Here is a 57,129-nt window from a genome sequence, read left to right on the forward strand (position 1 = left end):
CCCCGCTCGGCCGCGGCCGCCCGGTCCACCTCGACCGCGATGTACGGAAGCGACGCGGCGAGGTCGTCCGTCACCCGGCCGATGCCGTCGCGACCGTCGAGCTCCTCGACCAGGAGGCGCGTCGCCTCCTCGAGCTCGTCCTCGCCCAGCGCGGTGACGGTGATGGCGATGTCGGTCGATCCGAGCCCCGCGGCCGCCGCGACCGCGATCTCGCCGACGTCCTCCAGGTCGGCGACGGCCTCCTGCACGTCCTCGCGCATCCGCTCCTGGTCGGCATCCGGATCCGTGACGATCGAGTAGGTCACGCTGCCGCCGCCCGTGAACGCGTCGCGCAGCGGCGATCCGGTCGATCCGACCGACACCTGCATGGTCTCGATTCCGTCGACGCGCTCGAGCGCCTCCTCGACCCGCTGAGCCGCCTCGTCCTTGGTCTCCAGGCTCGCGGTCGGGTCCAGCGTCTGGGAGACGGTGAGCGTGTTCTGCCCGCTGTCGCCGAGGAAGTTCACCTTCATGAGCGGCGCCGCCGCGATCGTGCCGACCAGCACCGCGATCGCCGCGAGCACCGTGATCCACGAGTGCCTCAGCGTCCAGCGCAGGATCGGCAGGTACGCCTTCTGCAGGCGGGACGGGGGCGCATCCGGATGCTCGGGATCGATGCGCTCGCCGTCGGCGTCCAGGCGCGGCCTGCCGGGACGAAGGAACCAGTACGCCAGCACCGGCACGATCGTGAGCGAGACCAGCAGCGAGGCGACCATCGCGATCGTGACGGTCATGGCGAACGGGCGGAACAGCTCGCCGACCATGTCGCCGACGAACACGATCGGCAGGAAGACGGCCACGGTCGTGATGGTCGACGCCGTGACGGCCATGGCGACTTCGCGGACCGCGAGGCGGATGGCGTCGCCCTTGTCGGCGCCCTGCACGTAGTGGCGCTTGATGTTCTCGATCACGACGATCGAGTCGTCCACGACGCGGCCGATCGCGATCGTCAGCGCGCCGAGGGTGAGCATGTTGAGCGAGTACCCGAACGCCTGGAGACCGATGAAGGTGACCAGCACGCTGGTCGGGATCGAGATGGCCGTGACGATCGTGGACCGCAGCGACACCAGGAACACCAGGATCACCACGACCGCGAACGCGAGCCCGAGCATGCCCTCGGTGGCGAGCGTCTCGATCGACTGCACGATGAACGGCGCCTGATCGAAGACCACCGTGAACTCCGCGCCGGGGAACGCGTCGCGCAGCTGCGGCAGCAGGGCCTGGACGGCGTCGGAGACCTCGACCGTGTTGGCCGCGGGCACCTTGGTGATCGACAGGGAGATCGCGGGCTCGCCGTTCACGCGCGAGACGGACGTGATCGGGTCGGTCGTCTGCTCGACCTCGGCGACGTCGCCGATGGTCGTGACCTGGGGCGCGATCGGCCGACCCGTGGTCGGATCCACCGCCGGCGCGGACGACCCCACGAGCGGCAGCGCGCGGATGTCGTCGACCGACGAGACCTTGACGCCGGTCTGGACCGTCAGGGTCTCGCCGTCCTCGGTGATGTCACCGCCCGGGAAGAGCACGCCGTTCTGCTCGAGCGCGTCGGCGATCGCCTGCTGCGTGTGGCCGCGCTGGGCCAGCGCGGCGGGGTCGGGGGTGATCGTGATCCGCTGGCCGATGCCGCCGACGATCGCGGCGGACGCGACGCCGTCGATGTCCTCCAGGTCGGGGATGGCGACGTTCTCGAGCTCGGCCTGCGCGGACTCCGCGTCGTCGAACCCGGTGACCGCGACCTGGATCACCGGGAGGTCGTCGAAGCTGACGGCGAGCACCTGGGTGTCGGCGCTCTCGGGGAGCTGCGCCGAGATCCGGTTGATGGCCTGCTGCAGCTTCTGCTCGGCGGTCGCGAGATTCGTGCCGTAGCGGAACGCGGCCTGCACGATCGAGGCGTTCGTGGTGCTCGTGGCCGACGTGGTCTCGAGGTCGGCCACGCCCTGGATCGCGGTCTCGATGGGCGTGGACACGTCGTTCTCGACGACCTCGGGCGAGGCGCCGGGATAGGTTGTCATGATCATCAGCTGCGGCAGCTCGATCGCGGGGATGAGCTCCTGCTTCAGGCTGTTGAGCGCCAGCCCGCCGAACACCCCGGCGCAGATCGTGATGAGCGCGATGAGCGCGCGGTTCTTGAGACTCAGGATGGCAAGCTTCGACACGGCTGTCTCTCGTTGGCGGGAGTCGGGACGGACGCGAACGGATGGCGGAGACCCCCCGATACAGTTCTGTATCCCGGCTTCATTCTGGCATGCGGCCTCGCGGCCCCCGGGGCGGGACCCTATGGCTCTGCCGTGAATCGTCAGGCGGCGAGCGGGGCGCCGAGCGCGAGCCCGGCGAGCGCGGCGACGGCCGAGAGCGCGAGCGTCCCGACGGCGTTCATCGCGGCGGCCATCGGGCGGCCCTCGGTCCGGAGGATCTCGGCGTCGACCGCCACCGTGCTGAAGGTCGTGAAGCCTCCGAGGAGCCCAGTGCCGAGCAGGGCCATCCATGCGGTGTCGAGCGAGGCGCCGGTGACCGCGCCGAGCGCCAAGGACCCCGTCACGTTGACCGCCAGGATGGGCCAGGGGAAGCCCACGGGAAGCACTCGGGAGAGCAGCACGTCGGCGAGCCAGCGCAGGCCCGCCCCGACGCCCCCGGCGAGCGCGACGCCGGCGAACAGCAGCGGCGTCACGCGCTCTCCGCCTTCCGCGCGAGCGCGACCCCGGCCGCCAGCCCCGCCCACGCCGCCGCGGAGGCGACGAGCAGCGCCGCGATCGCGATGACCACGGCGTGCACGACGAGCTGCGCCTGCAGCAGCTGCGCCTCCGCGACCGCGAACCCGCTGTAGGTCGTGAAGCCGCCGAGCACGCCCGTGCCGAGGAACGCGCGCCGCCGCGGTCCGGTCGAGCCGACGCGGCCGACCACGAACCCGAGGAGTCCGGATCCGACGGCGTTGACGGCGATGGTGGCGGCCAGCGCGGTGAACGAGAACCCGCCCTCGAACGGCAGAAGCAGCGCCTGGCGCAGCGCGACGCCGAGCACGCCGCCGGCCACGACGAGCGGCAGCAGCCCCCACCGGATCGGCGCCCTGGTCACCCGCCCAGCCTAGGGCGAGCGACGCGACGCCGCCGTCGCCCGCCCGCCCGACCGTTGCCCCGAGTTGCCGGTTCGTTCCAGCGGTTCGGGGCAACACGCGCGGCCATTGCCCCGAGCTGCCGCTTCGATCCGGCAGTTCGGGGCAACGCGCTCAGGCTCGCGACCGGATGCGGCCGCCACGTCTGCGATCACGCGGGAGGGGTCTTCCAGGTCCGCCTGCGAGACGGGGATGTAGATCCAGCCGAGTGCCTCGAGCCGCCGCCGGCGCTGCATGTCCCGACGCCACTGCCGCTGATCGCGATGATGGTCACCCTCGTACTCGATCGCGACCCGCAGCCCGGGGATCGCGAGATCGATCCGTGCGACGAACTCGCCGCGATCGAAGACGCGATGCTGGCAGACGAGCCCGGCGAAGCCGGCGTCCTCCAGGAGCACGCGCAGCTCCGACTCCTTGGGCGACTCCGCGAGCGGGTTCAGGCGAGCGACGACGTGCCGAAGCAGGTCACGCCGGCCCGCCGCGAGCTCGGCCGCGCCGATCGCCTCGAGGATCCGGGCCGGCATCACCCCGGTCGCGCCGCGGCCCACGATCCAGTCCCCCACCGCGACCAGCTCGGCGAACGTCAGCACATCCGCCAGATCGCAGAACGTGCGGAGCAGGCGCGTGCACGGCGCCCCGTGGAGCACCACGACGTCGTCCGGGACGAGGCGACGCTGGTGGCCGACCACGCCCCGCCCGCGCCGCGCCCGCGTCCCGCGCGGCGTCGTGACGTGGACGACCGCGACGCCGTCGCGGTCATGCGGCAGCGGGATCCGATGGAGATGCGCGGCGCTCGTGTGGCTGTACGCGCCGCCCTCGGGGATGAGGAGCGCCCGCGCACGCAGGATGTCGTCCGCGCCGTCGCGCGCCACCGGCAGCCGCACGCCGCGAGCCGGGCTCCACAGGTCGCCGCGGCGCAGCCGCGCGTCCGACACCTCCGCGGCCTCGTCCCGACGGAACGCACGGCCGCGCAGGCGCTCGGGCAGCGGCTTCGGCGAGCGGGGCATGCGCCGATCCTTTCGCGGCGCAGGGCCCGAACCGGCGCCGACCGACGGCTGTGAACCGCCGGCGCCGACCGCCGAGCCTGGGGACGAGCCTCCCCCAACGCGTTGCCCCGAGCTGCCGCTTCGATCCGACAACTCGGGGCAACGGCTCAGCGACTACAGGTTCGCCTCGGCGTAGATGCGGAGGGCGTCGCGCACGAAGGCCGCGCCGTCCGCGCCACCGTAGTTGCGCGCGAAGCGCTCGTCGGCGACGTACATCTCGCCGAGCCCGATCACATAGCCCTTCACGTCCCCGCCGGGATGGGCGGCGGGCGTCCCCGGGATGCCCGTGAGCCACTCGACGTGGCGGCGCGCGAGATCCTGGGCCTCGTCCGCGGCCGGGTCCACGCCGGACTCCGCGGCGGCGATCCAGTCGGCGCCGAGCCGGGCGGCCCGCTCCTTCCAGGCGGCGCGCTCGGCCTCGGACATCCCGCGCCACCACCGGTCGCCCTGGGCGTACGCGTCCTCGCCCCACTTCGCCTCGACCTCGTCCTTGTACTGCGTGTGGTCGAAGCCGTCGAACATCTTCTCTGCCACGAGGGCCTCCTCTCCTTCGAGTCCGCGGATGGTGCCGGTCACGGCGTCGATCTGGCGCGCGATGCGATCCCGCTCGCTGCGCAGCCACTCCAGGTGGGCCTCGAGCGCGCGACGCTCGTCGGTCTCCCGCTCGAGGATCTCCCCGATCTGCGGCAGCCCGAGTCCGAGCCCCCGCAGGAGCAGGATGCGCTGCAGCCGCACGAGCGACTGTCCGTCGTAATAGCGGTAACCGTTCGCGCCCACGCGCGATGGCGGCAGCAGGCCCAGCTCGCCGTAGTGCCGCAGGGTGCGGCTCGTGGTGCCGGCGAGCTTGGCGATCTGCTGGATCGACCAGTCTCCCCGGCAGCTACTCCAGCCGTCGCATTCGCGACGCCCGGAGCCTCCGCTGCGTGGGCCCATCCGTCATCTCCTTCTCCTGATGCTTCGACCGTAGATGTTGACGTTGCGTCAAGGTCAAGCACCCGTTCCCGAGGATTCCCTGACAGGCCTGGACAACTCGAGATATATCTCGTTTCCTGGACCTATCGAGATATATCTCGAGTTCCGTTGGGAAAGGACGGCAGAGCCATGACTCTGGAGAAGTGGATCGTGCACCCGGGCGAGACGCGGGTCATCGACGTCGAGGGCATCCGCCGCCTGAAGGTGGGACTCGTCGGCGGCCAGGTCGACATCATCGGGCACGACGAGCCAGGCACCCGCGTGGAGGTGCACGGCGTGACCGTGAAGGACCTCCGGATCGAGGTCACGGGCGACGAGCTCGAGATCGACCACCCGCAGCTGCGGTGGGACAACTTCCTGGAGGTGTTCCGCAACTTCGGTCCCGGCGGCCCGCGCGCCGAGATCAGCATCGCCGTGCCGCGAAGCGTCGCGCTGACGCTCGGGGTCGTCAGCGCCGGGGCGCTCGTCGCCGGCCTCGCGGCCGAGGCCCGCGTGAACACGGTCTCGGGCGATGTCCTGGTGGACGGCCTCACCGGCGACCTCAGCGCCAACGCGGTCTCGGGCGACGTGCAGGCGCGCGGGCTGACCGGTGCCTTCACCGCCAACACCGTGTCGGGCGATGTCACGGTCGCCGGCGAGATCCGGCGCGCGTCGGTGGACTCCGTCTCCGGTGCCACCATGATCGACGCGCAGGGCCCGATCGGCGCCGCATCCGTCAACACGGTCAGCGGCTCCGCCACCCTGCGCCTGGACGAGGGCCACCCCGCCGACTACGTGGTGCGCTCCGCGAGCGGCCGCGTCGTGATCGACGGCGTCGTGCGCTCGTCCGGCGGCCCCTCGAACGTCACCGCGTCGGCCGGGGAGCTGTCCGGGTCGTTCGTCGACGTCCGCGTCAACACCGTCTCGGGCGACGTGACCGTGCTGCGGCGCCCGGTCGCCGCCGAGCCGGCCCCCGACCGCCCCGTCACCGAGGAGGCATGATGGCCCCCGTCTTCTCCCATGGCGACCTGCGCCTGTACCTGCTGAACCTGCTCGCGGAGGCTCCGCGCCACGGCTACGACATCATGCAGTCGCTGGCCGAGCGCACGGGCGGCACCTACACGCCGAGCGCGGGCACGATCTACCCGCGCCTCGCGCGGCTCGAGGAGGAGGGGCTCGTGACCAAGACGACGGACGGCCGCAAGACCGTCTACGAGATCACCGACGCGGGACGCGCCGAGGTGCAGGCGCGGGCCGACCAGATCACCGGCATCGAGGCGGGGCTGGCGGATTCCGTCCGGCTGATCGCCGACGAGGTGCGCACCAGTGTCCGCGAGGCCATGCGCAGCCTGCGCGCGGATCTCGCGGCGGCCGCCACCGAGGCGCCCCGAGCGGCGCCGCAGTCCCCGCCGGCCGACGACGTGCGCGTCGCATCGCGCGAGCAGCTGCAGCGCGCCGAGGCGGCGATCGCCGACTTCCGCGGCCGTGTGCGCGCGGAGCTGCGCTCCCACGTCGCGCGGGGCGGAGAGCTGACCGCGGGCACGGTCGACGCGCTCCAGTCGGCGCTCGACGCGGCCGCCGCGACCCTGGCGGAGTCGCTGCGCCGCTGACGCCGCCCCCGGAAGCCGGACGAATCGCTCCGTCCGGCTTCCGGCGCGTCAGAGGGAGGTGCGGGCGCTCAGCCCTCGACCTCGGGGAACGCCTCGTCGTCGCGCAGCGGCTCCTCCTGCGGGATGACCAGGATGGGCCGGTGCTGGCGGTGCGACAGGCGCGCGGCGACGGATCCGGTGAAGAACTCCCGGATCGACTCGCCGAAGCCGCGCCTGCGCGTGCCGACCACGATCAGCTTCGCGTCGATCTTCTCCGCGAGGTGCTTGATCGCGAGCGCGGGGTCGCCGACCAGCTGGCGCACCTCCCATGTGATGCCCGCGTTCGCGAGGTGCGTCTCGGCCGCGTTCCTGACGGCCTCGAGCTCGCCCTCGCCGGCCTGCACGTTGATGTCGACGGGCGCGGAATGCACGTAGCCCTCCGGGTCCTCGTACGTCACGAACCGCGTGACGTCGACGTGCGTCACCACCAGCGGCGCGCCGAGCAGCGCCGCGTAATGCGCGGCCTCCTTGATGACGCGTGGCGACTGATCCGGGATCACTCCCGCGATCACGGCACCGCGCATGGCCGCATCGATCGGCGCCTCCCGGCGCAGGGCGTCGGACTCGTCCATCGGCTGATCGGTCATTGTCGACCCCTTCCAGGTGCCGCGGCCGGCCGAGGCGCCAGGGCCGCGTGGTATCCTGAATCCTACTCTTCACCGGCTCCCCTGCCGGGTTCAGACAAGCGCGCCGGGCACGTTCCCGGGCAGCTATACGTGAGGGGGTCTCGCGCATGGGGCGTGGCCGTCAGAAGGCGAAGCACACCAAGCTCGCCCGCGAGCTGAAGTCGTTCAGCCCGAGTGTCGACTATGCGGCACTGGAGCGTGAGCTCGGACATCCGAGCGACGATCAGTATGTCGACAAGTGGGCAGACATGTACGACGACGAAGACGAGGACGAGTTCCAGGCGCAGCAGGCCTGACACTCCCTCGACGTCTCGCAGACGACAAGACGGCCCGGTCGGATGACCGGGCCGTCTTCGTATGCGGGGCGTGTGCGCGGAGCTCAGGAGCTCTGGACGCTCTCGACCCACGCGAGGTACTCGTCGCTGACGGTGCCGGTGACGTAGCGGCCGTCGAAGCAGCTCATGTCGAGGTCCGAGAACGTCGCCTCGCCCGTCGCGCTCTCGATGATCGCGTCGCGCAGGTCCTCGACCTCCTGGTACACGAGGTAGTCGCAGCCGAGGTACTCGGCGACCTCGGGGATCGTGCGGCCGTGCGCGACGAGCTCCTTGCGCGAGGGCATGTTGATGCCGTAGACGTGCGGGTGCCGCACGGGCGGCGCGGCCGACGCGAACGTCACGGTCTTCGCGCCGGCGTCGTACGCCATCTGCACGATCTGCTTGCTGGTGGTGCCGCGGACGATCGAGTCGTCGATGAGCAGCACGTTCTTGCCCTTGAACTCGCTCGACATCGCGTTGAGCTTCTGGCGCACGCTCTTCTTGCGCACGGCCTGGCCGGGCATGATGAACGTCCGGCCGACGTAGCGGTTCTTGTAGAAGCCCTCGCGGTACTCGATGCCGAGCACGCGCGCGACCTCCATCGCGGCGGGACGCGACGAGTCCGGGATCGGCATGACCACGTCGATCAGCCCCTCGGGCACGTGCTTCGCGATCGTCGCGGCGAGCTTCTCACCCATCCGCAGGCGCGACTCGTACACCGAGACGCCGTTCATGATGGAGTCCGGGCGGGCCAGGTACACGTACTCGAACGAGCACGGCAGCAGGGTGGCCTCGTCGGCGCACTGCTTCGAGAACAGCTCGCCGTCGCTCGTGATGAACACGGCCTCGCCGGGCGCGACGTCGCGCACGATCTCGTAGTCCGCGTTCTCGAGCACGAGCGACTCGCTCGTGACGACCCACTCGTCCTTGCCGTCCTCGCCCGCCCGGCGGCCCAGGATCAGGGGCCGGATGCCGAAGGGGTCGCGGAACGCGAGCAGGCCGTAGCCGGCGATGATCGAGATCACGGCGTACGCGCCCTCGATCCGCCGGTGCGTGCGCGAGACCGCCTCGAAGATGCGGTCGGGGTCGAGGTCGACCGGGCTGGTCGTCGCCTGCAGCTCGTTCGCGAGCACGTTGAGCAGCAGCTCAGTGTCGCTCGACGAGTTGAGGTGCCGCCGGTCGCGCTGGCCCATGTCGGTGGTCAGCTCGCGCGTGTTCGTGAGGTTGCCGTTGTGGATCAGGATGATCCCGTACGGCGAGTTGACGTAGAAGGGCTGCATCTCCTCCTCGCTGGAGGCGGTGCCCTTCGTGGCGTAGCGCACGTGGCCGAGGCCGACGTTGCCGAGCAGCGAGCGCATGTCGCGGGTGCGGAACGCCTCGCGCACCATGCCCTGCGCCTTGTGGGTGTGCATCACGCCGTTGGGTTCGGCGGTGGCGATGCCCGTCGCGTCCTGACCCCGGTGCTGGAGGAGGAGGAGAGCGTCGTAGATGTCCTGGTTGACCGGGGCGCGCCCGACCATTCCGACGATGCCGCACATGGGGTGGTTACTTCATCCGATCTGTCGTCAATGACCGCGGGTGCTGTCCGCGTAGGCGCCCACGAGCCGGACGGCGCCGCCGTCGACGCCCTTGGCGCCCTGTTCGAAGTCTCCGTCCGGGAGGGCGTCGTCGCGCACCTCGCCGACCTGCCAGGCCGGGATGCCCGCGGCCCGGATCTGCGCGATCGCGTCGGCGGCCTTCTCGGGAGCCACGACCGCGAGGAACCCGATGCCGAGGTTCCAGGTGCCCTCGCTGGACTCGAGCGTGGTCCCCGCGATGTCGCTCAGCACGCGGAACACGGGCGACGGCGACCACGTCGAGCGGTCGACGTCGACCCACGTGCCGCGCGGAAGCACGCGCGCGAGGTTCGCCGCGATGCCGCCGCCCGTGACGTGGCTGAGGGAGCGGACTCCGTCGCCGAGGCTCGCGATGAGCTCGAGCAGCGGGGTCGTGTACAGGCGCGTCGGTTCGAGCAGCGCCTCGCCCCAGGTCGTGCCGAAGTCGGCCGCCTGGTCGCCGTAGGAGATGCCCGCGCGCGTGACGATGTGGCGGACGAGCGAGAAGCCGTTCGAGTGGATGCCGCTCGAGGCCAGCGCGATGACCGCGTCGCCCGCGCGCACGCGCTCGGCTCCGAGCACCCGGTCGGCCTCCACGACGCCGGTCGCGGCCCCCGCCACGTCGTAGTCGGTCGGGCCCAGCAGGCCGGGGTGCTCGGCGGTCTCGCCGCCGACCAGCGCGGTGCCGGTCAGCGCGCACGCCTCGGCGATGCCGCGCACGATGTCGGCGATCCGCTGCGGGAACACCCTGCCCGTGGCGATGTAGTCGGTCATGAACAGCGGCTTGGCGCCGACGACGACGATGTCGTCCACGACCATGCCGACCAGGTCGTGGCCGATCGTGTCGTGCTTGTCGATCGCCTGGGCGATCGCGACCTTGGTGCCGACGCCGTCGGTGCTCGTGGCGAGCAGCGGCTTGGCGTAGCCGAGCAGCGCCGAGGCGTCGAACAGGCCGGCGAAGCCGCCGACGCCGCCGAGGACCTCGGGGCCGTGCGTGGCCTTGACCGACGACTTCATCAGCTCGACGGCGAGGTCGCCGGCGGCCGTGTCGACACCGGCCTCGGCGTACGTCGAGGAGGGGCGGGGGGTATGGGTTTCGGTGGGTTCGGGGACCACACCCCCAGCCTACCGGCCGCAACCTGGGCGAAAGGCCGCGTGAGGGGGCGCCGAGGCCGCACACCGGGCGATAATGAGCCATATGACCGACCCCGGCTGGCACGTCCGCGAGGACTGCAGTCCGTCGGTGCTCGTGGCGCTGTATCTGCGCCAGGCGCTCGGGGTGCGGCATCCGGACGAGCTGCCGCACCTGCGCGGCGTCGAGCGCGTGGGCGAGGCCGACGACGCGGTCGAGCGGCTGTGGCGCCGCTACTGGGACATGACGGTCGAGCCGGAGGCGAACCCCTCCCCCGTGCCGCTCGAGCTGCTGGACGGCTTCGGGACGCACGTCGCGCTGCCCGCCTACGCCGACGCCCTCCGCGACGCGGCGGCGCCCCACGGCGCGGAGGCGCTCGCGTACGCGCAGGACGCCGCCGTCCGATACGACCGCATGCGGCGCTCCTACCGCGGGTACGCGGGCGCCGTCGTGGAGTTCGAGCGGAGGGCGGGCCGCCGCGCGCACGACTTCCGGCTCGACGTGCAGGTGCTGCCGCTCTCGCAGCGCGGCATCTGGTGGATCGGCTCCCTCACGGTCGCCGTGTCGGACAGTCTGCGCGGCGACGTCGCAGCGTTCGACTCGGCGATGCAGCCGATCCTGCGCGAGATCGCCTGAGGCGCCCCGACGTCAGTCGGCGACGGTCTCGTGGACGACCGAGACGCGGCGCGTGCGGCGGCCGAGCGTGCGCTCCAGGATGAGCGCCACGATCATCGCCAGCAGGATGCCCGCGGGCACGCACCACAGCAGGATGAATCCGAAGGCCTGCGACGGCGAGTAGACGACCTCGGTGAACGGGCTCGGCTGGCTGGTGCCGTCGAACGCGGTCGACAGGATCATCGCGACCACGACCCCCAGCCCCGCACCCAGGGCCGCGAACACGCCGTACCGCGGCGAGCGTCGCACCGAGACCTGCTCGGCGACGACCGGATCTTGGGGGGAATCGGGGCGCGAGGGCATGACCTCGATTGTTCCACCGGTTCCTGAATACGGGTCGTGCGTCCGCCCCGCGAACGCTCCACTCCGGACGCCCCGAGCGCGCCCGTCAGGGCCGCAGCGGAAGCAGGGGAGAGAGGTCCGCGCGGACCCCCGAGGCATGCACGCGCCCCGCCGCGACGGCGTCCGCCCAGGACAGGCTCCCGGTCGCGAGCGCGATCCAGGTCGGCGGATCCATCTCGACGACGTTCGGCGGTGTGCCGCGCGTGTGCCGCGGCCCCTGGACGACCTGCGCGGCGCCGAAGGGCGGCACGCGCACCTCCACGCTGTTGCCGGGCGCCTTCTCGGCCAGCAGCTGCAGCAGGTACCGCACGGCCGTCGCGTGGGCGGTGCGCGGGGGTCTCGCCCCCGCCTCGGCGGCGGCCGTGACCGCGGCGAGCGCGTCGCGCCCGTCGCCGGTGTCGATCCTGCGGAGGGCCATCCCCTCAGCCTACGAGCCCGCGTCCGGCGGACGGGTGGTCGCCTCCTCGGGGAGGCGCTCGACCGGGATCACGACGACGTCCTGCATCTTCCAGTCCAGCGCGATGATCCGCCGCTGAAGCCGCCCGAGCGCCGCGAGGTCGATCCGTCCGGCGCCGAGGAAGCCCCGGCGGGGCACCACGAACGCCTCCACGTGGAGCACCTGGCCGAGATCCCTCACCCGCACGCCCGCGTCCTCGACCCAGCGCGTGGACCGCAGCACGCGCAGCACGTCGCCGACGAGCGGATGGACCGCGCGGTCGTCGTACGTCGTGACCCGCTTGTCGATCAGGTCCTCGACCGCGGTGACGGTGTTCCGCCAGCCGTCCCAGAGGATCCCGAGGGAGATGAACAGGGCCGCGGCGTAGTCCAACCACCAGATGCCGAGGCCGACGCCGCCCACGCCGACGATCGAGGCGGCGTTGGTCTGCCAGTCGGCCTTCGCCATGTCGGCGTCGGCGTGCAGCAGCTTGTTGTGCAGCGGACGGGCGAGCTTCGCCTTGTAGCGGCCGTAGAACGGCGGCGCGATCACGATCAGCGCCATCGCGCCGATCATGAGCCACCCCTGCCAGATGGTCGTGCCGAACAGCTTCACGGTGCCGATCGTCGGATGCTCGGACCGCGCGAACCCCAGGACCGCCTCCACCGCGAGGTTCGCGCCGACGATCAGCAGCGCGATCCCCGCGACGAGGTGGCCGACTCCCATGGCGCGGTGCAGACCGAACGGGAACGACCGGGAGGGCCGGCGACGGGTGAAGAACAGCGCCGCGAGGAACGCGATCTGCGGCAGCAGCGACAGCATGTCCTCGATCCAGGCGGTGCGCATGGCCTGCGAGCTGCCGACGACGAGGGCGATCAGGACGATCGTGACCGTGGTGTAGCAGATCGTGAAGACCTCGATGCCGACCGCCTTGCGCATCGCCTCGGCCTGCTCGCGCGGCAGGTCGGTGCGGCCGAAGCGGGGCCTCATCCCGCGCTCCGCTCATCCAGGAACCGCTCGAGCTCGCCGATGAAGCGGTTCTCGCCCAGGGGCGCGAGCATCACGACCGGGTCTTCGCGCTCGACTCCCGGCAGGTCGGCGAAGCCGCGCGTGACGCCGACGCGGCCGGCCCACGGGGTCTGATCGGTCATGCCGCCGATCGCAAGGTCGAGGTCGCCCTCCTCGATCGCGGTCACGAGGCTCTCCTCGCTGCCGACCGTCCAGGCGACCTCGGCGTCGATGCTCTCGGCGAAGTCCTCGACGAGGTCCGCCAGGACGCCCTCGACGCGCTCCGTCCCGGTCGTGGCGCCCTCGACGGTGACGAGCTCGCCGTCGGGCGACGCGCCGACGCGCAGCTCGCCGCCCGAGACCCGGTCGTACGTGCCCTCCGGATCCACGGGGATGTCCGCCGCGCAGCCTCCGACCGCGCCGGTGAGCGCGATCGCGGCCAGCGCGGCGAGGACCCGCCGCGTGCCGTCCACGCTCCGACCGTACGGCGGCGACGCCGCGCGCGTCAGGTGGCTTGCCGGGGTGTCGCCCGGCCGGTATGGCGCGGGATCGGCGGTCGATAGGCTGGACGGGTGAGAATCCTCGTCCTCGGTTCCGGCGCGCGCGAGCACGCCATCGTCCTCGCCCTCCGCTCGGAGGAGGCCGGCCACGAGCTGCTCGCGGCGCCCGGCAACGCCGGCATCGCGCGCGACGCCGCGCTGGTCGAGGTGGACATGCTCGACCCGAGCGCGGTCGCCGCGTTCGCGATCGACCACGCGGTGGACCTCGTGGTCGTCGGTCCCGAGGCCCCGCTGATCGCCGGCGTCGCCGACGAGCTGCGCGAACGCGGCATCCCGGTCTTCGGCCCGGGCCGCGCGGCCGCCCAGATGGAGGGGTCGAAGGCGTTCGCCAAGCGGATCATGGCCGCCGCCGGCGTGCCGACGGGCCGCGCGACGCATGCGCGCACGGTCGACGAGGTCGCCGCCGCCCTGGATGAGTTCGGCGCGCCGTACGTCGTCAAGGCCGACGGTCTGGCGGCGGGCAAGGGCGTCATCGTGACGGAGGACCGTGCGGCGGCGATCGAGCACGCCGAGACCTATCTGCCCGGCGGGCCCGTGCTGATCGAGGAGTTCCTCTCGGGACCCGAGGTCTCGCTCTTCTTCCTGAGCGACGGCGACACCGTGCGGGCGCTCAGCCCCGCGCAGGACTTCAAGCGCGCCCTCGACGGGGACGCCGGCCCGAACACCGGCGGCATGGGGGCGTACTCGCCCCTGCCGTGGCTCGCGGAGCGCTTCGGCGGCGAGGCGGAGTTCGTGGCGCACGTCACCGAGACCGTGGCGCTCCCGGTCATCCGGCGCCTGGACGAGGAGGGCACGCCCTTCATCGGCCTGCTGTACGCGGGCCTCATCCTGACCGACGCCGGCGTGCGCGTGATCGAGTTCAATGCGCGCTTCGGCGACCCCGAGACGCAGGTCGTGCTGCCGCGCCTCGTGACGCCGCTGTCGCGCCTGCTGCTCGCGGCCGCGACTGGCACGCTCGAGGACGAGCCGCAGCCCGAGTTCTCGGATGACGTCGCCGTGACGGTGGTGCTCGCGAGCGAGGGATACCCCGAGAAGCCCGTGACGGGCCGGCCGCTCACCGGGCTCGACGAGGCGGAGGCCGTCGAGGGCGTCCACATCGCCCACGCCGCGACCGCCGAGGCCGACGGCGGCCTGGTCGCCACCGGCGGACGGGTGCTCAACGTCGTGGCGACCGCGCCGGACTTCCGCACGGCCCGCGAGCGGGCGTACGAGGCGCTGTCGCACATCGGCCTCGAGGGCGGCCACCACCGCACCGACATCGCCGCCCGCGTCGCGGAGTAGGTCGCGGGAGAGACCTGGGATCAGCGCCCGGCGCGCAGCCGGGGTCGGGCGGACGGACGCGGCTCGTCGGGGGCGAGGGCCGCGAGCGTGCGCATGAGCGTCGTGAGCCACACGAAGCCCAGACCCACCGCGACCGCCTCGAGCGCGGTCGCCGAGTAGATCGCGAGCGGCCGCCACAGCAGCACCGCGAGCACGAGCCCCGCGGCGACGCCGATGGTCGTCAGGGTGAGCATCGGCGGCGGGCCCGGCATGACCAGGACCGTCACGACGGCCGCGGCGCCGAGCAGCGCGAGCGCGGCGAACGCCGCCACGAAGTGCGCGACGGGGCCTCGGTGCACCGGCAGCAGGCCCACGGCGGCCAGAGCCGCGCCGGTCGCGGCGAACAGGACGACCACGACGCCGATCCGGAACAGCGCCGCGTCGCCGAGGATGCGATGCAGGTCGCGGCCGACGTACGCCCCGACCGTCGCGAGCAGCAGCCCGCCGACGACGAGCGTGCCGTTGAACGCCCAGCCGCCGTCGCCGATCCCGAGCTGCGAGAAGTTCCGCTCCCACCACCGCGGATCGGTCGCGGTCAGCATCGCGAACAGCGTCCCGGTGATGAGGAACGCGAACAGCAGCGTGACGAGGTCGTCCGTGCGCAGGCGCGCGCCCAGCCCGAACGCCGATCCCGCCGCCGCGGCCGACGCGACGCCGGTCAGGAGTCCGCCGCCGAGCGGCGGCACGTCGAGGCCGTGCAGGCCGATCGCGAGGACCTCGCCCGCGCAGAGCACCGCCAGCCCGCACACCCCTCCGAGGGCGAGCGCGACCGCCGCGTCCGAGATCCGCGAGACCGCCGCCTGCCACGGCGGCATCCCGGCCGTGTCGGCGGCGCGGTGCATCCGGGTGCCGGCGGCGAAGGCGGCCACCGCGACGGCCGCGGTCACGGCGGCGGCGGGCATGCCGATCGACCCCTCCCCCGCGAGCGGCCGCGCGACGCCCCACAGCAGCCCCGCCCCCAGCACCGAGCCCGCCGCGAAGCCGAGCCAGGCGGCCCAGATCGCGTGGGCGTCCTGCCGCATCCTCTCGGGTGACCTCACGCGTCCATGCAACCACGGGGCGCCGACCCGGGCGGCGCGGGCGCCGGGCGAGTCAGACGCCCGCGGGCGTCTCTCCTGCGCGCTCGACGAGAACGGCCACCTGGGTGCGGTTCCGGGCGCCGAGCTTGATCCGGGCCTGCTGCACGTGGGTCTTCACGGTCGAGACGCCCAGGTGCATCGCGCGGGCGATCTCGTCGTCGCTCGCGCCGGTCGCGATCAGCCGGGCGGCTTCGCGCTCGCGCTCGGTGAGCGCGGAGAAGAGGGCCGCGGCCTCGCGGCGGGCCTCCGCCCCGGAGTCGGCGGCGAGCTGCACCACGATCTGGCGCGTGTGCTGCGGCGCCAGGAACGCGTCGCCGCGGGCGACCGTCAGCACGGCCCGCGCCATGTCGCCGGGATCCGTGTCCTTCAGGATGTAGCCGTACGCACCGGCCTCGAACATGCGCCTCACCGTCCCGAGGTCCGCGATGCTCGTCATGGCGGCGACGTTGGCGTCGACCTGCGCGAGCAGCGCGCGCGTGGCCTCGATCCCGTCCATGCCCGGCATCTGGATGTCCATCAGCACGACGTCGGGGCGATGCGCACGCGCGAACTCGACCGCGGCGGCACCGCCGTCGACCGCACCGATCACATCGATCTCCGGATAGGGCCCGAGGATCGCCGGGATCGCGTTGCGCGGGAACGCCTCGTCGTCGACGATCAGCACGCGCACGGGCGGTCGGGGCTCGGGGTCCGCGGCGTCGGCGAGGGGCACGTCGCCACCCTACCGACGGGCGCGGACACCCTCAGGCGCGGTCGACCCAGGGCAGGTCGACGTCGACGATGAACCTGCCCTCGTGAGCTCCGATCCACGCGGTCCCGCCCTCGGACTCCGCGCGCTCGCGGATCCCGATGATCCCGTGGCCTCCGCCGGGCACGCCGGCGCCGCCGACCGTGAGCGGGTTCTCGACCCGGATGCGCACGCCGCGCTCGGGCGACGCATCCAACGTCACGGAGACGGGCGCTCCGGGCGCGTGCTTGATGGCGTTGGTGAGGCTCTCCTGGAGGATCCGGTAGGCGGCCGCATCCAGGGTCGTCCCGACCCGGTCCGAGCCCTCCACCATCACAAAGGCGTCGATGCGATGCCCGGCCGCGCGCAGCTCGCCCAGCAGCTGTCCGACCAGGCGCAGCGACGCGGGCGCCGGAGACCGGCCCTCGGAGCGGAGACCGCCCACGACACCGCGCACGTCGTCGAGGGCGGCCCGGGTCTGCTCGCGCACGGCGCGGGCCCACTCCCCGAGCGACGGATCGATCGTCGGGTTCGCGGAGACCTGCGCCTCGAAGGCGCTCGCCGAGAGCGCGGCGGACGCGAGCCGGTGCCCGAGGCCGTCGTGCAGGTCGCGCGCGATCCGCTCGCGCTCGGCCTGCCTCGCCAGCTGCTCGTCGAGGGTCTCCGCGCGTCGGTGCTCGCGTTCGGCGCGGGCGCGATGGGCATCGGCCGTCCGGCGGCTGCGCTGCAGCGCCACGAGGCCCGCGAGGGCCGCGAGCGAGACCAGGGCGAGGAGCCACGGTGCGACGGTCCAGCCCACCGCGCCCGGGTCCGAGGTCCTCGCGCCGAACAGCCACGGGAGCGCCGCGCCCCAGTCGGTGAGCACCTCGCGCAGAACGAACGCCGCGACGCCTGCGGCGGTGACCCCGGCGATCCATCCGGTTCGCTTCGGCCAGCGCATCAGCGCGTGGAACACGCCCACGAGGGCGAGCAGGTAGGAGACGCCGATCGCCATGAGGACCGCGCCCGCGATCAGCACGACCTGCGGCGCCCGTGCGCGCACGTACACCGTCGTCCAGGCCAGCAGCGCGGCGAGCGCGAGCAGGGTCCCCACGTCGGTGATGCTCGCCACGCGCTCCGCGTCGGCGCGGAAGACGGCCGCCCCCGGCACGTTCATCACGCACAGGACGTCCCACAGCGCGCCGAGCACGAACAGCCCGGTCGACCAGCCGCCGTCGAGCAGCCGCGCGATCCGGCCCGGTCGCGGGCGCACGGCGGTGGTCATGCTCCGAGCGTATTGGCGGCCACGGACGCGGGCCTCCTCCCTCCGTCCGGCGATGTCCGGCCGATCGGCCGGGCGGCTCCGACCGGATGGAGGAGGTGCGCGAGGTCCCCTGCGACGGACGCTGTCCCTGTCGCCGCCACGTCGGCGACCGCGAGCCCCGCCGGGGTCGCCACGGGCCAGCGCGGCCCCGGCGGCCCGGCCCGTTCTCATCGAACGCCCAGAAACCGATATATGGTCATCCTCGATGGGGAGAACTCCCCATCATGTCCCCGAGCACCACCGCGCTCCTGCGCAGAGAGGCCCCGATGTCCGAGAACTCCTCCCCCACGCCCCCGCCGCCGCCCTCGCCTGCCGGGGCCCAGGCATATACCGCACCGCTCAACGCACCGACTGAACCGCCCGCGCCTGCGGAGTACGCGCCGCACGCTCCGGCCGGCGCTCAGGAGACGGTTGCCAGCCGCAACGTAGTTGCGACCGTCGCGCTCGCGGTCGCGGCGCTCGGGTTCCTCTTCGCCGTCATTCCCGGGGCGTTCATTCTTGGGTGGATCCTGCTTCCGATCGCATTCGTGCTCGCGATCGTCTCCCTGTGTCTCAAAGGCAAGAAGAAGACGCTTGGCATCGTCGCGCTCATCCTCAGCATCGTCGGCACGATCGTCGGGGTCATCGTGTTCTTCGTGACCGCCGCAAATGCGTTCACTGAGGCGTTCGACGACGACGTCGTGGCGGCGCCCACACAGGAGGCGGCGGCCAATGACGAACCCGACCCGGCGAGCACTGCGTCAGCGCAGGAGGACCCCGCGCCAGCAGCCGCCGAGGAGCTGGCGGTGGTCGAGACGGCGTTCGGCCGGCAGGACTACGACCAGACTTCCTGGTGGTATGTCGCGGTCCTGGAGAACCCGAATGCCGACCACGTCTTCCCCAGCTCCCCTCTGACTATCGAGGCGATCGGCTCGGACGGGACCATTCTCGATTCCGCAACCTCGTACACGACGATCCTCGCGGGACGGATCGCTGTCGCGGGGACATTCTTCGACGTCGGTCAGGCGGAAATCGCCAGCCTGGAGGTCCGTGGCCCTGGAGCGACTGCCGCAATCTCCTCGCCCGCAGCCGAAACCGGTGCGTTCACGCTCGAGTCCCTGAGCGCCGTCAACGACGGTTACAGCACGAGCGTGAGTGGCACGATCAGCGGGACGTTCGAAACCGAGCAGGAGCTCATCACTGTCGTCGTCATCGCGCGCAACCCTGACGGCGCAGTGCTCGGCGCAGAGCAGACGTACGTCGACCGGCTCCCCGCAGGCGGCGGCAAGGTCCAGTTCGAAGTGACGTTCCTCAACCCCCTGCCCGAAGGCACGAAGTACGAGGCGTACGCCACGTTCTGACATTGGATGGCTCTCGTGTCGATCTGCCAGGTTCCGGCACGAGAGCCTCCTCAGGACTGCCACTCGACCGTGACGTCTCACGCTTCCCGCCGAAATCCCACCGTCATGGCGGCACGAAGTCGGACACGGACCGATCGACAGCGGCACCAAGCAGGAGATGCCAGCGCCCGCACGGCGCCGGGCGGCGGCACTGGGATGATGGACGCATGACGCTCGAGATCCCCGGATGGAAGCACGTGTACTCCGGCAAGGTGCGCGACCTCTATGCGCCCGCCGACGGCGACGACTCGCGGATGCTGGTCGTCGCGAGCGACCGCGTGAGCGCGTTCGACCACGTGCTCTCCCCCGGCATCCCGGGCAAGGGCGAGCTGCTCACGACCCTCAGCCTGTGGTGGTTCGACCAGCTGTCGGGCGCGGACGGAGGCGAGGCCATCCCGAACCACCTGACGGGCGAGCCGGTGCCGGATGTGGTCGCGGGGCGCGCGATGATCGTGCGCGCGCTGGACATGCTGCCCGTCGAGTGCGTCGTGCGGGGCTACCTCACGGGCTCGGGCTGGGTCGAGTACCAGGAGAGCGGCACGGTGTGCGGCATCCCGCTGCCGGGCGGCCTGCAGGACGGCGACCGCCTGCCCGAGCCGATCTACACCCCCGCCTGGAAGGCGCCGATGGGCGAGCACGACGAGAACATCTCGTTCGAGCGGACGGTCGAGCTGGTCGGCGCCGAGCGCGCGGCCGAGCTGCGCGACCGCTCGCTCGAGATCTACCGCCGTGCGGCCGCGACGGCCGAGGCGCGCGGGCTGATCCTGGCCGACACGAAGTTCGAGTTCGGCACGGATGAGGACGGCGTGCTCCGCCTCGCCGACGAGGTGCTCACGAGCGACTCCTCGCGCTACTGGGACGCGGCCGCGTGGCAGAACGGCGCGTCACCCAAGGAGCGGATGGCGAGCTTCGACAAGCAGATCGTGCGCGACTGGCTCGCGGCGAACTGGGACAAGCAGGGCACCCCGCCCGAGCTCCCGGCTGAGATCGTCGAGCGCACGGTCGCGCGCTACCGCGAGCTGCTCGACCTGCTCACGGCCTGACCGCACGGCCTCCAGAAGCCACAGGGGCGGGGATCCGATCCGGATCCCCGCCCCTGTCGCGTCCGCGGGTCAGTCGCTGCCCACCGTCGGCTTGTCGGCCTCGCGCGCGGCGCGGCGCCCCTCGCCGACCACGAGCGACGCGTCGCCCGAGGCGGTGTGCTCCGGGTGATCCGGCCCCTTGTGCTGGATGTGCCCGGGCTCGAGCGTGCGGGCGATGTCGGCGGCCGTGACGATCTCGAGCTGCTCGGTGGCGGTCTCGTACCACTCGGTCAGTGCGGGGTCGTCCGTGTCGATCGCGGCGCCCGCCCCCTGATCGGGGGCCACCTCGGTCGCGCCGAACACGAAGTCGTCGCCGTGCTCCTCGATGCCGAGGCGCACGCCCTGCGCGATCGCGGCGCGCGCGAACCGCCGGCGCAGGATGTACGGGTCGGTCGCGAGCTCGCGCGCCCAAGCCACCATGATCCCGACCACGATCACGGCGAACGGCAGGGCCGTCACCACCATGATCGACTGCAGACCCGACAGCGCGGTCTCGCCGCCGGCGAGCAGCAGCGCGAGCGCCGCGGCGCCGAGCAGCACGCCCCAGGCGATCGTGACCCAGCTCGAGGGCTCGGGCTTGCCGCGCTGGCTCATCGAGCCCATGACGATCGCGGCCGAGTCGGCCGACGTCACGAAGAACAGCACGATCGAGATCATCGCGAGCACCGACAGGACGGCGCCGAAGGGCAGCTCGCCGAGCACCGCGAACAGGATGGCCTCCGGCCCGCCCGCCTCGCTGATGCCGCGGCCGTCCTCCTCGAACAGCATCGTGGTGCCGCCCATGATGCCGAACCACACGATGCAGACCGCCGCGGGGACGATGATCACGACCGTGACGAACTCGCGCAGCGTGCGGCCGCGCGAGATCTTCGCGATGAACATGCCGACGAAGGGCGTCCACGAGATCCACCACGCCCAGTAGTAGTTGGTCCACGACGACACGAAGGTCGCGGCGTCCTCGCCCTGGGCGGGATTGCGCATCAGCATCGTCCACAGCTCCGCGAGGAAGGCCGACACCGACGACGGGATGATGTTCAGCAGGAACAGCGTCGGGCCGGCGACGAAGATGATGACGCCGATCACCAGCGCGATCACCATGTTGATGTTCGACAGCGCGCGGATGCCGCGCTTGATGCCGGACACGGCCGACACGACGAAGGCCGCCGTGAGGATCGTGATGATCGCGATCAGGCCGACGTTGCCGACGGGCCCGATCCCGGCGACGTGCTCGACGCCGCTCGCGATCTGCAGGGCGCCCATGCCGAGCGTCACGGCCGTGCCGAACAGCGTCACGATGATCGCGAACACGTCGATGATCGCGCCCGCCCACCCCTCGGTGCGCTCCTTGAAGATCGGGGCGAAGATCGCCGAGATCAGCGGCGGCCGGCCGCGGCGGTACGCGGCGTACGCGATCGCGCCGCCCACGAGCGCGTAGAAGGCCCAGGCCATCGGACCCCAGTGCAGGATCGACTGCGCGAGCGCCATGTGCATCGCGTCGCGCGTGCCGGGCTCCGCGTCGAAGCCGTAGGGGACGTCGAGGAAGTACCCGAGCGGCTCGGCGGGGCCCCAGAACAGCAGGCCGATGCCCATGCCCGCCGAGAACAGCATGGCGATCCACGAGACGGTCGAGAACTCGGGCTCCTCGTCATCCGCTCCGAGGCGGACGCCGCCCGTGCGGCCGTAGCCCAGCACGAGCATGAACGCGATCGTGACGATCGCCAGCAGCGAGAACAGCCATCCGAAGTTCTCCATGACCCAGCCCAGCGATGCCGAGCCGGCCTCGCTGATGCTCTGCGGGGCCGCGAAGCCCCAGATCACGACGGCGAGCACGAGTGCTCCCGCGATGCCGAACACCAGCCAGTTGGTGGAGAAGGTGCGCCCCGTGTCCTCGACGCCGATGCCTGGGATGAGCGCCGGATGGGTCACCTCCTTCACCAGTTTGGTGACGGGCTTCTTCCGTTCGATCCCCGGCTCCGCCGGGGTCGTCTTATCGCTCATGACACTCTTCTCGTCGGACTCAAGGTGCGTTACGTATGCGGACTCGTCCTCCCAGGCTATGCATAGGCTGCGTTCGAATGCCATTCGATACGAGCGCATACACGCGATTCACACGTGCGGATCAGGGCCGGTCCGGGCACGAAAAGGCCCCGCGGGGAGGAGTTCGACACGCCTCCCCGCGGGGCCCTGAGGGCGGTGTCAGCGGGTCACGCAGACGAACGACTCCGCGTCGTCGATCGACCCCTCGCCGGTGTGCTGCGGCCACGCCGGGTACTCGCACATCGGCCGCGTGCGGTCGGCGCCGGGGTTGCCGTCGCGGGCCACGAGCCCCTCGGGGGCGACGCCGTTCTCGACCCAGTCGACGATCGCGCCCAGCCCGTCGTACTGCGCGACGAAGCGCCCCTGGCCGTGGCCCCAGCCGGGCACCATGTAGAACCGCAGGAAGTCGTCCAGGCGGTCCTTGAAGCGCTCCTGCTGCCGCTCGTAGTACCGCACGGTGTTGTGCGGCGTGATGAAGTCGTCGATCGTGCCGTGCGTCAGGATGACCTTGCCGCCGTGCGCCTGGAACCGGGTGAGATCGACGTCGGTGACGTCCATGATCTCGCCGAGCTCCTGGATCCGGTCGACGTGCTGCAGCGGATCGAACGTGTACGTGTCGTGAGCGGGATCGCCGCCGGCGACGCCGTACCGCGACGTGGCGTCGAGCACCGCGAACTGCAGACCCTGCGCGTACGGCCCCGTTCCGAAGCCCGCGAACCCCTGGTACAGGGCGCCCTGCAGCAGCGCGCTCTTGGCGAAGACGCTGTCGCCCTCGATCTCGATCCCGAGGTCGTAGTCGGTGGTCATCTTCTCGACGGCCGCCAGCTGCGAGTCGGACAGGCAGTCGTCGCCCGTGTCGGCGCCGTCCGCGCAGCGGAGGGTGGCGGGGTCGAACGCCTCGTCGCACGCCTCGACGTCGCTCACGATCCCGTCGGCCGCGCCGTCGAGCGGATCGCAGGCGGCGTAGACCGCGTCCGTGAGCGTGCGGACCTCGGTGGGGTTCATCCAGCCGGCCCCGTCGTCGATCAGCAGCGCGTCGCGGAAGTTGACCGCGCCGATGTGCATCATCGTGACGTTGTAGGCCGGGTAGTTCGCGACCACCCCGTCGTAGTCCTTCGGGTACCGGGCCGCCGCGTCGAGCGCCTCGTGGCCGCCCTGCGATCCGCCGATGAAGTACGACCACCCCGGCTCGACGCCGTAGGCCTCCTCGATGATCGCCCACGCCGCAGCGCCCGGCCGTTCCATTCGGCCGGCAGGTTCACCCGGAGCTGCATGTCCTGCGGTGCGGTCACCGCGCGGATCCATCCGGTGACGGCGCAGTACCCGCTCTGCCAGGTCGCGGTCTCGACCACGGCGCCGCGGGTCGGCAGCTCGATCTGCTTCTCGGGGATCTCGTAGCCGACGAGCGCGGCGCACGACTCGGCGGTGAGGACGCCGGCCTCCGCCGGCGCTGATCACCGCGACACCCGGACGCGGCGCCGGCCAGGCGGCCGACGCGGCACATGGTAGCCACGCGCCGCACGGGGGTCGACGCGGACTTCGCATCAACGGAAATACTCGAGCGAGATCCGATCGCGGTCGTTCACGGGCGCGAAACGCCGCGGGCAGTATCGTGGATCGATTGCCTTCCCGCCCCTCCACCCGAAGGAGCCCCATGCCCCTGTGGACTGTCCACGGCGACGGCCGCACGGTCGCCCCCGGACGCGTCGTCGCCCCCGGCGAGCGCCTCAGCTGGCCCGCCACGATCGCGATGGGCGTCCAGCACGTCGTCGCGATGTTCGGCGCCACGTTCCTCGTCCCGACCATCACCGGCTTCCCGGTCTCGACCACGCTGCTGTTCAGCGGGCTCGGCACGCTGCTGTTCCTCCTGATCACGAAGAACCGCCTGCCCAGCTACCTGGGCTCGTCGTTCGCGTTCATCGCGCCCGTGACGGCCGCGACCGCGTCGGCCGGCATGGGCTCGGCGCTCGCGGGCATCGTCGCGGTCGGCGTGCTGCTCGCCGCGGTGGGCCTCGTGGTCCAGTTCGCGGGCCTGGGCTGGGTCGACAAGCTGATGCCGCCCGTCGTGGCCGGCGCGATCGTCGCGCTGATCGGCTTCAACCTCGCGCCCGTCGCGTGGGGCAGCTACCAGAGCGCCCCGCTCACGGCGACCGTGACGCTCGCCGCCGTCATCCTGTTCGCGGTGCTGTTCCGCGGCTTCCTCGGTCGCATCTCGATCTTCCTCGGCGTGATCGTCGGCTACGGGTTCGCGGCGATCACGGGCGAGCTCGACTTCAGCGCGGTGGGCGACGCGGCATGGATCGGCGCCCCCGAGTTCCACTTCCCCGACTTCGCGTCGGCCGGCACGTGGTCGGCCATTGCGATGTTCCTGCCGGTGGTGCTGGTGCTTGTGGCCGAGAACGTCGGCCACGTGCGCGGCGTCGCCACGATGACGGACGCTTCGGTGAACGAGCACACGGGCCGCGCGCTGATCGCGGACGGCGCGGCCACGACCCTCGCGGGCCTCGCGGGCGGATCGGGCACCACGACCTACGGCGAGAACATCGGCGTCATGGCCGCGACCCGCGTGTACTCGACCGCGGTGTACTGGATCGCCGGCCTGGTCGCGATCCTGCTCGCGTTCTCGCCCAAGATCGGCGCCGTGTTCAACTCGATCCCGGCCGGCGTGCTCGGCGGCGTGACCACCGCGCTGTACGGCCTCATCGGCATCATCGGCATCAAGATCTGGGTCGACAACCGCGTGGACTTCTCGCGTCCGGTCAACCAGTACACGGCCGCCGTGGCGCTCGTGATCGGCATCGCGGGCTTCACCATGCAGTGGGACGGCTTCGAGCTCGGCGGCATCGTGCTCGGCACGGTCGCGGCGCTCGTGATCTACCACGTGGGAAACCTGATCGCCCGCGCGCGCCGCACCGGCGCGGACGACGGCGGCCCCATCCCCCCGGTCGGACAGCTCGGCGGCGACCCGCAGGACTGATCCGCTCAGTCGTCGGATCGACCGCCCGGTCGACGGACGCAAGGGGCTGGTGTGCACGGCGACGTGCGCGCCGGCCCCTTCTGCATCACGGATCCGACGACCGCGCAGCGGATCCGACGACCGGCCCTACGCGGTCTCGCGGACGACGAGCTCGCTCTGCAGGATCGTCGCGTGCGGCGGGTCGCCGCCGGCGAGGCGCGCGAGCAGCACGTCGGCCATCGCCTCGCCCTGGAGGCGGGACGGCTGGCGCACGGTGGTCAGGTGCGGCGGCATGTTGACCGCCACGGGCGAGTCGTCGAAGCCGACGATCGCGACGTCCTCGGGCACGCGCAGGCCGCGCGCATGGAGCACCCCGATCGCGCCGCGGGCCATCAGGTCGCTCGCCACGAACAGCGCGTCGGGGGGATCACCGGCCGCGAGGATGCGCCGCATCGCCTCGGCCCCGCCGTCGGTCGTGAAGTCGCCGTCCTCCGCGGGCCCGGGCTCCAGTCCCGCCTCCTCGAGCACCTCGCGGAAGCCCTGCAGGCGGTCCACGCCGGCCGGCATGTCGAGCGGGCCGGTGATGGTGCCGATGCGGCGGTGGCCGCGCTCGACCAGGTGACGCGTGCCGATCCGGCCGCCCTCGACGTTGTCGATGTCCACGAAGTAGTCGTCCGCGCGGGTGCGCACAGGACGGCCACCGAACACCACGGGCACGGCCTGGTTGATCCGCTCCACATAGGTGTCGCTCGTGTGGTGCGAGACCACGAGCGCGCCGTCCACGTTCCCGCCGGTCAGATACGACGTCGCCTTGTCGCCCGGGTCGTCCGACGCGATGATCAGGTTCAGCACGTGCTCGGATCGGGACAGCCGCGCGTTGATGCCGGACACGATCGCGGCGAAGAACGGGTCGCCGAAGAACCGCGTGGTGTCCTCCGGCACGACCAGCGCGATCGCGTGCGTCTGCCGGCTGGCGAGCGACCGCGCCGCCCGATTGGGCACGTAGTTGAGCTCCGCGATCGCCTGCCGGACGGCGGTCAGCGCCTCGGGGCTGACCCGGGCGCCGCCGCCGAGCACGCGCGAGACGGTCGAGCGGGACACGCCGGCCCGCGCCGCGACCTCCTCGATCGTGGCCGTGCCTCGAGCACCCCGTGCCGGGCCGTCCCCGATCCGCTGATCCATCCGTCTCCTGTCAGACCCCCGCCGGCTCCACCGCACGGGACGCGATGATGCGAGCGTACTCGCGACCGCTGTCCTTGACCGTGCGCTGCTGGGTGTCGTAGTCGACGCGGACGATGCCGAACCGCTTCTCGTACCCCCAGGCCCACTCGTAGTTGTCGAGCAGGGACCAGTAGAAGTAGCCGCGCACGTCGACGCCGGCCTCGATCGCCTCGAGGACCGCCGCGACGTGACCGCGCACGAACGCGACGCGCTCGGCGTCGTGCACCTCGCCGTCGACGACCTCGTCGTCGTACGCCGCGCCGTTCTCGGTCACGTAGAGCGGCACCCCGGCCGGGGCGGCGTACTGCTCCGAGACGCGCACGAGCAGGTTGCGCAGGCCGGCGAAGTCGACCTCCCAGCCCATCGTCGTGCGCTCGAAGCCGCGGTCCACCCAGTGCACGCCCTCCATCGCGGGGAACGGCGAGCGCTTCGGGCGGTCGCTCGGCGCCTCGCCGACCGGAGCGGGCCGGTCGGTCTCATGCCCCGACACGAACTCGCCGTGGTAGTAGTTCACGCCGAGGAACTCGATGGGCGTCGACACGACGGCGAGGTCGCCGTCCTGCACGGCGGACTCGAACGCGGCCACCGCCTCCGGATCGATCGCGCGGATGTCCTCCACGACGTCGGCCGGGTACTGCCCGCGGAAGATCGGGTCGAGGAACCAGCGGTTGAACTGGCCGTCGATGCGGCGCGCGGCGTCCTGGTCGGCCGGGTCGGACGGATCCGCCGGCTCGCCGTTGGTGAGGTTGAGCGTGATGCCGAAGTCGAGCGCCGCGTCGCGCGCGTGCAGCTCCTGGATCGCGCGGCCGTGCGACAGCAGCAGGTGGTGCGACGCGAGCAGGCCGTCGCGGACGCTCTGGCGGCCGGGCGCGTGCTCACCGCCCGTGTACGACAGGAACGACGAGCACCACGGCTCGTTGTGGGTCGTCCACTTCGTCACGCGGTCGCCGAGGGCGTCGTGCACCGACAGGGCGTACTCGACGAAGCGGTCGACCGTGTCGCGCGAAGTCCAGCCGCCCTTCTCCTCGATCGCCTGCGGCATGTCCCAGTGGTGCAGCGTCAGCCAGGGCAGGATGCCCGCCTCGAGCAGCTCGTCGACGAGCCGGCTGTAGAAGTCGATGCCCTTCGCGTTGACGGGACCGCCGTCGGGCCGCACTCGCGACCACGACGTCGAGAACCGGTACGCCTGCAGGCCGAGCTCCTTCATGAGCGCGACGTCGTCCGCGTAGCGGTGGTAGTGGTCGCACGCCACGTCGCCGTTGTCGCCGTTGATGACGGCCCCGGGGATGCGGGCGAAGTGATCCCAGATGGAGGCCGTGCGGCCGTCCTCGAAGGCGGCGCCCTCGATCTGGTAGGCGGCGGTCGCCGCGCCGAACAGGAACTCGGAGGGGAACGAGCGGGTCATAGGGTCATCATCCCTTCACGGCGCCGGCCATGATACCGCTGACCAGCTGCTTGCCCGCGAAGACGAACAGCAGCAGGAGCGGCAGCGTGGCGAGCACCACACCGGCGAGCACGATCGAATAGTCGACGAAGTAGTTGGACTGCAGCAGCGCCAGCGCGACGGGCAGCGTCGGGTTCTGCCGGTCGAGCACGATGAACGGCCAGAAGAAGTTGTTCCAGGCGGTCACGAACGTGAACAGGAACAGCATCGCAGCTGCGGGCCGGGCCGCCGTGACGCCCACGGTCCAGAACGTGCGGATCATGGAGGCGCCGTCCACGCGCGCGGCCTCGATGAGCTCGTCCGGCACGGTCTGGCGCAGGTACTGGGTCATCCAGAACACGCCGAACGCGCTCGTCAGGCCCGGGATGATGATCGCGCCGATCTGGCCCGTCCATCCGATCTCGGCGAACAGCACGTACAGCGGCACGACCGCGAGCTGCTGCGGCACCGCCATGGTGGCGACCACGAAGGCCAGCAGCGCGGGCCCGCCGCGGAAGCGCAGCTTGGCGAACGCCCATCCGGCCAGCGTCGAGAACACGACCACGCTGACCGCGATCACGGTCGAGCTCCAGATGCTGTTCCACAGGGCCGGCCAGAAGTTCACGGCCGGCTGGCTCACCACGGCGATCGCGTTCTGGATGAAGTTGCCGCCGGGGATCCACGACTTGTCCGGATCGCGCAGCGTGCTGGCGTCGCCCGAGCCGATCAGGAACGAGAAGTACAGCGGGAACAGGCTCGCGAACAGCACGACCGCGAGACCCGCGTACACCCAGAACCCCGGACGGGTTCCCCGGATGCGCACGGCGCGGCGGCCGGTGCGGCCGGTCACGAGGGTCGCCGTGGCGGTGCCCACGGCCTCATCGGGGCGGACGGCGCTCATCGCGCCACCTCCTTCCTCTGGGCGCGCAGCGCGGCGCGGCGCTCGGCGCGCGACGGGCGCATCCCCCTGGCGCCCTCGTCGCGCACGAGCGAGCGCGTCACGATCAGGTTGACCAGGCCGATCGCCAGGATGATCAGGAACAGGATCCACGCCATCGCCGCGGCGCGACCGAAGTTCCACTCGCCCCAGCCGATGTCGTACAGGTAGAGCGTGATCGTGAGCCACTGCTGCCCCGCGCCACCCCGGCCGAACTGGTCGAACATGCGCGGCTCGTCGAAGATCTGCAGGCCGCCGATCGTCGAGGTGATGATCACGAAGATCAGCGTCGGCTTGAGCGAGGGCAGCGTGATGCTCCAGAACTGGCGCCACGTGCCGGCGCCGTCGACCGTCGCCGCCTCGTAGTAGTCGCGCGGGATGGCCTGCATGGCAGCCAGCAGGATGAGCGCGTTGTAGCCGGTCCAGCGGTAGTTGACCATGGACGCGATCGCGACGTGGCTCCAGAACGGCTCGACGTGCCACGGGATCGGCCCGATGCCGAAGAAGCCGAGCCAGCCGTTCACGACGCCCGACTGGTCCGCGAACATCGCGTTGAAGATCAGGCCGACGGCGACGGGCGCCACCACGTACGGCAGCAGCGCGCTCATGCGCCAGAAGGTCTTGGCCCGGATGTGCTTGTCGAGCATGACGGCGATGAACATCGCCAGGATCAGCTGCGGCACACTCGAGAGCAGGAAGATGCTGAAGGTGTTGCGCAGCGCGATCCAGAACTTGGGCTGCGTCAGGATCCAGACGTACTGGTCGAATCCGATGAACTCGCCCGAGCGGCGGATCTGGTCCCAGTCCATGAACGAGATCACGGCCGTGTACGCGATCGGGAACAGCCCGACGATCGCGAACAGGATGAAGAACGGCGAGATGTAGAGGTAGGGCGAGAGCCTCAGGTCCCAGCGGCTGAGCCGCTGCGAGAACGAGAGCACCCGGACGGGGCGGGGGGCCGGTGCCCCGGAGGGCGACGCGCTGGGCGCCGCCTGGGGGCCCGAGGGAGGGGCGCTGGAGCGCCCCTCCCCGTGGGTCGTGGTGTCAGTGGCGGTCATGGCTTCAGAACGCCGACACCTCGGTGACCCACGCGTCCCACGACTCCTCCGGCGACTGCAGGCCGTCGTGCACGCGGGTGACGGCCTGGTTCAGGGCCTCGTGGAACTGGAAGTACTTCGGGCCCTTGACCGGCGAGACCGTGACGGCCTCGGAGCGGTTGGCGTTGATCTGGCCGACCGGGGCGTCGTTGAAGTACTCGTTGGTCGCGTCGGTGACCTCCGGCATCTCGTACGCCTCCGGCTGGCTCGGGAAAGCGCCGACGTTGGCGAAGGCCTTGGCCTGCACCTCGGGCGAGGTCAGCCACGCGGCGAGCTCCTGAGCCGCGGCGACGTTCTCGCCGTTCGCGGGGACGACAAGGTACGAGCCGCCCCAGTTGCCGCCGCCGCCCGGGAAGACGTCGGCGATGTCCCAGCCGGTCACCTCGGGCGCCTCACCGGCGATGATGCCGTGCATCCACGGCGGGCACAGCATCGCGGCGAACTCGCCGTTGGCCATCGACGCGAACCAGTCCTCGCTCCACTGACCGGGGTACGCGGTGATCGGGACGGCCTTCTCGATGACGGTGTCGTACATCTCGCGCACATCGGGGTTCTCGGTGGCCACGACCGTGCCGTCGGCCTCCTCGTAGGTGACCTCGAGCTGGTTGGCGAGGCCCTGCAGCACCGAGTTGGCCGAGTCGAGGAACGGCTGACCGGTCTTCTCGGTGTACTCGGCGCCCACGGCGAACAGGTCGTCCCACGTGGTGAACAGACCGGCGACCTCCTCGCGGTCGGTCGGCAGGCCCGCCGCCTCGAACAGGTCGGCGCGGTAGCACACCGCCTGCGGACCGATGTCGGTGCCGTAGCCGACGAGGTTGCCGTCCGCATCGGTCGCGGCGGCCTCCTTCCAGTCGAGCCAGCGGCCCTTCAGCTCCTCGGGCACGGGGGCCAGCAGGTCGGCGTACTGCATCATCTCGGCGGTCCAGTCGATCTCGATCGCCTCGATGTCGGCCAGGCCGGTGTTGCCGAGCTTCTGGAAGAAGTTGGCGCGCGCGTCGTTGGACGTCGCGGCCTTGTTGTGCACGATCGTCACGTTCGGGTGCTCGTCCATGTACTCCTGGAGGAGCTCGTCCGAGTAGCCGAAGTCGTTGAACGTGGCGATGCTCAGCTCGATCGGGGCGTTCGGGTCCGCCGACTCGGCGGGCGCGTTGCCGCCGGAGCAGCCGGCGAGCGCGATGGCGCCGGCGGCGACAGCCGACACCGCGGCGGCGCCGCGGCGGAAGGCACGTGAGTTCACTGTCACTCCTTTGTGTGTGAGGGCCGCGCGACACAGCGCGGTCCCGGTGCAGAACGGGCAGGCGGGTGCGCATCGCACGCGGTGCGTGGGAGCGCTCCCATCCGGACTGCAGGCGAGCCTATGGGAGCGCTCCCACGGCCGCAAGTCCCGTGACCGGGTTGTGACCGAAGCGGGTGCGCACCGTCGCGTGGAGGCTCGGCCGGGGAGCGACCGCCGGGCGACTAGAATGGTGGGGACTCTCCCGCCCGCGACATCCGGAGCTCCCCTTATGCCCACCATCGTCGTCGACGTCATGCCCAAGGCCGAGCTGCTGGACCCCCAGGGCAAGGCGGTCACCGGATCGCTCGCGCGCCTCGGCCACGGTACCTTCCAGAACGTGCGCATCGGCAAGCGCATCGAGCTCACGGTCGAGGGCGAGGTGACCGAGGAGGTGCTCGCCGAGGCGCGTCAGGTCGCCGACGAGATCCTCTCGAACGCCGTCATCGAGGACGTCGTGGGCGTCGAGGTGCTCGCCGAGGCTCAGGAGCAGGCATGACCGCCCGCATCGGCGTCATCACCTTCCCCGGCTCGCTCGACGACCGCGACGCGCAGCGCGCGATCCGCCTGGCCGGCGGCGAGCCCGTCGCGCTGTGGCACGGCTCGCACGACCTCGACGGCGTGGACGCCCTCGTGCTGCCGGGCGGCTTCAGCTACGGCGACTACCTGCGCGCCGGCGCGATCGCGGCGCACGCGCCGATCATGGCCGAGGTCAAGGACGCGGCCGCGAAGGGCATGCCGATCCTCGGCATCTGCAACGGCTTCCAGATGCTCGTCGAGGCGCACCTGCTGCCGGGCGGCCTGATCCGCAACGCGCACCAGCAGTTCATCCGCCGCGACCAGCGCCTGCGCGTCGAGAACGCGGACACGGCGTGGACCAGCGCGTTCGAGGCGGGCCAGGAGATCGTGATCCCGCTCAAGAACGCCGACGGCGGCTACATCGCCGACGACGAGACGCTCAAGCGGATCGAGGGCGAGGGCCAGGTTGCGTTCCGCTACCTCGGAGTGAACCCGAACGGCTCGCTCGACGACATCGCGGGTCTCACCAACGAGCGCGGCAACGTCGTGGGCCTGATGCCGCACCCCGAGCACGCGGTCGAGCCGGGCTTCGGCCCGCAGACCCCCGCGGCCATGCGCTCGGGCGTCGACGGCCTCGGCTTCTTCACCAGCGCGATCTCGGCGGTCGTGGGCGCCGCCGCGTAGCCCCGCACGCCTCGCGAAGCCGCTCCCTCCCGGGGCGGCTTCGTCGTCTGCGCGCCGATAGGGTCGAAGCGTGAGCGACACCTCCGAGACCGTGGTCCTGTCCGTTCCCGACGCGCAGCTCGCCGATGACGTGCGCGCGCTGCTCGACCCGCAGCTGCCGATCGAGGTGATCGAGTGGGACGGGTCGGGCGACGCCCCGCGCGAGCGCATCGACATCGTCGTGCCGCCGTACATGAAGCAGGGAAAGACGCTCAAGAAACTGTCGACGTTCGAGCACCGGCTCGTGCAGGGGCAGGCGATCGGGTACGACGGGGTCGCGGAGCGGCTGCCCGCCGGTACCGTGTACGCCAACGCGTCGTCGGTGCACGAGACCGCCACGGCCGAGCTCACGGTCGCGCTCGTCCTGGCCGCCCAGCGCGAGCTGCCCCGCATGGTGCGCAACCAGGAGCGCGGCGAGTGGGAGACCTTCCAGGCCGAGGGCCTCGCCGACCGCCGCGTCGTGATGCTGGGCTTCGGCGGCGTCGCCAAGTCGATCGCCGACCGCCTGCTGCCGTTCGAGGTGGAGCTGATCCCGGTCGCGTCGCGCGCCCGCAAGGAGGAGGGCATCGAGGTCCGGCCGATCTCGGAGCTGCCCGAGCTGCTGCCGACCGCGGACATCCTGGTCATCGTCCTGCCCGGCGGCCCCGAGACGCATCACCTGATCGACGACGCCGCCCTGTCGGCCCTGCCCGACGGCGCGCTGGTCGTGAACGTCGGCCGCGGGCCCATCGTCGACACGGACGCGCTGGTCGACCACGTGCGCCGCGGGCGCATCCGCGTCGCGAGCGACGTGTTCGACCCGGAGCCCCTGCCGCAGGACCACCCGCTGTGGTCGCTCCCGGGCGTGCTGATCGCCCCGCATGTGGGCGGCCGCTCGGGCGCCATGCGGCCGCGCATCGCCAAGCTGGTGGCGACGCAGGCCGAGCGGATGGCGCGCGGCGAGGAGCCGATCAACGTCGTGCTCCGCGCCTGATCTGCGGGGCTACGCGCCCCGCAGGATCTCGCGCAGCCGCATCGCGGTCGCCTCGTCGGTCGTCTCGTAGCCGCCCTCTCCCGCCGGCGCGCCGGTGCCGAGCGACACCGCGACCGCGTCCGACACGATCCCCTTCGCCGAGGCGTGGATGCCGTCGACGCCGGTCGCGACGATCTCGGCGACGTTCGACGGGTCGATGCCGCCGCCGGCCATGACCTGGATGCGGCCCGCCGCGTGCTCCACGAGGGCGCGCAGGCCGTCGAGCGCGTCGACGGCGCGCGAGGCGCCGGCGGCCGTCAGCACGCGGATCACGCCCAGCTCGGCGAGCTCGTCCAGGCCGGCCTTCTGGTCGGCGAGCGTGTCGAACGCGCGGTGGAACGAGACCGGCACGTCGCCCGCCGCGTCGAGCACGGGGCGCACGATCGCGGGGTCGACCCGGCCGTCGCGCGTGCCGCCGATCACGATGCCGTGGGCGCCCGCCGCGACCGCGCGGCGCGTGTCGGCGACCATGAGCGCGACCTCGTCGGCGTCGTACGCGAAGCCGCCCGCGCGCGGGCGCACCATGACGAGGTCCTCGACGGCGACGACTACATCGCCACCCACATCCACGCCAGCGACCGGTTCATCACCGAGTGGCTCGAGTGACGGGGCTCAGAGGTTCTTGAGGGGGTGCATCCCGAGGCGCGTCAGGACGACGTCCTCGATCGCCTGGATCAGGTTGTACAGGATGAGCGCGGCGGCCGTGACGAGCACGATCGACGCCCACACCTCGGGGAACCGGGACTGCGAGATCGCCGGGCCGATGCCGCCGCCGATGCCGTCGCTGGTCGCGAGCCACTCGGCCAGCAGCGCGCCCGTGAGGGCTCCGGGGACCGAGATGCGCACCGCGGCGAAGAACGCCGGCAGCGACGACGGCAGGGCGACCTTGCGCAGGGCCGTGAACGCCGAGCCGCCGTACACGGCGACGAGGTCGAGCATCTGCGGCGACGCCGAGCGGAGGCCGAACACGATGTTCACGAGCGCCGGGAACAGCACGACGATGCCGCCGATCACGGCGACCGACCACAGGTCCCGGCCGAAGATCAGCGTGATCACGGGGGCCATCGCGACGAGGGGCACCGACCGCAGCAGCATCGCGAGCGGCATGAGCGCGTGTTCCACGCCGCGGTTCAGCTGGAACAGCATGGCCGCGACGAGCGCGACCACGAGCCCCGCGACGAAGCCGATCACGGCATGGCCGAGGCTCACCCAGAGCCGGTCGAACAGCACGGCTCGGTTCTCGCCCGCGTCGGCGTCGGTCACGAGGTAGGCCCAGATGTCGGCGGGGCCCTTGCCGATGTACGTGTTGACCCCGAAGGCCCACAGCGCGAGCTGCCACAGCGCGGTCACGACCACGAGCGTGACCACGAGCTTCAGCAGGTCCCGGCCCAGCGCGCGGGCGGTCGCCGCGGCGGCCTGGCGGCGCAGCGAGGAGCGGATCTCGTTCGAGCTCGCCATCCTCACGCCCCCTTCGCCCACGGCGTGACCGCGCGCGCGATCAGCCCCACGATCCAGTAGCCCGTCAGCGCGACGATGCCGGACAGGATGGCGAGCGCCCACACGAGCGGCGCGTTGACGTCGACCTGGGCGATCATCATGGCCCGACCGACGCCCATCCGGGTCTTGCCGAAGAACTCGCCGAGGACGGCGCCGAGGAACGCGGCGGGCACCGCGATCTGCAGGGCGTTCAGGATGGCCGGCAGCGCCGCGATGAGCCGCACCTTGGTGAGCTGGGTCAGCCGCGAGCCGCCGTACACCGTGACCACATCGAGCGCGCTGCGGTCGGCGGCCTTCAGTCCGAGGAGGGCGCCCACGACCGTGGTGAAGAACACGCTGAGCGCGGCCAGGATGACCGAGTTCAGCCACGGCTCGCCCGGCTTGGGCACGGGCACCATGACGCTCAGCAGCAGGCCGATCGCGACGATCGGGAGGCAGTACGTGATGGTCGCCAGCTGCATGACGGTGCCCTCGATGCGCGGCACGATCAGGACGAGCGCGGCGAACAGCAGCGCCAGGGCGTTGCCCCACAGGTAGCCGATGCCGGACTCGACCAGCGTGATCCCGAACTCGGGAGCGAAGTACGACCAGCCGCGCTCCGCGGCCTCGGCCACGACCTGCGCGGGGGTCGGGATCGCCTGCACGCCGGCCGGCCCGACGCTCGAGAACACCGTGGCGGCGAGCAGCCACCACAGCGCGATGATCCCGATCACGCCGGCGACGCCCCACGCCCACGCGGGCACGGGGCGCCGGTCGACGACGCGGCGGGCGTCAGTCATCCGAGCCGTCCTGGCCGCCGAACAGCAGGTCCGAGGCGTGGTCGACGTAGGCGTGGAACTCCGGCGTGCGCATCATCTCGGGCGTGCGCGGGCGCGGCAGGTCGATGTCCATGACCTCCTTGATGCGCCCCGGCCGCGGGGTCATCACCGCGACCTTGTCGCTCAGGAAGATGGCCTCCGAGATGCCGTGGGTCACCAGCAGGGTCGTCGCGGGCTTCTCGGTCCAGATGCGCAGCAGCTCGAGGTTCAGCCGCTGGCGCGTCATGTCGTCGAGCGCGCCGAACGGCTCGTCGAACAGCAGCACCTCGGGCTTCATCACGAGCGACCGGGCGATCGAGACGCGCTGGCGCATGCCGCCCGACAGCTGCGCGGGCTTGGCGTTCTCGAAGCCCGTGAGTCCGACGAGGTCGATCAGCTCGGCGACGTACGCCTTGTCGACCGGCTTGCCCGCGACCTCGAAGGGCAGCTGGATGTTCGACTGCACGCTGCGCCACGGCAGCAGGGCCGAGTCCTGGAACGCGATGCCGAGGCTGTTGGACGCCCGCAGCTCCTTGGGCGACTTTCCGTCCACCCGCGTCGTGCCGCTCGTCGGCGACTCGAGCCCCGCCAGGATGCGCAGGATGGTCGACTTGCCGCACCCGGACGGGCCCAGCAGCGACAGGAACGTGCCCTGCTCGGTGTGGAGGTTCGCGTCCTGCAGGGCGACGACGTCGCGCCGCCCCTGCCGGAACACCTTGTTCAGTCCGCTGATGTGCAGGCCGGTCCCCAGGGTGTCCTGGGCACCGGCCTGCGCGTCCTCAGCCGAGGACGAAGCCGTGTCGGTCACGGTCTCGATTCTCCCCCGCCTCAGCCGGCGTAGTCGACGAGCTCGGGGTTCTCGGCGTAGACCTCCTCGAGCAGGCTGAGGTCGAAGATGTCCTCGGCCGCGACCTCGATGCCGGCGCCCGCGAGGCTGTCGACCGTCGCCTGCTGCATCTCCTCCGTGATCGTGAACAGGCCGTTGGCCTCGGTGTCCTCCGTCACGATGAGCTCGAGCTGCGCGTTCATGGCCTCGAGGGTCTTGACCGGGTCGAGGTCGGTGCCGAACTCGGCGACCACGTCGTCCGCGGCCTGCTCGGGGTCCTTCACGACATCCGACCAGCCCTTGATCTCGGCGACCAGGAAGTCCTTCAGCAGCTCGCGGTTCTCGGCGAGGTACTGGTCCGTGACCGAGATCGTCTCGGCCACGAGCGGGAACCCGTTGTCGGCGAGCGGCAGGTTGGTGATCTCGTGGCCGGCCAGCTTGACCGTCAGCGCCTCGTTGGTGAGGTACGCGTAGAAGCCGTCGACCTCGCCGTTCACGAGCGGGGCCGGGTCGTACTGGACAGCGACGATCTCGAGCTCGTCCTGCGCGATGCCGTTGGCCTCGAGGAACGCGTCGAACGCGGCGCGGTTCGAGTCCTGCACGCCGATCGTCTTGCCCTTGAGGTCCTCGACCGTCGCGATGTCCGCGCCGTCCTTGAGCGAGAGCACCGTGAACGGGTTCTTCTGGAACGTGGCACCGATCATCTTGATCGTGGCGCCGTCGTTGGCGACGGCCGAGCCGACCGCGAGCGGGTCGTTCAGCGCGACCTGGGCCGTGCCGCCCATGAGCTCCGCGACGCCGGTCGAGGGACCCTCGACGAGCGTGACCTCGTCGAAGCCCGCCTCCTCGTAGTAGCCGAACTTCTGCGCGTAGAACTCGCCGGCGAACTCCTCGTTCGAGATCCAGCTCTGCTGCACGGTGATGGCGCCGTGGCCGGCGTCCTCACCCTCGGCGGCGTCGCCGGCCGGGGCCGAGCCGCCGGCGCAGGCGGCGAGGGCCAGGGCGCCCGTGGTCAGGAGGCCGGCGGCGGCGAGACCGCGGCGGAGGAAGGTGGTGCGGGTCATGTGAGAGTCTCCACTCGTGCGGGACGGGGCGCGATCCGACATCCGGGGTTCCGGGGGGTCTCGCGCCGGGAGGGTGATCGGCAGGAACGGGCCGGTCCTCCCACCGTAGGGTGCGGCGGAGCGACCAGCCGGACACCCGCGTTTCGGCGATGTAAAACATTGTGCCGTGCCCGATCCTGCGAGGTCGCAGAATGCCGGATATCCCGGGCGTTCCGTGCCCGGATCGATACGGACGGGGACGTCCGGATCAGGCGGTGAAGACCGCGTGAACGTCGCCGACGACCTCGCGGCCGCCCAGGTCCGTGAGCTCGAGCACGACGGCCGACCCCGCCACGACGGCGCCCAGCTCGGCGACCAGGCTCTGCGCCGCCGCGAGCGTGCCCCCGGTGGCGAGCACGTCGTCCAGAAGGAGCACGCGCTCGCCCGCGTGCAGCACGCCCGGGGCCTCGATCGTGGCCGTGCCGTACTCCAGCGCGTAGGACACCGCCGCCGCGGGGCGCGGGAGCTTGCCGGCCTTGCGGATCTGCAGCATGCCCACCCCGGCGAGCGCGGCCGCGTACCCGGCCAGCAGGAACCCGCGGGCCTCGATGCCGGCCACGATGTCGAAGCGCCCCGCGTACGGCTCGATCAGGGCCTCGACCACGGCGCGCAGCGCGGCGCCGTCGGCGAGCATCGGCGAGACGTCGCGGAACAGCACGCCGGGCTCCGGATAGTCGGGGGTCAGGGCGATCAGCGATTCGGCGCGGCTCAGGGCATCCACGCGTCCATCCTCCCCCATACGCTGGATCCATGACCCGACTGCAGGCCGACGCCGATCCCGCGCGCTGGGTGGCCGTCACCGGCTCGCTCGGGCTGCGGGGCCGCCGGCACCGCAAGGCCGCGATCCGCATGCTCCTCGGCCACGGCAGCCGGATGATCGGCGGGCAGGGCCGCGGCAGCGGGCTGCTCGCGTGGACGATCAGCCAGGCCGCTCCCCTGCTGATGCGCCGCGCCGACGGCAAGCTGCTGGCCTGGGTGTGGAAGGACGAGCCCGACCTGCTGGTCGTGACGGCGCAGGTCCACCAGATCACGCCGCAGCTGCGCGCGGCGCGCGCCGTGCGGCCCATGGAATACGACGACACCGAGCCGTTCCGCGGCGCGTATCTCGGGATGGGCGAGCGCCTGGTGATCGACGCGCCCGCGGGCGCCGGCACGCCGCCCTTCGCGGAGTACACGTGGGACACGGGCGCGCACTTCGTGACGGTCACGGCCGTGGGCGGCGACCGTGAGCGCTTCCGAACCGTGCTCGGATCGGTCGACGAGCTGGCCCGCACGGTGCGCATCGTGGACGATCTGCGCGTCGCGGAGACGCCCGGCGTGCTGCGCCTCGGCCCCGCCTGAGACCTGAGACCCGCTCCGGGCCCCGCTCCTCCCAGTCAGCGGAACGCATAAGCGCACATTCCCAGCCCATGTCAAGCCCCTCAGGCGTATTCGCCTGCGCTCGTACATTGGATTCAGCGGGAGATCCCCGCAGGAAGGGAGCGCGTCATGGGCTTCATCGCATTCATCATCCTCGGACTCATCGCCGGCGCGATCGCGAAGGCGATCCTGCCCGGGCGGCAGGGTGGCGGATGGCTCGTCACACTTCTTCTCGGAGTCGTCGGCGCCATCCTGGGAGGCTGGCTCGGATCGGCCATCTTCGGTGTCGGGCTGGAGAACTTCTGGGACCTCTCCACCTGGCTCCTGGCCATCGGCGGTGCGATCATCGTGCTGCTGATCTGGGGCCTGATCACCGGTCGCAACAAGACGACCCGGTGACCTCGGACGTCGGCCGCACCCCTCCCTCGCGTCCGACCGAAAGGGGAACATCCCTTCACGAGCCACCAGATCCCGCACCTCGCGGGCCGGCCCCGGAGGGGATGGTTCCCGGAAACGTAGAACGCCCGTCGCACATGCGGCGGGCGTTCCGCTATTCCGTCGGCGGCGCGGTACGCGCGGACGCCCGCGGAACGAAGCGCAGCGGCTCCTCGCGCAGCTGCGCGAGCGCGAGCTCGACGGCGCCCACGACCACGACGTCGCTTCCGAGCCGGCTCGCGACGAGCTCGGGGACGGGCGGGGAGAACTCGTCGGCGAGCACGGCGCGGGCGCGCTCGAGGACAGGTTCGATGGCGTCGGCCACGGCGCCCGCGATCACCACGCGCTCGACGTCCAGCAGGCTCGCGAGCACGACGGCGAGTCGCGCGATGCGCGCGCCGAGGCGGTCCAGGATGCGCAGCGCCACCGCGTCGCCCTCCGCCGCCGCCCGGAACACGTCCCGCGCCGCGACGGCTTCGGGAGCGAGCCGCGCGAGCGCGCCGCGCGCGCCCTCCGCGATCGCGTCACGCGCCCAGGAGCGTGCAAGCGACGCGATGCCCTCGGCCGATCCGGCCCCTTCGACGATGTCGAGGAAGCGCATCTCGCCCGCTCCGCCGCGCGCACCGCGGAGGAGGCGTCCGTCGAGGATCACGCCCGCGCCGAGCCGCTCGCCCGACAGCACGGTCGCCGCATCGCCCAGGTCCGCCAACCCCTGCGCGCGCTCGGCGACGGCGGCGAGGTTGGCGTCGTTCTCGACGACGACCGTCCCGTGCAGGGAGGCGAACCCCGGGTTCATGGTGCCCCAGAACCCGTCGCCCGAAGGCGAGGAGCCGCGGGCATCCACCGGCGCCGGGACGCCGATGACCGTCAGCAGCACGTCGCCGCGATCCAACCCCGCCTCGTCGCGCAGCTCGCGGACGAGGCTCGCCGCCAGCTCGGACCGCACCGGTCCGGAGGAGGTCGGATCGAGCTGAAGCGTGCGGCGCGCGAGCGCGCGGCCCCGCAGGTCGGCGACGACTCCCGTGAAGCGGTGCTCGCCCGCGTCGATCCCGACCACGGCTCCGGCGCCGTCGCGCAGCCGGTAGCGGCGGGCCGGACGGCCCTTGCTCGTGAGCCCCGCGGCGCGGCTGTCCTCGAGCTCCTCCAGCCAGCCGAGGGCGACGAGCTCATCGCACACACCGAGCGCGGTCGCGCGGGTCAGGCCGGTCTCCGCCATGACCTCGGCGGCCGTGAACTCCGCGACGCGCAGCGCGAAGCGCACCACCGCCCCCGAGTTCATCCGCCGCAGCACCTGCGGCGAGCTCGCCGTCGCCTTCACGCCCACCTCTTGACGATATCCCCGGCCCTCGGACATACTTCCTCCAAGTTCTAAATTTATTCCCTAAATCAATCCTGTCGACGACCCGCCCCGCGCGATGCCGCGCACAGACGAAGGAGACGAAGGTGTCCTCTCCGCATCGGACCCCGCCGCCCGGCCTCAGCCGCCGGACGTTCCTGGCCGCATCCGGCGCGGCGCTCGCCATGCTCGGCCTCTCGGCATGCGCCGCCGGTCCTGCAGCCGGACGGACCACGATCACGTTCCACCAGAGCAAGCCGGAGGCGATCGGCTGGTTCCGCGACCTCGCGGCCGACTTCACGGCCTCGCAGGACCGCTGGCGCATCCTTCACGACACCGCGACCAACCTGTCCGCGAGCTTCGTACGCAGCAATCCGCCCGACCTCGGGTGCCTCAACTACAACCTGGAGATGGGGCGCTTCATGGAGCGCGGGGCGCTCAGCGATCTCGGCGACCTGCCCGAGGCGGCGACGATCCGCGACGACGTGCTCGAGCTCGCCGACTGGTACGCGACCTACGAGGGCCGCACGAGCGTCATCCCCTACTCGGTGACCGCCGCCTCGGTCATCTACAACAGGCGCATCTTCGCGGATCACGGCCTGGCCGTGCCGACCACCTGGGATGAGTTCATCGCCGTGTGCGACGCCCTGACGGACGCCGGCGTCACCCCGCTCTACAGCACCTTCCGCGACCCCTGGACGGTCGCGCAGGGCCTGTTCGACTACTCGGTGGGCGGCATGGTCGACGTGCGCGCCTTCTACGCCGCGATGACCGAGATCGGCGCCGATGTCGGCCCCGACTCCGAGGTCTCCTTCCAGCGCACCCTGCGCGAGCCGGTGGAGCGGATGATGACGATCGCGGCGTACTCGAACGACGACGCGGACAGCCGCGGCTACGGCGACGGCAACACCGCGATGGCCCAGGGCCAGGCGGCGATGTACTTCCAGGGCCCGTGGGCGTTCGGCGAGATCGAGAAGGCGGGCACGGACATCGAGCTCGGCACGTTCCCCCTCCCGATGACCGACGATCCCGCCGATCTGAAGGTGCGCGTCAACATCGACCTGTCGCTCTGGGTGCCCGAGATGGCGAGCGGCAAGGACGGGGCGCGAGCCTTCCTGCAGCACCTCATGCAGCCCGAGATCCAGGACGCCTACAACGCCGAGTTCCTCGCGTTCGGCACCACGAAGCATGCAGCACCCGTGACCGACGAGCGGATCATCGGGATGCGCGAGTACTACGACGCCGGACGCTTCTACATGGGCGCGTCGCAGTTCATCCCCCGCACCATCCCGGCCGAGAACTACCTCCAGGCGATCGTCACCGGCGCCGATCCGGAGGCGGTCCTCGCGCGGATGGACTCCGACTGGGCCCGGCTGGCGTACCGGCAGTGACCCCGACAGATTGAACGAGGACCTCTCATGTCGACCATGACCTCCACCCGTGCGGTGGTGACGGCCGGATCGGGACGGACCGTCCGCTCCGAGCGGCGACGCATCGACCCCGTGTACTACCTGTTCCTGCTGCCGTCGCTCGCGCTGTTCACGGTCGCGATCACGGTGCCGGCCGTCATCGGCATCGCCTACAGCTTCACCGACTCCATCGGCTTCGGCGACTTCGAGTGGATCGGGCTGCGCAACTACATCGCCCTGTTCCGCGACGAGGGCATCCTCGGATCCTACGGATTCACGCTCGGCTTCGCCCTCGTGACCGTGATCGTCGTCAACCTCGTGGCGTTCCTGCTGGCGCTCGGCCTGACCGCGCGCATCCGGTTCCGCACCGCGCTTCGCACCGTGTTCGTCATCCCGATGGTGATCTCGGGCATCATCATCGCGTTCGTCTTCCAGTTCCTGTTCTCGAACTCGCTCCCCGCCTTCGGCCGGGCCCTCGGCATCGAGCCGCTCGCGAGCAGCCTGCTGGCCGACCCCGATCTCGCCTGGCTGGCGGTGGTGTTCGTGACGGCGTGGCAGGCGATCCCGGGCACGATGCTGATCTACATCGCGGGCCTGCTCACGGTCCCGGGCGAGGTGTACGAAGCGGGCGCGATCGACGGCGCGACAGGCGCCCAGCGCCTGTGGCACATCACCCTGCCCCTCGTCTCGGGCTACATCGTGATCAACACGATCCTGGGCTTCAAGGGCTTCCTGAACGCGTACGACATCATCGTCGGACTCACCAACGGCGGCCCCGGCGTCGCCACCCGCAGCGTCGCCATGGCGATCTTCACCGGCTTCTCGGGAGGCGACTACGCCTACCAGATGGCGAACGCGGGCGTCTTCTTCCTGATCAGCATCGCGATCGCGGTGCTGCAGCTGCGCGCGACGCGCGGAAAGGCGGGCTTCGGATCATGACCGCGATCGACAGCACGAGGGCCATCGTCACGGCCGACGCGACCGCCCGGCGCGGTCGCATCGGGCAGGAGTCCGTGAACTGGCCGGCGACGATCATCCTGCTCGTGTGCGCGCTCACGGTGCTCCTGCCCCTTTACGTGACCGTCACGATGTCCCTGAAGACGGGCGGCCAGGCGGTGGATGGCAACGCCTTCAGCCTGCCGGCGCCGCTCACGCTCGGCAGCTTCGTCGAGGCCTGGACGCTGACGGACTTCCCGCGCGGACTCGCCATCTCGGCGGTCATCACCGCCGTCGCGGTGACCGGATCGATCGTGGTGTCGGCGCTGGCCTCCTACGCGATCGTGCGCAACTGGGACCGTCGCCTGTTCCGCTGGTCGTTCTTCTACCTGCTCGCGGCGATGTTCATCCCGTTCCCCGTCGTCGCTCTGCCCCAGATCCAGCTCACGGGCCTGTTCGGCCTCGACAACCCGGTCGGCGTGGCCGTCCTGCACGTCGTGTTCGGACTCGCGTTCAACACGCTGCTGTTCACCGCCTACCTGCGATCGATCCCGCTCGAGCTGGAGGAGAGCATGCGGATGGACGGGGCGACCACGTGGCAGGTGTTCTGGCGGCTGATCTTCCCGCTGCTCGGGCCGATGAGCGCGACGGTCGGCATCTTCGCCTTCCTCGCGTCGTGGAACGACTTCATGATGCCGTCGCTCATCATCTCGAATCCGGAGCTGCAGACCCTCCCGGTTCTGCAGAGCATGTTCCAGACTCAGTTCAGCAACAGCTACAACGTCGCCTTCGCGTCGTATCTGATGGCGATGGCGCCGTCGATCGTCGTGTACCTCGTCGCCCAGCGGTGGGTCCTCTCCGGCCTCACCCAGGGCGCCATCAAGTGATCGCCGACCGTAAGAGGAACAAGCAGTGACCACCACCGCCACGTCCGCCGCACATCCCCACGAGCGCCCGCTCGACACCCCCGCCGACTGGTGGCGTCAGGCCACCGTCTATCAGATCTACCCCCGGTCGTTCGCCGACGCGAACGGCGACGGGATCGGCGATCTGCGCGGCATCATCTCGCGCGTGCCGTACCTCGCCTCACTCGGGATCGACGCCGTGTGGCTGAGCCCGTTCTACCCGTCGGCGCTCGCGGACGGCGGCTACGACGTGGCCGACTACCGCGACGTCGACCCGCGGATCGGCACGCTCGACGAGTTCGACGAGATGGTCGCGGCCCTGCACGCGGAGGACATCCGGGTCGTGGTCGACATCGTGCCGAACCACTCCTCCGACCAGCACGAGTGGTTCCAGGCGGCGCTGGCCGCCGGCCCCGGCAGCCCGGAGCGCGCCCGGTACATCTTCCGCGACGGCAAGGGCCCCGGCGGCGGCGAGCCGCCGACCGACTGGGAGAGCCTGTTCGGCGGCCCGGCGTGGACGCGCGTGCCGGACGGCCAGTGGTATCTGCACCTGTTCGCGCCGGAGCAGCCCGACTTCGACTGGTCGAACCACGAGGTGCGCGCCGACTTCCTGCACACGCTGCGATTCTGGGCGGACCGCGGCGTCGACGGGTTCCGCGTCGACGTGGCGCACGCGCTCACGAAGGACCTCACGGAGCCGCTGCCGACCAAGGCGCAGCTCGAAGCCATCGCGCGCGGCGGCGACCACCCGATCTGGGACCGCGACGAGGTGCACGAGATCTACGCCGAGTGGCGCAAGGTGTTCGACTCCTACTCGCCGCCGCGCACGGCGGTCGCCGAGGCGTGGGTCGAGCGGCACCGCCGGCCCCGCTACGCCAGCCCGGAGGGCCTCGGCCAGGCCTTCGAGTTCGACCTGCTGACCGCCGAATTCGACGCGCAGGCGTTCCGCGAGGTGGTCGACGACAGCCTCGAGCTCGCGGGCATCTCGGGGTCGTCGTCGACGTGGGTGCTGTCGAACCACGACGTGGTGCGCCACCCGACGCGCTACGGCCTGCCGCCACTCGCCAAGCCCGTCGGCAGCACCGAGTCGGAGGACAAGCAGGGCCGCGCCTGGATCCTCGCGGGCGCGCCGGAGGAGGAGCTCGACCGCGACCTCGGGCTGCGCCGCGCCCGCGCCGCGACGCTGTTCGAGCTCGCCCTGCCCGGCTCCGCGTACCTCTACCAGGGCGAGGAGCTGGGCCTGCACGAGGTGGGCGACCTGCCCGACGAGGCGCGGCAGGATCCCACGTACTTCCGCAGCCCGGGCGTCGACAAGGGCCGTGACGGATGCCGCGTGCCGCTGCCGTGGACCACGACCGGCTCGTCGTTCGGCTTCGGCGACGACGGCGCGCACCTGCCGCAGCCCGAGTGGTTCGGCGCGTCGTCGGTGGAGGCGCAGGACGGGGATCCGGCTTCGACGCTCTCGCTGTACCGCGAGGCGCTGCGGCTGCGGCGCGCGCTGCAGGCCGCCGAGCGCCTGGAGTGGCTGGAGGAGTTCACGCGCGGGGACGTGCTGGCGTTCGCGCGGCCGAACGGCTGGATCTGCGTGACGAACTTCGGCGACGAGCCGACGGCCCTGCCGGACGGCGAGGTGCTGATCAGCAGCGCGCCGCTCGACGGCGACCGCCTGCCCGGCGCCGCGACGGCCTGGCTCCGCGCGAGCTGACCCGCCGGTGCGAGAAGAGGCCCGCCGCGTCGTGCTCGACGCGGCGGGCCTCTTCTCCGTCCTGATCAGCCCGCGTAGCGGAACCAGACCGTGCCGAGCGGCGGCAGCGCGACGTTCGCGTGGCCGTCCTCGGGCACCTCGACGCGACCGAGGTTGCCGACTCCCGATCCGCCGTACTGGTCGGCGTCGGTGTTGAGCACCTCGTCCCATGCGCCGAGCGAGGGGAACCGCAGGCGGTACTGCGTGTGCGGCACCGCGGAGAAGTTGCTGACGCTGACCAGCACCGAGCCGTGGCCGTCGCGGCGCGCGAACGCGTAGACGCCCGCGTGCGCGTCGTCGGCCACCAGCCACTCGAAGCCGGCCGGGTCGTTGTCCAGGGTCCACAGCGCGGGGGTCTCGCGGTAGCGGGCGTTGATGTCGCGCATCGCGTGGTGCACGCCGCGGTGGTCGGGCAGGTCGAGCAGCCACCAGTCGAGCTCGCGCGACTCGGCCCACTCCGACTCCTGGCCGAACTCGCTGCCCATGAACAGCAGCTGCTTGCCGGGATGCGCCCACATGAACGCGAGGTACGCCCGCAGCGTGGCGAGCTGCCGCCATCGATCGCCCGGCGCCTTGCGCAGCAGCGACCCCTTGCCGTGCACGACCTCGTCGTGCGAGATCGGCAGCACGTAGTTCTCCGACCACGCGTACGTCAGCGCGAAGGTCATGTCGTGGTGGTGGTAGGAGCGGTGCACGGGGTCGCGGCCGATGTAGCCGAGCGTGTCGTGCATCCAGCCCATGTTCCACTTGAACCCGAAGCCGAGCCCGCCCTGCGACGTGGGCTTCGTGACGCCCGGCCACGAGGTCGACTCCTCCGCGATGGTCACGACGCCGGGCGCGCGCTTGTAGACCGTGGCGTTCATCTCCTGCAGGAACTGCACGGCCTCGAGGTTCTCGTGACCGCCGTGGATGTTGGGCGTCCACTCCCCCGGCTGGCGCGCGTAGTCCAGGTACAGCATCGACGCGACGCCGTCCACGCGCAGGCCGTCGGCGTGGAACTCCTCGAGCCAGTACACCGCGTTGGCGTACAGGAAGTTGCGCACCGGCGGGTTGCCGAAGTCGAAGATGTGGGAGCCCCACTCCTTGTGCCAGCCGCGCTGGGGGTTGGGGTCCTCGTACAGCGGCGCGCCGTCGAAGCGCGCGAGCGCCCACTCGTCGGTCGCGAAGTGGCCGGGCACCCAGTCGAGGATGACGCCGATCCCGGCCTGGTGCAGCCGGTCGATCAGGTGGCGCAGGCCGTCCGGATCGCCGAAACGGCTGTCGGCCGCGTAGTACGACGTGACGTGGTAGCCCCACGACCCGCCGAACGGGTGCTGCATCACGGGCATGAACTCCACGTGCGTGAAGCCGAGGTCCTGCACGTAGCCGACGAGCTCCTCGGCCAGCTGCGCGTACGACTTGTCGCGCCGCCACGAGCCCAGGTGCACCTCGTAGATCGACATCGGCCGGTCCGTGTGGCCGCGGCCCGCCTCGGCGGCGCGGCGCTCGAGCCACTCCTGGTCGCCCCACTGGTAGTGCGACTCGTGCACGACCGAGGCCGTCAGCGGCGGCTGCTCGGCGTACTGCGCCATCGGGTCGGCCTTCTCGCGCCACACGCCGTCGGCGCCCAGGATCTGGTACTTGTACCGCGTGCCGGCACCCACGTCGGGGACGAACAGCTCCCAGATGCCCGACGACCCGAGGCTGCGCATCGGATGCTCGCGGCCGTCCCAGTGGTTGAAGTCGGCCTTGACCCGCACGGCGCGGGCCCGCGGCGCCCACACGGCGAACGCGGTTCCGGTCACGTCCGGGGCGTCGCCCCATCCCTCGTAGCGGTGGACGTGCGCGCCCAGCACGCGCCACAGCGCCTCGTGGCGCCCCTCGCCGATCAGGTGCAGGTCCATCTCGCCGAGGGTCGGCAGGAAGCGGTAGGGGTCGTCCTTCTCGTTCGTGACGCGCGACTCGCCCTCGCCGTACGAGGTGACGACCCGGTAGGGCGGCACGTCGTCGGCCGGGGCGCCCGGAGGCAGCGGCAGCGCGCCGGCCCAGATGCCCTCGTGCTCGTGCTGCAGCTCGATCTCGGCCCAGCCGTCGGGGGCCTTGCGCGTGGGCGGCGTGCGGTACTTGACCACGACCGACGAGGCGAGAGGCTTCAGCACGCGGATCGTCACGGCGCCGTCGTACGGGTGGGGGCCCAGCACCGAGTGCGCGTCGTGGTGCTCGCCGGCGGCGATGGCCGCGAGCGTGGCGGTGTCGACGGGCAGGACCTGGGGGGACGTCATGATGCTCCGATCTGGGACAGCGCGGCCAGCGGAATCGCCGTCCACGACGGCCGGTTGCGCTTCTCGTACACGGCCTCGTACACGGCCTTGTCGGCCACATACGCGTCGAGGAGGATGCCGCGCTCGCTCTCGGGGCCGGCCTGGGCGCCGAGCGCGGCGATGTAGGCCTCGAGGAAGTGGGCGCGGGCGCGCTGCGACCACTCGCGCGCGCGCTCGCCGCGCAGCGCCTCCTCGCGCGGATCCCCGGGGTCGCCGGGGGTGGCGGTGGTCATCTCGACAACGCCCGGGGCGTAGTCGAACGAGCGCAGCATGCCGGCGACGTCGCGCCACGGCGAGTCCGGCAGGGCGCGCTCCGCGAACGGCCGCCCGGGCTCGCCCTCGAAGTCGACGATCTTCCACCCGTGCGAGGTCCTCAGCGTCTGGCCGAGATGCAGGTCGCCGTGCACGCGCTGCACGTCGAGGCCCTGCAGCGCGGCCACGGCGTCATGCGCCGAGCGCAGGCGCGGCGCGAACGGCTCGAGCTCCGGCACGGTGCGCAGGGCGCGATCCAGGCGTTCGGTCATGGCCCTGGCGATGTCGGCGGCCGCCTCCGGTCCGCGCCGCTCCGCGGGGAAGCGCGCGCGCAGCATGGCGTGCACCGCGGCGAGCGCCTCGCCGAGACGCGCCGCCTCGCCGGCGAAGTCGCCGCCCGAGTCGCCGGCGCTCAGCTCGGGGTGGGCGAGCAGGGTGCGGACGCTGCCGGTCGCGAGCTCGAAGCCGTCGGTCGCCGTGCGGAGGAATCGCTGCAGCATGGCCAGCTGCAGCACCTCGCGCGGCTCCTCCTCACCCAGCTCGACCTCGATCCAGCCGTACAGGTCGGCGATCTGCTCGGAGCCGCCCTGGGTGAGCTCGGCATGGATCTCGATGTCCGGGTTCACGCCCGGGGTCACCTTGCGGAACAGCTTCATGATCGCGGTCTCGTCGAACTTGACCGACGAGTTGGACTGCTCGCCCGTCAGCGGCGCCGACCGCAGCGCGGGATCCAGCGGCTCGGTCCCGAGCACGCGCCGGAACCGCAGGCCGCCGGCGTCGGCCCATCCGGACTCCTCGGCCGACGTGAAGCCGCGCAGCCACAGGGCCATCGCGTCCCGGTCGTGGACGGCGTCGTACAGATGCCGCGCACGGCCGTCCACCTCGATCGTGCCGACGTGGGCGTGCGCGATCCGCTCCTCCGGGTGCTCGTGGGCCGCGAGGGGCACCTGGTACAGCTCGGTGCCGCCCTCCTCGTCGGAGTAGTCGACCGTGACCAGGTAGACGGTCGCGGACGGCCCGTGCTCGGCGGGCGCGAGTTCCGCGAGGGGCCGCACGTCGGACACCCGGAACGGGCGCCCCTTGCCGCCGAACCACCGGGTGCGCACGAGGTAGCCCTCGAGCATCTCGGCGTCGGGCGTCGCACCGCGTGCGTGGATGTCGCTCACAGCAGCCCCACCTCCTCCGACTCGTCCGCCGGCGCGTGCAGCTGGAACCAGAAGAAGCTGTGTCCGCCGAGGGTCAGCAGGTACGGCAGCTCGCCGATCTGGGGGAACGGCACGCCGCCGAGCAGCTCGACCGGCACCATCCCCTCGAAGCGGCGCAGGTCCAGCTCGACCGGCTGCGGGAACTGCGACAGGTTGTTGACGCAGATGATCACGTCGACGCTGCCGTCGGCGTTCGTGTGCTCACGCGAGTACGACAGCACCGCGGGGTTGGTTCCGCCGAGGTCGTTGAAGCTCCCGAGGCCGAAGGCCGGATGCCGCTTGCGCGCCTGGATCATCTGCCGCGTCCAGTGCAGCAGCGACGAGCGGTCCTCCTGCTGCGCCTCGACATTGACTGCGAGGTAGCCGTACACAGGGTCCTGGACCAGCGGCAGCGACAGCTTGCCCGGGTTCGCGGTCGAGAAGCCGGCGTTGCGGTCCATGGTCCACTGCATGGGCGTGCGCACGCCGTCGCGATCCCCGAGCCAGATGTTGTCGCCCATGCCGATCTCGTCGCCGTAGTAGAGCACCGGGGATCCGGGAAGCGAGAGCAGCAGCGCCGTGAACAGCTCGATCTGGTCGACGTCGTTCTCGAGCAGCGGCGCCAGGCGGCGGCGGATGCCGATGTTCGCCTTCATCCGCGGGTCGCGGGCGTACTCCGCCCACATGTAGTCGCGGTCCTCGTCCGTGACCATCTCGAGCGTGAGCTCGTCGTGGTTGCGCAGGAAGATGCCCCACTGGCACCCGGACGGGATGGGCGGCGTCTGGGCCAGGATCTCGCTGATGGGGTAGCGCGACTCCCGCCGCACCGCCATGAAGATCCGGGGCATCACCGGGAAGTGGAAGCACATGTGGCACTCGTCGCCACCCGACTCGAAGTCGCCGAAGTAGTCGACGACGTCGGCGGGCCACTGGTTCGCCTCGGCGAGCAGCACGCGACCCGGGTACTCCTGGTCGACGATCCGGCGCACCTTCCTCAGGAACTCGTGCGTCTCCGGGAGGTTCTCGCCGTTGGTCCCGGGCCGCTCATAGAGGTACGGCACGGCGTCCAGCCGGAAGCCGTCCAGGCCCATGTCCAGCCAGAACCGCAGCGCATCCAGGATCGCCTCGTGCACCTTCGGGTTGTCGAAGTTGAGGTCGGGCTGGTGCGAGAAGAACCGGTGCCAGAAGTACTGCTGGCGCACCGGATCCCACGTCCAGTTGCTCGGCTCCGTGTCGACGAAGATGATCCGCGCATCCTGGTACAGCTCGTCGGTGTCGCTCCACACGTAGAAGTCGCCGTAGGGCCCGTCGGGGTCGCGCCGGCTCTCCTGGAACCACGGGTGCTCGTCGCTCGTGTGGTTCATGACGAAGTCGATGATGACCTTGATGCCGCGCTCGTGCGCCGCGTTCAGCAGGGCCTGGAAGTCCTCGGTCGTGCCGAGGTCGGGCTGCACGCCGGTGTAGTCGGCCACGTCGTAGCCGCCGTCGCGCAGCGGCGACGGGAAGAACGGCGGCAGCCACAGGCAGTCGACGCCGAGCCACTGCAGGTAGTCGAGCTTCTCGATCAGGCCGCGGAAGTCGCCGATGCCGTCGCCGTCGCCGTCCTTGAACGAGCGCACCAGCACCTCGTAGAAGACCGCGGTCTTGAACCACTCCGGCTCGGCGCTGCCCGGCGTGTCCGGGAACGGCTCCTGCGTGAGGATCGGGATGGAGGTCGTGATGGGGGCGGGCTCGGAGGCGGCCGTCATCAGATCCTCCTCACGGTGAGGATGTGCGCGACGTCGCCCGACGGGTCGAGACGCACGTAGTTGTCGGATCCCCAGATCCACTCGGCGCCCGTCAGTTCGTCGTGGACCAGGTATCGCTCGGGCAGGCCCGCCGCCTCGAGGTCGAGGTGGACGGTGGTCTCGCGCGCGCCGTGCGGGTCGAGGTTGATCACCACGATGACCGTGTCGTCGCCGTGCGTCTTCGAGAAGCACAGCATGTGGTCGTCGTCGGTCGCGTGCACGACCAGGTTGCGCAGCAGCCCGAGCGCCGGATGCGCGCGGCGCAGCTCGTTGAGCCTCCCGATATAGGGCATCAGCGTCCTGCCCGACGCCTCGGCGGTGGCCCAGTCGCGCACCCGGACCTGATACTTCTCGCTGTCGAGGTACTCCTCGCTGCCGGGCTTGACGGCCACGTGCTCGAACAGCTCGTAGCCGGCGTACATGCCCCAGGACGGGGCGGCCAGCGCCGCGAGCGTGGCGCGGATCGCGAACATCGCGGGCCCGCCGTACTGGAGCGTCGCGTGCAGGATGTCGGGGGTGTTCACCCAGAAGTTCGGGCGCATCAGGTGGTCGCTCTCGCTCGACACCTCGCGCAGGTAGTCCTCGATCTCCTCCTTGGCCACCCGCCACGTGAAGTACGTGTACGACTGGTGGAAGCCGACGGCGCCCAGCGTGTGCATCATGGCGGGCCGCGTGAACGCCTCGGACAGGAAGATCACGTCGGGGTCCGTCGCGCGGATGCGGTGGAGCAGCTGCTCCCAGAACATGACCGGCTTGGTGTGCGGGTTGTCGACGCGGAACAGGCGCACGCCGTGCGACATCCACAGGCGCACCACGCGCTCGACCTCGGTGAGGATCCCGTCGAAGTCGTCGTCGAAGTAGATCGGGTAGATGTCCTGGTACTTCTTCGGCGGATTCTCCGCATAGGCGATGGAGCCGTCCGCGCGGTGCCGGAAGAACGACGGGTGCTCGGTCACCCACGGGTGGTCCGGGGCCGCCTGGAGCGCGAGGTCGAGCGCGACCTCGATCCCGAGCTTATTGGCCCTGGCCACGAAGCGGTCGAAGTCGGCGAACGTGCCGAGATCCGGATGGATCGCGTCGTGGCCGCCGTGCTTCGAGCCGATCGCCCACGGCGAGCCGGGGTCCTTGGGGCCGGGCGTGAGGGTGTTGTTGGGTCCCTTTCGATTGACCTCGCCGATCGGGTGGATGGGCGGCAGGTAGAGCACGTCGAACCCCATGGCCGCAACGCGGTCGAGGCTCTTCACGGCCGTCTTGAACGTGCCGCTGATCACGCGCCCGTTGCGCTTGTCGATCCGCGCGCCCTCGGACCGCGGGAAGAACTCGTACCACGCGCCCGTGAGGGCGCGGCGACGGTCGGCGTACAGCGGGTACGGACCCGACACCGTGACCAGATCGCGCAGCGGGTGCCGGCGGAACACCTCCTGCGTCTCGGGGCCCTCCAGCACCGCGAGGCGCGCCTCGACCGGCCGGACCTCGTCGGTCGCCGCGTCGGACGCCGCCGTGAGCGCCGCCTCGTCGTCGGCCGTGAGCGGGTCGGTCGCCTCGGCGCGGATCCGCTCGAGCAGAAGCTTCGCCTCGAGGAACATCAGCTCGACGTCGACACCCGCGCGGATCTTGATGCCCGCGTCGTGGTTCCACGTGGCGAGCGGATCGGAGAACCCGCGCACCTCGAACGACCAGTCGCCCTCGGCGTCGGGCGTGAGCCACGCCTCGTAGCGGTCGGTGCCCTTGACCAGCTCGCGCATCCGGACCGGCGGCCTTCGCTCCCCGTCCGGCCCGATCAGCAGGGCCTCGGCGCCCAGCTTGTCGTGTCCCTCGCGGAACACGGTCGCGCGCACCGGCAGGGGCTCGCCGACCGTCGCCTTCGCGGGTCGCGCGCCGCCGTGGACGACGGGGTGGACATCGATGACGGGAATGCGTCCGACCATGTGCCCAACTTGGCACAAGCGCTGGCTCGGAGCCACTTCCACGGCGTCCCTTGCGCGTTTCGATCACCTCGGTGTAACGCCGCGTGACGGAATGCCGGCGCGCGTTCATCCGGATGTCACCCTCGCGCGCACGGGAGCGCCGCCGGCTGGCAGTACCGTATGCGCATGCGCGCCATCCGCCGATTCACCGTCCGGCCCGTCCTGCCCGAGCCGCTGGCCGCGCTCGGCGAGCTCGCCGGCAACCTGCGCTGGTGCTGGCACCTCGAGACCCAGGACGTGTTCGCGCATGTGGACGCCGAGGTCTGGCGTCGCACCCAGGACCCGGTCCGCGTGCTCGGCTCCGTCACGAACGCCCGGCTGGACGAGCTGGCGCAGGACGGCGCCTTCCTCGAGCGCCTGGGCCGCGTGCGCGACGACCTGCGCGCCTACCTCGCGGACGACCTCTGGTACCAGAGGAGCGTGCCCGAGGGACCGCGCGCCATCGCGTACTTCTCGCCCGAGTTCGGCATCGCGGCCGCGCTGCCGCAGTACTCCGGCGGCCTCGGAATCCTCGCCGGCGACCACCTGAAGGCCGCGAGCGACCTGGGCGTGCCGGTGATCGGCGTCGGCCTGCTGTACCGGCACGGCTACTTCACGCAGTCGCTCTCGCGCGAGGGCTGGCAGCAGGAGTCCTACCCCGTGCTCGACCCCGACGAGATGCCCATCACGGCGCTGCGCGAGGAGGACGGCTCGCCCGCGATGATCTCGATCGCGATGCCCGGCGGCCCCGACCTGCGGGCCCGGATCTGGGTCGCGCGCGTCGGCCGCGTCCCGCTGCTGATGCTCGACACGGACGTGGACCAGAACCCCCAGCACTTCACCGACGTCACGGACCGCCTCTACGGCGGCGGCAGCGAGCACCGGCTGCGCCAGGAGATCCTGCTCGGCGTCGGCGGCGTGCGCGCGCTGCGCGTGTTCAGCCGGATCACGGGCGCTCCGGTCCCGGAGGTGTACCACACCAACGAGGGCCACGCCGGGTTCCAGGGCCTGGAGCGCATCCGGGAGCTCACGACCGCGGCGGACGCGGGCGGGCCGGGCCTCGGCTTCGACGACGCGCTCGAGATGGCGCGCGCCTCGACGGTGTTCACGACGCACACCCCGGTGCCCGCCGGCATCGACCGTTTCACCCGCACGCTGATCGAACAGTACTTCGCGGCCGAGGGCGGCGTGCTGCCGGGGGTCCCGACCGACCGGGTGCTCGCGCTCGGCGCCGAGGACTACGAGGGCGGCGACCCGGGCATGTTCAACATGGCCGTGATGGGCTTCCGCCTCGGCCAGCGCGCCAACGGCGTCTCGCAGCTGCACGGCCACGTCAGCCGCGGCATGTTCAACGGCCTGTGGCCCGCGTTCGACGAGGCCGAGGTCCCGATCGGCTCCATCACGAACGGCGTGCACTCGCCGACGTGGGTCGCCCGCGAGTTCCGCGAGCTCATCGCCGAGGTGGGCGCCGACCTCGACGGCGACCCGACCGAGTTCGCGCGCGCGATCGATGATGTGCCGTTCGCGCGCGTCTGGGGGATCAAGCGCCAGCTGCGCGAGCGGCTCGTGCAGGACGCCCGCGCGCGCCTGCGCGACGGGTGGCGGCGCCGCGGCGCGGTCGAGGCGGAGCTCGGCTGGATCGACGACGTGCTCTCGCCCGACGTGCTGACGATCGGCTTCGCCCGCCGCGTGCCGTCGTACAAGCGGCTCACCCTGATGCTGCGCGACCCGCACCGCCTGAAGAGCCTGCTGCTGGATCCCGACCGCCCCATCCAGCTCGTGATCGCCGGCAAGGCCCATCCCGCCGATGACGGCGGCAAGAAGCTCATCCAGGAGCTGGTGCGGTTCGCGGACGACCCCGAGGTGCGGCACCGCATCGTGTTCCTGCCGAACTACGACATCGCCATGGCGCAGCAGCTCTACCCCGGCTGCGACGTGTGGCTGAACAACCCGCTGCGCCCCTACGAGGCGTGCGGCACGAGCGGTATGAAGGCCGCGCTCAACGGCGGCCTGAACCTGTCGATCCTCGACGGCTGGTGGGACGAGTGGTTCGACGGCGAGAACGGCTGGGCCATCCCCTCGGCCGACGGCGTCGACGACCCCGACAAGCGCGACGACCTCGAGGCCGCCGCCCTGTACGACCTGCTCGAGCGCGAGATCGCGCCGCGGTTCTACGACCGCAGCGGCGAGGGCGTGCCCGTCCGGTGGATGGAGATGATGCGGCACACGCTCGAGTCGCTCGGGCCGAAGGTTCTCGCCACCCGCATGGTGCGCGACTACGTGGGGCAGCTCTACGCCCCCGCCGCCACGGCGGCGCGCGCGCTCGACGGCGACTACTCCGGCGCGGTCGAGCTCGCGACGTGGAAGCGCCGCGTGCGCGAGGCGTGGAGCGGCGTGCGCATCGAGCACGTCGAGTCGAGCGGCGTGGACGAGCTCGCCGAGGTCGGCGCGGAGCTGTCCGTCAGCGCGCACGTCGCCCTGGGCGGCCTCACCCCCGACGACGTCGAGGTGCAGCTGGTCTACGGCCGCGCCGAGGGCGACGACCAGCTCTCATCGGTGCAAGCGGCCCCGCTGAGCCCGCGCGACTCGTTCTCCGGAGGACGCACGGCGTTCGCCGGAGCCGTGCGCCTGGACCGCGCGGGCCCCTTCGGCTACACGGTGCGCGTCGTCCCCCGCCACGAGCGCCTGGCGTCCACGGCCGAGCTCGGGCTCGCCGCCCTGGCCTAGGGCGCGCGAGGGGGCTCGGCGCGTTTCGTCTCCGCTTCGCTCCGCTCAACGACCGGATGTCCCCCGGTCGTTGAGCGGAGCGAGCGCCAGCGAGCGGAGACGAAACGCCTGAAGCGCCCCTCGGCTCAGGCCGACTCGAGCACGACGACCGAGCGTGCCCCGATGCGGAACGTGCCGCCGGCGGGGTACACCGCCCCGACCGCGATCTCCGGGTCGGTCGACAGCGCCACGCGCCCCGCGGGCTCCCACTCCTGCATCGCGAGCGTGATGTCGACCGCGTGATCCGCCGCGTTGAACCACAGCAGGAACGACGCGTCCATCTGCTGCTCGCCGCGGGGTCCCGGCTCGCGCAGCGGCTTGCCCGACAGGAACATCCCGATCGTGCGCAGGTGGTGGTCGTGCCAGTCGGCACTGCGCATCGCGCGCCCGTCCGGGTGCATCCAGGCCAGGTCGTTCGGGCCGTCCTTGATGATGGGCCGCCCCTCGAACCAGTGGCGCTGCCTCAGGGCGGGGTGTTCGCGCCGCAGCTTGAGCGCGGCCTTCGTGATCTCATACACGTCGAGCCAGGCGTCATCCGGCCGCCAGTCGAGCCACGAGATCTCGTTGTCCTGGCAGTAGGCGTTGTTGTTGCCGCCCTGTGTGCGGCCGCGCTCGTCGCCCGCCGTGAGCATGGGCACGCCGTTGGACAGGCACAGCGTCACCATGAGGTTCGCGGCCTGGCGGCGACGCAGGGCGAGGATGTCCGGATCGTCCGTCTCGCCCTCGACGCCGTGGTTCCACGACCGGTTGTTGTCGGTGCCGTCGCGGTTGTCCTCGCCGTTGGCCTCGTTGTGCTTGTGGTCGTACGAGACCAGATCGCGCACCGTGAAGCCGTCGTGCGCCGTGATGAAGTTCACCGAGTTGTAGGCCGAGCGGCCGTCGTCCGCGTACAGGTCGCTGGAACCCGCGAGCCGGGTCGCGACGTCGCGGATGGGCGCGTGCCCGCGCCAGTAGTCCCGGATCGTGTCGCGGTACTT

General features: G+C 71.5%; 52 protein-coding genes (2 of these 52 only partly in view). 18 read left to right on the forward strand and 34 right to left on the reverse strand.

The genetic code is table 11. The features are described 5' to 3' along the window. From B5M43_RS03180 to B5M43_RS03200, 5 genes are all read right to left on the reverse strand, one after another. Positions 1-2,195, reverse strand: partial view of an efflux RND transporter permease subunit gene (locus tag B5M43_RS03180; protein WP_134745294.1) — the 5' portion only. 1,069 nt of this gene lie to the left of the window's left edge; the window shows 2,195 of its 3,264 coding nt (coding positions 1-2,195); it begins with the start codon at positions 2,193-2,195; its stop codon lies beyond the left edge, outside the window. A gap of 140 nt (positions 2,196-2,335) precedes the next feature. After that, a complete protein-coding gene (locus tag B5M43_RS03185) occupies positions 2,336-2,707 on the reverse strand; it encodes a CrcB family protein (protein ID WP_230667587.1) in 372 nt (123 codons plus the stop codon). After that, a complete protein-coding gene (locus tag B5M43_RS03190) occupies positions 2,704-3,111 on the reverse strand; it encodes a CrcB family protein (protein WP_230667589.1) in 408 nt (135 codons plus the stop codon). Before B5M43_RS03190 ends, B5M43_RS03185 begins: the two co-directional genes overlap by 4 nt. 9 nt (positions 3,112-3,120) lie before the next feature. Beyond that, positions 3,121-4,155 (reverse strand): hypothetical protein, encoded by a 1,035-nt coding sequence (locus B5M43_RS03195; RefSeq protein ID WP_134745295.1) that lies wholly within the window; start codon positions 4,153-4,155, stop codon positions 3,121-3,123. A 153-nt stretch (positions 4,156-4,308) separates the two neighbouring features. Further along, a complete protein-coding gene (locus tag B5M43_RS03200) occupies positions 4,309-5,127 on the reverse strand; it encodes a MerR family transcriptional regulator (protein ID WP_134745296.1) in 819 nt (272 codons plus the stop codon). A gap of 168 nt (positions 5,128-5,295) precedes the next feature. On the opposite strand from B5M43_RS03200, the gene B5M43_RS03205 reads away from it, so the two are divergent. Further along, a complete protein-coding gene (locus tag B5M43_RS03205; RefSeq protein ID WP_055988091.1) occupies positions 5,296-6,147 on the forward strand; it encodes a DUF4097 family beta strand repeat-containing protein in 852 nt (283 codons plus the stop codon). Further along, the gene (locus B5M43_RS03210) at positions 6,147-6,755 is read left to right on the forward strand and encodes a PadR family transcriptional regulator (protein WP_055988089.1); all 609 of its coding nucleotides are present in this window, start codon (positions 6,147-6,149) and stop codon (positions 6,753-6,755) included. The genes B5M43_RS03205 and B5M43_RS03210 overlap by 1 nt, the downstream gene beginning before the upstream one ends. Before the next feature lie 68 nt (positions 6,756-6,823). On the opposite strand, the gene B5M43_RS03215 is transcribed toward B5M43_RS03210, so the two are convergent. Then, positions 6,824-7,381, reverse strand: a complete 558-nt coding sequence (locus tag B5M43_RS03215; RefSeq protein WP_374198148.1) for a universal stress protein — start codon at positions 7,379-7,381, stop codon at positions 6,824-6,826. A gap of 146 nt (positions 7,382-7,527) precedes the next feature. Here B5M43_RS03215 and B5M43_RS03220 point away from each other — a divergent pair, with 146 nt between their 5' ends. Next, positions 7,528-7,716, forward strand: coding sequence for a DUF3073 domain-containing protein (locus tag B5M43_RS03220; protein ID WP_055988086.1), 189 nt, complete (start codon positions 7,528-7,530; stop codon positions 7,714-7,716). Positions 7,717-7,799: 83 nt separating this feature from the next. Here the strand turns inward: B5M43_RS03220 and purF are convergent, their stop codons facing one another. Further along, positions 7,800-9,272 carry an amidophosphoribosyltransferase gene (purF, locus tag B5M43_RS03225; protein ID WP_055988084.1) on the reverse strand — a complete coding sequence of 491 codons (1,473 nt, stop codon included), beginning with the start codon at positions 9,270-9,272 and terminating at the stop codon, positions 7,800-7,802. Between the two features lie 27 nt (positions 9,273-9,299). After that, positions 9,300-10,445, reverse strand: coding sequence for a phosphoribosylformylglycinamidine cyclo-ligase (purM, locus tag B5M43_RS03230; RefSeq protein WP_134745297.1), 1,146 nt, complete (start codon positions 10,443-10,445; stop codon positions 9,300-9,302). A gap of 82 nt (positions 10,446-10,527) precedes the next feature. Between purM and B5M43_RS03235 the strand changes: the two genes are divergently transcribed. Beyond that, positions 10,528-11,097 (forward strand): zinc-binding alcohol dehydrogenase, encoded by a 570-nt coding sequence (locus B5M43_RS03235; protein ID WP_308067727.1) that lies wholly within the window; start codon positions 10,528-10,530, stop codon positions 11,095-11,097. Between the two features lie 12 nt (positions 11,098-11,109). Here the strand turns inward: B5M43_RS03235 and B5M43_RS03240 are convergent, their stop codons facing one another. The 4 genes from B5M43_RS03240 to B5M43_RS03255 all read right to left on the reverse strand — a co-directional run bounded on the left by B5M43_RS03240 (position 11,110) and on the right by B5M43_RS03255 (position 13,395). Next, on the reverse strand, positions 11,110-11,439 hold the full coding sequence (locus B5M43_RS03240) for a hypothetical protein (RefSeq protein ID WP_055988079.1): 330 nt from the start codon (positions 11,437-11,439) through the stop codon (positions 11,110-11,112). A gap of 85 nt (positions 11,440-11,524) precedes the next feature. Further along, on the reverse strand, positions 11,525-11,896 hold the full coding sequence (locus B5M43_RS03245; RefSeq protein ID WP_055988077.1) for a sterol carrier family protein: 372 nt from the start codon (positions 11,894-11,896) through the stop codon (positions 11,525-11,527). Between the two features lie 9 nt (positions 11,897-11,905). Continuing rightward, positions 11,906-12,904, reverse strand: coding sequence for a cation transporter (locus tag B5M43_RS03250; protein WP_134745298.1), 999 nt, complete (start codon positions 12,902-12,904; stop codon positions 11,906-11,908). Beyond that, a complete protein-coding gene (locus B5M43_RS03255) occupies positions 12,901-13,395 on the reverse strand; it encodes a hypothetical protein (protein WP_230667591.1) in 495 nt (164 codons plus the stop codon). Before B5M43_RS03255 ends, B5M43_RS03250 begins: the two co-directional genes overlap by 4 nt. A gap of 99 nt (positions 13,396-13,494) precedes the next feature. Between B5M43_RS03255 and purD the strand changes: the two genes are divergently transcribed. After that, a complete protein-coding gene (gene purD, locus B5M43_RS03260; RefSeq protein WP_134745299.1) occupies positions 13,495-14,763 on the forward strand; it encodes a phosphoribosylamine--glycine ligase in 1,269 nt (422 codons plus the stop codon). A gap of 20 nt (positions 14,764-14,783) precedes the next feature. On the opposite strand, the gene B5M43_RS03265 is transcribed toward purD, so the two are convergent. The 3 genes from B5M43_RS03265 to B5M43_RS03275 are packed head-to-tail and all read right to left on the reverse strand — an operon-like array spanning position 14,784 to position 17,872. Beyond that, positions 14,784-15,842, reverse strand: coding sequence for a DUF998 domain-containing protein (locus B5M43_RS03265; protein ID WP_230667593.1), 1,059 nt, complete (start codon positions 15,840-15,842; stop codon positions 14,784-14,786). Between the two features lie 52 nt (positions 15,843-15,894). After that, complete coding sequence (locus tag B5M43_RS03270; protein WP_055988070.1) at positions 15,895-16,593, reverse strand: response regulator transcription factor; 699 nt, start codon at positions 16,591-16,593, stop codon at positions 15,895-15,897. A 31-nt stretch (positions 16,594-16,624) separates the two neighbouring features. Further along, positions 16,625-17,872, reverse strand: a complete 1,248-nt coding sequence (locus B5M43_RS03275; protein WP_167626748.1) for a sensor histidine kinase — start codon at positions 17,870-17,872, stop codon at positions 16,625-16,627. A 305-nt stretch (positions 17,873-18,177) separates the two neighbouring features. Here B5M43_RS03275 and B5M43_RS03280 point away from each other — a divergent pair, with 305 nt between their 5' ends. Continuing rightward, positions 18,178-19,251 (forward strand): hypothetical protein, encoded by a 1,074-nt coding sequence (locus B5M43_RS03280; RefSeq protein ID WP_134745301.1) that lies wholly within the window; start codon positions 18,178-18,180, stop codon positions 19,249-19,251. 206 nt (positions 19,252-19,457) lie between these two features. Further along, positions 19,458-20,333 carry a phosphoribosylaminoimidazolesuccinocarboxamide synthase gene (locus tag B5M43_RS03285; RefSeq protein ID WP_134745302.1) on the forward strand — a complete coding sequence of 292 codons (876 nt, stop codon included), beginning with the start codon at positions 19,458-19,460 and terminating at the stop codon, positions 20,331-20,333. 69 nt (positions 20,334-20,402) lie between these two features. Here the strand turns inward: B5M43_RS03285 and B5M43_RS03290 are convergent, their stop codons facing one another. Both B5M43_RS03290 and B5M43_RS03295 read right to left on the reverse strand, forming a co-directional pair. Next, on the reverse strand, positions 20,403-22,370 hold the full coding sequence (locus tag B5M43_RS03290; RefSeq protein WP_134745303.1) for a BCCT family transporter: 1,968 nt from the start codon (positions 22,368-22,370) through the stop codon (positions 20,403-20,405). Positions 22,371-22,568: 198 nt separating this feature from the next. Continuing rightward, positions 22,569-23,654, reverse strand: coding sequence for a tannase/feruloyl esterase family alpha/beta hydrolase (locus B5M43_RS03295; protein ID WP_167626749.1), 1,086 nt, complete (start codon positions 23,652-23,654; stop codon positions 22,569-22,571). Positions 23,655-24,063: 409 nt separating this feature from the next. Here B5M43_RS03295 and B5M43_RS03300 point away from each other — a divergent pair, with 409 nt between their 5' ends. Beyond that, positions 24,064-25,386 (forward strand): uracil-xanthine permease family protein, encoded by a 1,323-nt coding sequence (locus B5M43_RS03300; protein WP_134745305.1) that lies wholly within the window; start codon positions 24,064-24,066, stop codon positions 25,384-25,386. Positions 25,387-25,512: 126 nt separating this feature from the next. On the opposite strand, the gene B5M43_RS03305 is transcribed toward B5M43_RS03300, so the two are convergent. From B5M43_RS03305 to B5M43_RS03325, 5 genes are read right to left on the reverse strand one after another with little or no spacing between them, the layout of a single operon-like run. Next, on the reverse strand, positions 25,513-26,547 hold the full coding sequence (locus B5M43_RS03305; protein ID WP_055988055.1) for a LacI family DNA-binding transcriptional regulator: 1,035 nt from the start codon (positions 26,545-26,547) through the stop codon (positions 25,513-25,515). Between the two features lie 10 nt (positions 26,548-26,557). Beyond that, complete coding sequence (locus tag B5M43_RS03310) at positions 26,558-27,991, reverse strand: GH1 family beta-glucosidase (protein ID WP_134745306.1); 1,434 nt, start codon at positions 27,989-27,991, stop codon at positions 26,558-26,560. Between the two features lie 7 nt (positions 27,992-27,998). After that, positions 27,999-28,910 (reverse strand): carbohydrate ABC transporter permease, encoded by a 912-nt coding sequence (locus B5M43_RS03315; RefSeq protein WP_055988051.1) that lies wholly within the window; start codon positions 28,908-28,910, stop codon positions 27,999-28,001. Next, positions 28,907-30,004 carry a carbohydrate ABC transporter permease gene (locus tag B5M43_RS03320; RefSeq protein ID WP_134745307.1) on the reverse strand — a complete coding sequence of 366 codons (1,098 nt, stop codon included), beginning with the start codon at positions 30,002-30,004 and terminating at the stop codon, positions 28,907-28,909. The genes B5M43_RS03315 and B5M43_RS03320 overlap by 4 nt, the downstream gene beginning before the upstream one ends. Positions 30,005-30,008: 4 nt before the next feature. After that, positions 30,009-31,280: an ABC transporter substrate-binding protein gene (locus B5M43_RS03325; protein WP_055988046.1), complete on the reverse strand. Its 1,272-nt coding sequence runs from the start codon at positions 31,278-31,280 to the stop codon at positions 30,009-30,011. Between the two features lie 268 nt (positions 31,281-31,548). Here B5M43_RS03325 and purS point away from each other — a divergent pair, with 268 nt between their 5' ends. The 3 genes from purS to B5M43_RS03340 all read left to right on the forward strand — a co-directional run bounded on the left by purS (position 31,549) and on the right by B5M43_RS03340 (position 33,531). Next, entirely contained in the window at positions 31,549-31,815 is a 267-nt protein-coding gene (gene purS / locus B5M43_RS03330; protein ID WP_055988043.1) for a phosphoribosylformylglycinamidine synthase subunit PurS, read from the forward strand. After that, complete coding sequence (gene purQ / locus B5M43_RS03335; protein WP_055988042.1) at positions 31,812-32,519, forward strand: phosphoribosylformylglycinamidine synthase subunit PurQ; 708 nt, start codon at positions 31,812-31,814, stop codon at positions 32,517-32,519. The genes purS and purQ overlap by 4 nt, the downstream gene beginning before the upstream one ends. Positions 32,520-32,589: 70 nt before the next feature. Further along, a complete protein-coding gene (locus B5M43_RS03340; protein WP_055988040.1) occupies positions 32,590-33,531 on the forward strand; it encodes a 2-hydroxyacid dehydrogenase in 942 nt (313 codons plus the stop codon). A 9-nt stretch (positions 33,532-33,540) separates the two neighbouring features. On the opposite strand, the gene B5M43_RS03345 is transcribed toward B5M43_RS03340, so the two are convergent. The 6 genes from B5M43_RS03345 to B5M43_RS03370 all read right to left on the reverse strand — a co-directional run bounded on the left by B5M43_RS03345 (position 33,541) and on the right by B5M43_RS03370 (position 38,532). Then, positions 33,541-34,140, reverse strand: coding sequence for a copper homeostasis protein CutC (locus B5M43_RS03345; RefSeq protein WP_308067736.1), 600 nt, complete (start codon positions 34,138-34,140; stop codon positions 33,541-33,543). A gap of 42 nt (positions 34,141-34,182) precedes the next feature. Beyond that, positions 34,183-35,028 carry an ABC transporter permease gene (locus B5M43_RS03350; RefSeq protein WP_055988035.1) on the reverse strand — a complete coding sequence of 282 codons (846 nt, stop codon included), beginning with the start codon at positions 35,026-35,028 and terminating at the stop codon, positions 34,183-34,185. A gap of 2 nt (positions 35,029-35,030) precedes the next feature. Further along, positions 35,031-35,846, reverse strand: a complete 816-nt coding sequence (locus B5M43_RS03355; protein ID WP_055988033.1) for an ABC transporter permease — start codon at positions 35,844-35,846, stop codon at positions 35,031-35,033. Then, positions 35,839-36,672: an ABC transporter ATP-binding protein gene (locus B5M43_RS03360; RefSeq protein ID WP_055988031.1), complete on the reverse strand. Its 834-nt coding sequence runs from the start codon at positions 36,670-36,672 to the stop codon at positions 35,839-35,841. Before B5M43_RS03360 ends, B5M43_RS03355 begins: the two co-directional genes overlap by 8 nt. Positions 36,673-36,692: 20 nt before the next feature. After that, positions 36,693-37,754 carry an ABC transporter substrate-binding protein gene (locus B5M43_RS03365; protein ID WP_055988029.1) on the reverse strand — a complete coding sequence of 354 codons (1,062 nt, stop codon included), beginning with the start codon at positions 37,752-37,754 and terminating at the stop codon, positions 36,693-36,695. A 247-nt stretch (positions 37,755-38,001) separates the two neighbouring features. Further along, positions 38,002-38,532, reverse strand: coding sequence for an adenine phosphoribosyltransferase (locus B5M43_RS03370; RefSeq protein WP_055988027.1), 531 nt, complete (start codon positions 38,530-38,532; stop codon positions 38,002-38,004). Between the two features lie 11 nt (positions 38,533-38,543). On the opposite strand from B5M43_RS03370, the gene B5M43_RS03375 reads away from it, so the two are divergent. Next, the gene (locus B5M43_RS03375) at positions 38,544-39,134 is read left to right on the forward strand and encodes a hypothetical protein (protein WP_134745309.1); all 591 of its coding nucleotides are present in this window, start codon (positions 38,544-38,546) and stop codon (positions 39,132-39,134) included. Positions 39,135-39,281: 147 nt separating this feature from the next. Further along, on the forward strand, positions 39,282-39,551 hold the full coding sequence (locus B5M43_RS03380) for a GlsB/YeaQ/YmgE family stress response membrane protein (protein WP_055988022.1): 270 nt from the start codon (positions 39,282-39,284) through the stop codon (positions 39,549-39,551). A 151-nt stretch (positions 39,552-39,702) separates the two neighbouring features. Here B5M43_RS03380 and B5M43_RS03385 read toward each other — a convergent pair whose 3' ends face one another. Next, positions 39,703-40,911 carry an ROK family protein gene (locus B5M43_RS03385; RefSeq protein ID WP_230667597.1) on the reverse strand — a complete coding sequence of 403 codons (1,209 nt, stop codon included), beginning with the start codon at positions 40,909-40,911 and terminating at the stop codon, positions 39,703-39,705. A gap of 197 nt (positions 40,912-41,108) precedes the next feature. Here B5M43_RS03385 and B5M43_RS03390 point away from each other — a divergent pair, with 197 nt between their 5' ends. From B5M43_RS03390 to B5M43_RS03405, 4 genes are read left to right on the forward strand one after another with little or no spacing between them, the layout of a single operon-like run. Then, entirely contained in the window at positions 41,109-42,314 is a 1,206-nt protein-coding gene (locus tag B5M43_RS03390) for an ABC transporter substrate-binding protein (RefSeq protein WP_134745322.1), read from the forward strand. Between the two features lie 27 nt (positions 42,315-42,341). Further along, positions 42,342-43,271 carry a carbohydrate ABC transporter permease gene (locus B5M43_RS03395; protein ID WP_134745311.1) on the forward strand — a complete coding sequence of 310 codons (930 nt, stop codon included), beginning with the start codon at positions 42,342-42,344 and terminating at the stop codon, positions 43,269-43,271. Continuing rightward, a complete protein-coding gene (locus B5M43_RS03400) occupies positions 43,268-44,155 on the forward strand; it encodes a carbohydrate ABC transporter permease (RefSeq protein ID WP_134745312.1) in 888 nt (295 codons plus the stop codon). Before B5M43_RS03395 ends, B5M43_RS03400 begins: the two co-directional genes overlap by 4 nt. A gap of 25 nt (positions 44,156-44,180) precedes the next feature. Further along, on the forward strand, positions 44,181-45,878 hold the full coding sequence (locus B5M43_RS03405) for an alpha-amylase family glycosyl hydrolase (protein ID WP_134745313.1): 1,698 nt from the start codon (positions 44,181-44,183) through the stop codon (positions 45,876-45,878). A gap of 65 nt (positions 45,879-45,943) precedes the next feature. On the opposite strand, the gene glgB is transcribed toward B5M43_RS03405, so the two are convergent. Genes glgB through B5M43_RS03425 form a run of 4 tightly spaced genes read right to left on the reverse strand, consistent with a single transcriptional unit; the run spans position 45,944 to position 53,368 of the window. Beyond that, positions 45,944-48,178: a 1,4-alpha-glucan branching protein GlgB gene (gene glgB, locus B5M43_RS03410; protein WP_134745230.1), complete on the reverse strand. Its 2,235-nt coding sequence runs from the start codon at positions 48,176-48,178 to the stop codon at positions 45,944-45,946. Next, a complete protein-coding gene (locus B5M43_RS03415) occupies positions 48,175-49,635 on the reverse strand; it encodes a phosphotransferase (protein WP_205829456.1) in 1,461 nt (486 codons plus the stop codon). Before B5M43_RS03415 ends, glgB begins: the two co-directional genes overlap by 4 nt. Beyond that, complete coding sequence (treS, locus tag B5M43_RS03420; protein WP_134745231.1) at positions 49,632-51,401, reverse strand: maltose alpha-D-glucosyltransferase; 1,770 nt, start codon at positions 51,399-51,401, stop codon at positions 49,632-49,634. The genes B5M43_RS03415 and treS overlap by 4 nt, the downstream gene beginning before the upstream one ends. Further along, entirely contained in the window at positions 51,401-53,368 is a 1,968-nt protein-coding gene (locus B5M43_RS03425) for an alpha-1,4-glucan--maltose-1-phosphate maltosyltransferase (protein WP_134745232.1), read from the reverse strand. Before B5M43_RS03425 ends, treS begins: the two co-directional genes overlap by 1 nt. A gap of 165 nt (positions 53,369-53,533) precedes the next feature. Here B5M43_RS03425 and glgP point away from each other — a divergent pair, with 165 nt between their 5' ends. Continuing rightward, entirely contained in the window at positions 53,534-56,113 is a 2,580-nt protein-coding gene (gene glgP, locus B5M43_RS03430) for an alpha-glucan family phosphorylase (RefSeq protein ID WP_134745233.1), read from the forward strand. A 125-nt stretch (positions 56,114-56,238) separates the two neighbouring features. Here the strand turns inward: glgP and glgX are convergent, their stop codons facing one another. Beyond that, positions 56,239-57,129 carry the 3' end of a glycogen debranching protein GlgX gene (gene glgX, locus B5M43_RS03435; protein WP_134745234.1) on the reverse strand. The gene runs 1,254 nt beyond the window's last position, so only the last 891 of its 2,145 coding nucleotides appear in the window; the start codon falls outside the window, past its right edge; its stop codon occupies positions 56,239-56,241.

Origin of the sequence: Microbacterium sp. MEC084, from assembly GCF_004514465.2 — a bacterium.
In the GTDB taxonomy this organism is placed as follows: domain Bacteria; phylum Actinomycetota; class Actinomycetes; order Actinomycetales; family Microbacteriaceae; genus Microbacterium.

Bases quoted from the DNA above. Each gene is read 5' to 3' on its own strand.
- B5M43_RS03195 (WP_134745295.1), bottom strand. From the start codon at position 4,155: ATGCCCCGCTCGCCGAAGCCGCTGCCCGAGCGCCTGCGCGGCCGTGCG.
- purQ (WP_055988042.1), top strand. From the start codon at position 31,812: ATGACCGCCCGCATCGGCGTCATCACCTTCCCCGGCTCGCTCGACGAC.
- purF (WP_055988084.1), bottom strand. From the start codon at position 9,272: ATGTGCGGCATCGTCGGAATGGTCGGGCGCGCCCCGGTCAACCAGGAC.
- glgP (WP_134745233.1), top strand. From the start codon at position 53,534: ATGCGCGCCATCCGCCGATTCACCGTCCGGCCCGTCCTGCCCGAGCCG.
- B5M43_RS03315 (WP_055988051.1), bottom strand. From the start codon at position 28,910: ATGAGCGCCGTCCGCCCCGATGAGGCCGTGGGCACCGCCACGGCGACC.
- B5M43_RS03250 (WP_134745298.1), bottom strand. From the start codon at position 12,904: ATGAGGCCCCGCTTCGGCCGCACCGACCTGCCGCGCGAGCAGGCCGAG.
- B5M43_RS03295 (WP_167626749.1), bottom strand. From the start codon at position 23,654: ATGGAACGGCCGGGCGCTGCGGCGTGGGCGATCATCGAGGAGGCCTAC.
- B5M43_RS03240 (WP_055988079.1), bottom strand. From the start codon at position 11,439: ATGCCCTCGCGCCCCGATTCCCCCCAAGATCCGGTCGTCGCCGAGCAG.
- B5M43_RS03220 (WP_055988086.1), top strand. From the start codon at position 7,528: ATGGGGCGTGGCCGTCAGAAGGCGAAGCACACCAAGCTCGCCCGCGAG.
- B5M43_RS03380 (WP_055988022.1), top strand. From the start codon at position 39,282: ATGGGCTTCATCGCATTCATCATCCTCGGACTCATCGCCGGCGCGATC.
- B5M43_RS03205 (WP_055988091.1), top strand. From the start codon at position 5,296: ATGACTCTGGAGAAGTGGATCGTGCACCCGGGCGAGACGCGGGTCATC.
- B5M43_RS03280 (WP_134745301.1), top strand. From the start codon at position 18,178: ATGTCCGAGAACTCCTCCCCCACGCCCCCGCCGCCGCCCTCGCCTGCC.
- B5M43_RS03215 (WP_374198148.1), bottom strand. From the start codon at position 7,381: ATGACCGATCAGCCGATGGACGAGTCCGACGCCCTGCGCCGGGAGGCG.
- B5M43_RS03310 (WP_134745306.1), bottom strand. From the start codon at position 27,991: ATGACCCGCTCGTTCCCCTCCGAGTTCCTGTTCGGCGCGGCGACCGCC.
- B5M43_RS03375 (WP_134745309.1), top strand. From the start codon at position 38,544: ATGACCCGACTGCAGGCCGACGCCGATCCCGCGCGCTGGGTGGCCGTC.
- B5M43_RS03370 (WP_055988027.1), bottom strand. From the start codon at position 38,532: ATGGGGGAGGATGGACGCGTGGATGCCCTGAGCCGCGCCGAATCGCTG.
- B5M43_RS03200 (WP_134745296.1), bottom strand. From the start codon at position 5,127: ATGGGCCCACGCAGCGGAGGCTCCGGGCGTCGCGAATGCGACGGCTGG.
- treS (WP_134745231.1), bottom strand. From the start codon at position 51,401: ATGACGGCCGCCTCCGAGCCCGCCCCCATCACGACCTCCATCCCGATC.
- B5M43_RS03395 (WP_134745311.1), top strand. From the start codon at position 42,342: ATGTCGACCATGACCTCCACCCGTGCGGTGGTGACGGCCGGATCGGGA.
- B5M43_RS03235 (WP_308067727.1), top strand. From the start codon at position 10,528: ATGACCGACCCCGGCTGGCACGTCCGCGAGGACTGCAGTCCGTCGGTG.
- purS (WP_055988043.1), top strand. From the start codon at position 31,549: ATGCCCACCATCGTCGTCGACGTCATGCCCAAGGCCGAGCTGCTGGAC.
- B5M43_RS03350 (WP_055988035.1), bottom strand. From the start codon at position 35,028: ATGGCGAGCTCGAACGAGATCCGCTCCTCGCTGCGCCGCCAGGCCGCC.
- B5M43_RS03390 (WP_134745322.1), top strand. From the start codon at position 41,109: ATGCTCGGCCTCTCGGCATGCGCCGCCGGTCCTGCAGCCGGACGGACC.
- glgB (WP_134745230.1), bottom strand. From the start codon at position 48,178: ATGACGTCCCCCCAGGTCCTGCCCGTCGACACCGCCACGCTCGCGGCC.
- B5M43_RS03210 (WP_055988089.1), top strand. From the start codon at position 6,147: ATGGCCCCCGTCTTCTCCCATGGCGACCTGCGCCTGTACCTGCTGAAC.
- B5M43_RS03245 (WP_055988077.1), bottom strand. From the start codon at position 11,896: ATGGCCCTCCGCAGGATCGACACCGGCGACGGGCGCGACGCGCTCGCC.
- B5M43_RS03355 (WP_055988033.1), bottom strand. From the start codon at position 35,846: ATGACTGACGCCCGCCGCGTCGTCGACCGGCGCCCCGTGCCCGCGTGG.
- B5M43_RS03290 (WP_134745303.1), bottom strand. From the start codon at position 22,370: ATGAGCGATAAGACGACCCCGGCGGAGCCGGGGATCGAACGGAAGAAG.
- B5M43_RS03305 (WP_055988055.1), bottom strand. From the start codon at position 26,547: ATGGATCAGCGGATCGGGGACGGCCCGGCACGGGGTGCTCGAGGCACG.
- B5M43_RS03320 (WP_134745307.1), bottom strand. From the start codon at position 30,004: ATGACCGCCACTGACACCACGACCCACGGGGAGGGGCGCTCCAGCGCC.
- B5M43_RS03365 (WP_055988029.1), bottom strand. From the start codon at position 37,754: ATGACCCGCACCACCTTCCTCCGCCGCGGTCTCGCCGCCGCCGGCCTC.
- B5M43_RS03275 (WP_167626748.1), bottom strand. From the start codon at position 17,872: ATGACCACCGCCGTGCGCCCGCGACCGGGCCGGATCGCGCGGCTGCTC.
- B5M43_RS03300 (WP_134745305.1), top strand. From the start codon at position 24,064: ATGCCCCTGTGGACTGTCCACGGCGACGGCCGCACGGTCGCCCCCGGA.
- B5M43_RS03400 (WP_134745312.1), top strand. From the start codon at position 43,268: ATGACCGCGATCGACAGCACGAGGGCCATCGTCACGGCCGACGCGACC.
- B5M43_RS03285 (WP_134745302.1), top strand. From the start codon at position 19,458: ATGACGCTCGAGATCCCCGGATGGAAGCACGTGTACTCCGGCAAGGTG.
- B5M43_RS03425 (WP_134745232.1), bottom strand. From the start codon at position 53,368: ATGGTCGGACGCATTCCCGTCATCGATGTCCACCCCGTCGTCCACGGC.